This window comes from Flavobacterium succinicans LMG 10402 (genome assembly GCF_000611675.1).
Lineage (GTDB): Bacteria > Bacteroidota > Bacteroidia > Flavobacteriales > Flavobacteriaceae > Flavobacterium > Flavobacterium succinicans.
This window is the reverse complement of sequence record NZ_JATV01000018.1, coordinates 1-57,671: the sequence shown is the minus strand read 5'-3', so window position 1 is coordinate 57,671 and position 57,671 is coordinate 1. Positions and strand designations below refer to the sequence as shown.

General features: G+C 37.9%; 41 protein-coding genes. 24 read left to right on the top strand and 17 right to left on the bottom strand.

Features of this window, described 5'->3' with window-relative positions; genetic code table 11:
* Positions 1–21: 21 nt before the first annotated feature.
* The 4 genes from AO58_RS0115180 to AO58_RS0115165 all read right to left on the bottom strand — a co-directional run bounded on the left by AO58_RS0115180 (position 22) and on the right by AO58_RS0115165 (position 4,647).
* Positions 22–1,023, bottom strand: a complete 1,002-nt coding sequence (locus AO58_RS0115180) for a vWA domain-containing protein (RefSeq protein ID WP_024982511.1) — start codon at positions 1,021–1,023, stop codon at positions 22–24.
* Complete coding sequence (locus AO58_RS0115175) at positions 1,023–2,651, bottom strand: hypothetical protein (protein ID WP_024982510.1); 1,629 nt, start codon at positions 2,649–2,651, stop codon at positions 1,023–1,025. The genes AO58_RS0115180 and AO58_RS0115175 overlap by 1 nt, the downstream gene beginning before the upstream one ends.
* Positions 2,652–2,701: 50 nt before the next feature.
* A complete protein-coding gene (locus AO58_RS0115170; RefSeq protein ID WP_024982509.1) occupies positions 2,702–3,565 on the bottom strand; it encodes a DUF58 domain-containing protein in 864 nt (287 codons plus the stop codon).
* 77 nt (positions 3,566–3,642) lie between these two features.
* Positions 3,643–4,647 carry an AAA family ATPase gene (locus tag AO58_RS0115165; protein ID WP_024982508.1) on the bottom strand — a complete coding sequence of 335 codons (1,005 nt, stop codon included), beginning with the start codon at positions 4,645–4,647 and terminating at the stop codon, positions 3,643–3,645.
* A gap of 210 nt (positions 4,648–4,857) precedes the next feature.
* Here AO58_RS0115165 and AO58_RS0115160 point away from each other — a divergent pair, with 210 nt between their 5' ends.
* The 17 genes from AO58_RS0115160 (at position 4,858) to AO58_RS0115080 (ending at position 31,963) form a co-directional block, all read left to right on the top strand.
* Positions 4,858–5,730, top strand: coding sequence for an aldo/keto reductase (locus tag AO58_RS0115160; protein WP_024982507.1), 873 nt, complete (start codon positions 4,858–4,860; stop codon positions 5,728–5,730).
* Positions 5,731–6,159: 429 nt separating this feature from the next.
* Positions 6,160–6,912: an SDR family NAD(P)-dependent oxidoreductase gene (locus tag AO58_RS0115155; RefSeq protein WP_024982506.1), complete on the top strand. Its 753-nt coding sequence runs from the start codon at positions 6,160–6,162 to the stop codon at positions 6,910–6,912.
* Positions 6,913–7,041: 129 nt separating this feature from the next.
* Entirely contained in the window at positions 7,042–8,190 is a 1,149-nt protein-coding gene (locus tag AO58_RS0115150) for an ATP-binding protein (RefSeq protein WP_024982505.1), read from the top strand.
* Between the two features lie 213 nt (positions 8,191–8,403).
* The gene (locus tag AO58_RS0115145) at positions 8,404–9,006 is read left to right on the top strand and encodes a sigma-70 family RNA polymerase sigma factor (protein WP_024982504.1); all 603 of its coding nucleotides are present in this window, start codon (positions 8,404–8,406) and stop codon (positions 9,004–9,006) included.
* 123 nt (positions 9,007–9,129) lie between these two features.
* The gene (locus AO58_RS0115140; RefSeq protein ID WP_024982503.1) at positions 9,130–10,299 is read left to right on the top strand and encodes a FecR family protein; all 1,170 of its coding nucleotides are present in this window, start codon (positions 9,130–9,132) and stop codon (positions 10,297–10,299) included.
* Between the two features lie 212 nt (positions 10,300–10,511).
* The gene (locus AO58_RS0115135) at positions 10,512–14,090 is read left to right on the top strand and encodes a TonB-dependent receptor (protein ID WP_162150408.1); all 3,579 of its coding nucleotides are present in this window, start codon (positions 10,512–10,514) and stop codon (positions 14,088–14,090) included.
* Positions 14,091–14,106: 16 nt separating this feature from the next.
* Positions 14,107–15,558 carry a RagB/SusD family nutrient uptake outer membrane protein gene (locus AO58_RS17370; RefSeq protein WP_035717914.1) on the top strand — a complete coding sequence of 484 codons (1,452 nt, stop codon included), beginning with the start codon at positions 14,107–14,109 and terminating at the stop codon, positions 15,556–15,558.
* 99 nt (positions 15,559–15,657) lie between these two features.
* On the top strand, positions 15,658–16,578 hold the full coding sequence (locus AO58_RS0115125) for a dihydrodipicolinate synthase family protein (protein WP_024982501.1): 921 nt from the start codon (positions 15,658–15,660) through the stop codon (positions 16,576–16,578).
* A 65-nt stretch (positions 16,579–16,643) separates the two neighbouring features.
* Positions 16,644–17,780, top strand: coding sequence for an FBX42 beta-propeller domain-containing protein (locus tag AO58_RS0115120; protein WP_211516854.1), 1,137 nt, complete (start codon positions 16,644–16,646; stop codon positions 17,778–17,780).
* 45 nt (positions 17,781–17,825) lie between these two features.
* The gene (locus AO58_RS0115115) at positions 17,826–19,064 is read left to right on the top strand and encodes an MFS transporter (protein WP_024982499.1); all 1,239 of its coding nucleotides are present in this window, start codon (positions 17,826–17,828) and stop codon (positions 19,062–19,064) included.
* Between the two features lie 103 nt (positions 19,065–19,167).
* A complete protein-coding gene (locus AO58_RS0115110) occupies positions 19,168–21,246 on the top strand; it encodes a GDSL-type esterase/lipase family protein (RefSeq protein ID WP_051536734.1) in 2,079 nt (692 codons plus the stop codon).
* 64 nt (positions 21,247–21,310) lie between these two features.
* Positions 21,311–22,495 carry an AGE family epimerase/isomerase gene (locus AO58_RS0115105; protein ID WP_024982497.1) on the top strand — a complete coding sequence of 395 codons (1,185 nt, stop codon included), beginning with the start codon at positions 21,311–21,313 and terminating at the stop codon, positions 22,493–22,495.
* A 58-nt stretch (positions 22,496–22,553) separates the two neighbouring features.
* Positions 22,554–27,224, top strand: coding sequence for a LamG-like jellyroll fold domain-containing protein (locus tag AO58_RS17660; protein WP_024982496.1), 4,671 nt, complete (start codon positions 22,554–22,556; stop codon positions 27,222–27,224).
* 69 nt (positions 27,225–27,293) lie between these two features.
* A complete protein-coding gene (gene nagA / locus AO58_RS0115095) occupies positions 27,294–28,409 on the top strand; it encodes an N-acetylglucosamine-6-phosphate deacetylase (protein ID WP_024982495.1) in 1,116 nt (371 codons plus the stop codon).
* Between the two features lie 61 nt (positions 28,410–28,470).
* Positions 28,471–30,408 carry a glucosamine-6-phosphate deaminase gene (gene nagB, locus AO58_RS0115090; protein WP_024982494.1) on the top strand — a complete coding sequence of 646 codons (1,938 nt, stop codon included), beginning with the start codon at positions 28,471–28,473 and terminating at the stop codon, positions 30,406–30,408.
* Positions 30,409–30,704: 296 nt separating this feature from the next.
* Positions 30,705–31,430, top strand: a complete 726-nt coding sequence (locus AO58_RS0115085) for a metallophosphoesterase family protein (protein ID WP_024982493.1) — start codon at positions 30,705–30,707, stop codon at positions 31,428–31,430.
* A gap of 32 nt (positions 31,431–31,462) precedes the next feature.
* A complete protein-coding gene (locus tag AO58_RS0115080) occupies positions 31,463–31,963 on the top strand; it encodes a DUF6646 family protein (protein ID WP_024982492.1) in 501 nt (166 codons plus the stop codon).
* 211 nt (positions 31,964–32,174) lie between these two features.
* On the opposite strand, the gene amaB is transcribed toward AO58_RS0115080, so the two are convergent.
* Positions 32,175–33,728, bottom strand: a complete 1,554-nt coding sequence (amaB, locus tag AO58_RS0115075; RefSeq protein WP_024982491.1) for an L-piperidine-6-carboxylate dehydrogenase — start codon at positions 33,726–33,728, stop codon at positions 32,175–32,177.
* Positions 33,729–33,974: 246 nt separating this feature from the next.
* Between amaB and AO58_RS0115070 the strand changes: the two genes are divergently transcribed.
* A complete protein-coding gene (locus AO58_RS0115070; protein WP_024982490.1) occupies positions 33,975–34,931 on the top strand; it encodes an MBL fold metallo-hydrolase in 957 nt (318 codons plus the stop codon).
* Between the two features lie 429 nt (positions 34,932–35,360).
* Here the strand turns inward: AO58_RS0115070 and AO58_RS0115060 are convergent, their stop codons facing one another.
* The gene (locus AO58_RS0115060; protein ID WP_024982489.1) at positions 35,361–35,900 is read right to left on the bottom strand and encodes a 3-hydroxyanthranilate 3,4-dioxygenase; all 540 of its coding nucleotides are present in this window, start codon (positions 35,898–35,900) and stop codon (positions 35,361–35,363) included.
* 412 nt (positions 35,901–36,312) lie between these two features.
* Positions 36,313–37,422, bottom strand: coding sequence for an endonuclease/exonuclease/phosphatase family protein (locus tag AO58_RS0115055; RefSeq protein WP_024982488.1), 1,110 nt, complete (start codon positions 37,420–37,422; stop codon positions 36,313–36,315).
* 399 nt (positions 37,423–37,821) lie between these two features.
* Here AO58_RS0115055 and dcuC point away from each other — a divergent pair, with 399 nt between their 5' ends.
* Genes dcuC through AO58_RS0115025 form a run of 6 tightly spaced genes read left to right on the top strand, consistent with a single transcriptional unit; the run spans position 37,822 to position 45,268 of the window.
* Positions 37,822–39,186, top strand: a complete 1,365-nt coding sequence (gene dcuC / locus AO58_RS0115050) for a C4-dicarboxylate transporter DcuC (RefSeq protein ID WP_024982487.1) — start codon at positions 37,822–37,824, stop codon at positions 39,184–39,186.
* A 2-nt stretch (positions 39,187–39,188) separates the two neighbouring features.
* Positions 39,189–40,340, top strand: a complete 1,152-nt coding sequence (iadA, locus tag AO58_RS0115045) for a beta-aspartyl-peptidase (protein WP_024982486.1) — start codon at positions 39,189–39,191, stop codon at positions 40,338–40,340.
* A 14-nt stretch (positions 40,341–40,354) separates the two neighbouring features.
* Positions 40,355–41,686 (top strand): porin, encoded by a 1,332-nt coding sequence (locus tag AO58_RS0115040; protein WP_024982485.1) that lies wholly within the window; start codon positions 40,355–40,357, stop codon positions 41,684–41,686.
* Between the two features lie 2 nt (positions 41,687–41,688).
* A complete protein-coding gene (locus AO58_RS0115035; RefSeq protein ID WP_024982484.1) occupies positions 41,689–43,209 on the top strand; it encodes a M14 family zinc carboxypeptidase in 1,521 nt (506 codons plus the stop codon).
* Between the two features lie 6 nt (positions 43,210–43,215).
* The gene (locus tag AO58_RS0115030; protein WP_024982483.1) at positions 43,216–44,499 is read left to right on the top strand and encodes a putative porin; all 1,284 of its coding nucleotides are present in this window, start codon (positions 43,216–43,218) and stop codon (positions 44,497–44,499) included.
* A 10-nt stretch (positions 44,500–44,509) separates the two neighbouring features.
* Entirely contained in the window at positions 44,510–45,268 is a 759-nt protein-coding gene (locus AO58_RS0115025; RefSeq protein ID WP_024982482.1) for a lamin tail domain-containing protein, read from the top strand.
* Positions 45,269–45,337: 69 nt separating this feature from the next.
* Here AO58_RS0115025 and AO58_RS17360 read toward each other — a convergent pair whose 3' ends face one another.
* From AO58_RS17360 to AO58_RS0114980, 10 genes are all read right to left on the bottom strand, one after another.
* Complete coding sequence (locus AO58_RS17360; RefSeq protein WP_035717912.1) at positions 45,338–46,045, bottom strand: heterodisulfide reductase-related iron-sulfur binding cluster; 708 nt, start codon at positions 46,043–46,045, stop codon at positions 45,338–45,340.
* A gap of 230 nt (positions 46,046–46,275) precedes the next feature.
* A complete protein-coding gene (locus tag AO58_RS17355) occupies positions 46,276–48,375 on the bottom strand; it encodes an FAD-binding and (Fe-S)-binding domain-containing protein (RefSeq protein ID WP_035717921.1) in 2,100 nt (699 codons plus the stop codon).
* A gap of 358 nt (positions 48,376–48,733) precedes the next feature.
* On the bottom strand, positions 48,734–49,390 hold the full coding sequence (locus tag AO58_RS0115015; protein WP_024982481.1) for an aspartate kinase: 657 nt from the start codon (positions 49,388–49,390) through the stop codon (positions 48,734–48,736).
* A 120-nt stretch (positions 49,391–49,510) separates the two neighbouring features.
* A complete protein-coding gene (locus AO58_RS0115010; RefSeq protein WP_024982480.1) occupies positions 49,511–49,870 on the bottom strand; it encodes a YraN family protein in 360 nt (119 codons plus the stop codon).
* Positions 49,871–50,340: 470 nt separating this feature from the next.
* Positions 50,341–51,237, bottom strand: coding sequence for a S66 peptidase family protein (locus AO58_RS0115005; RefSeq protein ID WP_024982479.1), 897 nt, complete (start codon positions 51,235–51,237; stop codon positions 50,341–50,343).
* Between the two features lie 232 nt (positions 51,238–51,469).
* On the bottom strand, positions 51,470–51,892 hold the full coding sequence (locus tag AO58_RS0115000; RefSeq protein WP_024982478.1) for a hypothetical protein: 423 nt from the start codon (positions 51,890–51,892) through the stop codon (positions 51,470–51,472).
* 153 nt (positions 51,893–52,045) lie between these two features.
* Positions 52,046–52,339, bottom strand: a complete 294-nt coding sequence (locus tag AO58_RS0114995; RefSeq protein ID WP_024982477.1) for a type II toxin-antitoxin system RelE/ParE family toxin — start codon at positions 52,337–52,339, stop codon at positions 52,046–52,048.
* On the bottom strand, positions 52,336–52,584 hold the full coding sequence (locus AO58_RS0114990) for a hypothetical protein (RefSeq protein WP_024982476.1): 249 nt from the start codon (positions 52,582–52,584) through the stop codon (positions 52,336–52,338). The genes AO58_RS0114995 and AO58_RS0114990 overlap by 4 nt, the downstream gene beginning before the upstream one ends.
* Before the next feature lie 129 nt (positions 52,585–52,713).
* Positions 52,714–56,082 carry a transcription-repair coupling factor gene (gene mfd / locus AO58_RS0114985; RefSeq protein WP_024982475.1) on the bottom strand — a complete coding sequence of 1,123 codons (3,369 nt, stop codon included), beginning with the start codon at positions 56,080–56,082 and terminating at the stop codon, positions 52,714–52,716.
* Complete coding sequence (locus tag AO58_RS0114980) at positions 56,075–56,683, bottom strand: hypothetical protein (RefSeq protein WP_024982474.1); 609 nt, start codon at positions 56,681–56,683, stop codon at positions 56,075–56,077. The genes mfd and AO58_RS0114980 overlap by 8 nt, the downstream gene beginning before the upstream one ends.
* Positions 56,684–57,671 lie beyond the last annotated feature (988 nt).

Genomic DNA, 57,671 nt, shown 5'->3' with positions numbered 1-57,671 from the left:
ATTATTTTCTTTGTTTTAACTTTAAATAAAACTTCTGTACACTGTATTTCTCAAACCAACTTCAATTAGTAACAATAGTCCTGCTAGCAACACAAAAAATCTAAACTTTTCGTCGTAATCATAGAATTTTAATTCTTCTATTTCTGTAGTTTCGAGTTTGTTGATTTCGTTATAAATCTGTGCTAGTTTGTCGTTGCTTGTTGCTCTAAAATATTTACCATCGGTTTTTCGGGCAATGTTTTTCATTAATTGCTCGTCGATTTCTACTTTCATCATTTGGAACAAAAAGCCTCCGTTCGGTGCGATTGCATAAGGAAACATAGCCATTCCGTTTGTTCCAATTCCGATAGTGTAGACTTTGATTCCGTATTGTCTGGCAATATCTGAAGCGGTTTCTGGTTCAATAAAACCAGCATTGTTTACACCATCCGTCAAGAGAATAATGACTTTACTTTTAGCTTTGCTGTCTTTCAAACGGTTTACGGCTGTCGCCAATCCCATGCCAATTCCAGTTCCGTCTTGCAAAACGTTGTCGTATTTTATGCTTTTGATGGCTTCTTGAACAATCGCTTTATCACTAGTCACAGGAGTTTTAGTATACGATTCGGCAGCATACACTACCAATCCAATACGGTCATTGGGTCTTTCGTCAACAAAACTGGCTGCCACACGTTTTAGGGCTTCCATTCGGTTAGGCTTTAAATCTTTGGCCAACATACTTCCAGAAACGTCAATCGCCATCACGATATCAATTCCTTTGGTGGTTTTCGTTCTATTGCTCACATCGACTGTTCTTGGTCTTGCCATTGCCACAATCAACAACGCTAATGCCAAAATTCTAAACACGCTTAAGTAAGGTTTCAACTGTACCCAAAATGATTTTTTTCCTTGAAAACCTGCTGTTGAACTCATTTTAAGCGCAGCCACTTGATGATTTCTTTTCCAGAACAACCAAGCAATCACCACTGGCAGTAACAAGAACAACCAAAAAAATTCTGGATTTAAAAACGTTATCTTTTCCATTAGTTTCTTGCTAGTTTTAATTCAACAGAATTCAATATACGTTCTGCTATTTTTGTGGCGTACTCATCTCCTTCTTCGTGCAAAATCATAATTTGCTGCAATCCGCCATTTTGACTAAACAATAAAATCTCATAATACAATTTAGTACTGCTATTGGATTTATCGTCAACTTTGGAGAATGTTCCGTATCCTTTGATTCCTTTAAGTCCCTCGGGAGTTTCAAAATCCTCTTGTTTAACGAGCATATTTTGAGCGCCTTGCAGCTCCATCATTTTGATAGAACCTTCGAGGGCTTTTGATAAATCAAGGGCATTTTCTTGTTTGAAACTATAAGTGGACACCATCAAATAGAAATCTCCTAAAAAGCTTCCATAGCCAAAAGATTGCATATCTTTAATTAATGCCAAACCTTCTTTTGGTAACGCTTTTTTCAAATCAACACGCGTCAAGACTTCTGGAGTTTCAATGATTACACCTGGATTTCCGTATTGACTTTTCACCCATTCTCCTTCAAGTAATTCTTTGGTTTGATGTCCGATAATAGAATGTACCGTGTACATAAATCCTTTGGTTACCACAAAAAACAAGAATACTCCAATTACGATTCCTACACCAACTCCAACATAAGTTCTGATTTTCGCTTTTCGTTCTTTTTCTAATTGTAGCTGAAGTTGTTTTTGTTTTTGAGCTTCGTTCAACACATCTTCTTCCTCGGATTCAACTACTACAGGAATTGCATTATCTAAGGTTAAAATCGCTTTTTGAATTTTATTTCTATCTTCAGTGATTTCAAAATCTAGAGGTTTTGATTTCGCAAATTTCACCAAATCGGCTTGTTTCAATACACGTTCTAAATTCTCAATCGTTTCTTGAGATAACTTCATTTTCTTTTTCTGAGAAGCCGCTTTAAGTCCCGCAACTAATTCCGCTGAGGTACTTTCCATCGCTGGAATGGCTATGGCTTCTTCAATATAATTTCTAGCAATATCCGTCAATTCGCTATAATATGCTTTTACATCACCTTTTTGCCAAAGCTCTTTTTGCTCTAAAGTATTCAATAAACTCGTGGCTTTTTCGATAGGCGTTTTGTAAACGACAACTTCTGGTGCCACTGTTTTTTTACGAATTTTGAAGTGCCAATAGGCTACTGCCCCAACGATAACAAGAGCTATCAAAAGATACAACCACCAATTGCCCCAAGAATCTTGCGCTTTAATGATGCCTTTGATGTCGTACATTTTTTGTTTCAATGTATCAACAGCAACATTAGCGACTTCCACTTTAATAGAATCCGAGAAAAAAGGTTTTTTATCGATTAAAATTTTAACCGAAGGAATGGTATATCTTCCAGAATCAAACTGAGTTAAACCATACTTTTTGATTAACTCAATTTGGTCATTTTTTTTAACCGTATCAATTGGATAGGATTCGATTACTTCTAATGGTCCAATATTTTTTAGGTTAGGAAAAGCAACCTTTGAAGTAGTTTTTACCGTAGTCTTTAGAGTTAGTTTAAACTCCGCGCCAATTTTATTTTTGGTGGTGTCTATAGACGTGAGCACTTGTTTTTGCTGAGCAAAAAGGGAAGTCGATAGCGCTATAAATAATAGGTAAAGTTTAATTTTCATTTGTTTTTAACTTTAACCCTGTCAGAGTTTTAAACTCTGACAGGGTTAGTTTAACGAGATTTAAAATAACTCAATAGTTTAGTCACGTAACTTTCATCGACTCTGGTGTTCACAACTCCTGAGCCTGACTTACGAAAGGTTTCCTTAAAATAATTCACTTTATCTTGATAGTGCTTTTCATAATTCATTCGAACTGTTTTTGAACCTGTATTGATTAATTGAGTTCGTCCTGTTTCGGCATCAAGCATCGTCACCATTCCTAAATTGGGCATTTTTTCTTCGCGAATATCGTACACTCGTATACCAGTAATATCGTGCTTTTTGGAAGCAATCTTCAAGGTTTGCTCGTAATTCTCACACATAAAATCAGAAATCATAAACACAATCGCTTTCTTTTTTTGAGTGCTTGACAGAAATTTCAAGGCTTGACCAATATCCGTTTTATGGCTTTTAGGCTCAAATTCGATTAGTTCACGTATCAGACGCAAGACGTGAGAACGTCCTTTTTTGGGTGGAATGTACAATTCTATTTCGTCAGAAAACAAAATCAAACCTATTTTGTCATTGTTTTGAGTGGCCGAAAAAGCCATAGTAGCGGCAATTTCAATGACAATTTCTTTTTTGAACTGACTTGTAGAGCCAAAATTTTCAGAACCCGAAATATCGACCATTAACATCATCGTCAATTCGCGCTCTTCTTCAAAAACTTTTACGTGGGCTTCGTTATAACGGGCAGTTACATTCCAATCGATAGCGCGAATATCGTCACCATATTGGTATTGACGCACTTCGCTAAACGTCATTCCACGGCCTTTGAAAGAGGTATGATACTCACCAGAAAAGATATGATCGCTCAATCGTCTGGTTTTGATTTCTATTTTTCGTACTTTTTTTAAAAGCTCTTTTGTATCCATTTATTAAGTGATTAGTGATTAGTGAATAGTGAATAGTAACCAAGGCTAATTACTTTTCACTTTTTACTTTTCACTTTTTAGGGCACTTCGATTTCGTTTACGATTTTGTTGATGATATCTACTGAAGTTACGTTTTCAGCTTCGGCTTCGTAAGTCACCCCAATACGGTGACGCAATACATCGTGAACCACAGCGCGAACATCTTCTGGAATTACGTAGCCACGACGTTTGATAAAAGCATAACATTTAGCAGCATTGGCCAAATTGATACTTCCACGAGGGGAAGCTCCAAAACTAATTAACGGTTTTAGATCAGCCAATTTGTATTTCTCAGGGTAACGCGTTGCAAAAATGATATCCAAGATATATTTTTCTATTTTTTCGTCCATGTATACTTCACGAACTGCTTCTTGAGCACGTAAAATTTGTTCGACAGAGACTACTGGATTTACTTTTTCGTAGCTTCCTTTTAAATTTTGACGAATTACATAACGTTCGTCTTCCATTTTAGGATAGTCAATTACTGTTTTAAGCATAAAACGGTCCACTTGAGCTTCTGGCAACTGGTAGGTTCCTTCTTGCTCAATTGGGTTTTGTGTGGCTAATACCAAAAAGGGTTTGTCTAATTTGAAAGTAGTATCACCAATGGTTACTTGCTTTTCCTGCATCGCTTCTAGCAAAGCCGATTGTACTTTTGCAGGCGCACGGTTTATCTCATCGGCAAGGACGAAATTGGCAAAAATGGGTCCTTTTTTGATTGAGAATTCATTTTGCTTGATGTTATAAATCATTGTTCCAACAACATCGGCAGGCAATAAATCTGGGGTAAATTGTATTCTGCTAAAAGAACCTTGAACCGCTTGAGACAAAGTATTAATCGCTAATGTTTTGGCTAAACCAGGTACTCCTTCTAACAGAATGTGTCCTTGACCTAAAAGCCCAATTAGCAATCGCTCTACCATATGTTTTTGTCCCACAATAACTTTGTTCATTTCCATGGTAAGCAAATCGATAAAAGCACTCTCCCTTTCTATTTTCTCATTGATTGCTCTAATGTCTAAAGTCGTTGTATTTTGTTCCATCGTTATAGTTTTATACCTATTGTTATTTGAAGCTAATTTTGATGGTGCAAATTGAATTTTTTTTTAGAGGTTTAGTGTTAAAAATAGGTTAAAAAAACAAGATGAATCACTATTTTAAGTAAGAATTATGACACTATCTATTAATTTTTAAGAACTTTGAAGAATTAACTTTTAAACCTAGGTTAAATTCAAAATAATCAAAATTTAAGCATGACTACATCAACATTATCACCCATTATTGCCGGCGCCATGAATTGGGGCGTTTGGGACAAAAATCTCAAGACAAAAGAAATGGAAAACCTGATCCATATTTGTTTTGAAAATAAGATTTCTACTTTTGACCATGCGGATATCTATGGAAGTTATACTACTGAAACGCAATTTGGAAAAGCGTTATTCAATTCAAAAATTAATAGAGAACAAGTACAGTTGATTTCAAAATGCGGAATTCAGCTGGTATCCGAAAAACGAAATACTATAGTAAAACACTATAATTACTCAAAAGAATACATCCTCAAATCGGTTGATGCTTCTTTGAAAAATCTTAAAACGGATTATCTTGATGTTTTTTTGTTGCATAGACCCAGCCCGTTGATGCAAGCAGATGAAATTGCTGAAGCAGTTGAAAAATTAAAAAGCCAAGGGAAAATTATTGACTTTGGGGTATCGAATTTTACGAGTTCACAAACCGAATTAATTCGACAAAAAACTGCGGTATCTTTTAACCAAATTCAATTTTCGGCTACTGAATTTCAACCGATGGTGGATGGAAGTTTGGATTATATGCAACTGCACCAGATTCGTCCTTTGAGTTGGAATCCGCTAGGAAGTGTGTTTCGTCAGGATAATATGCAAACGTTTCGTTTGAGAAAATTATTGGCATCATTAGTTTCTAAATATGAAATTGGAGCCGATTCGATACTTTTGGCTTGGATTTTAAAACATCCGGCTCAAATCATACCCATTGCTGGAACGGTTAATATAGCTCGTATTCAAAACTTACTCAAAGCCTCTCAATTGGTTTTAGATAACGAAGATTGGTTTGCGATTTGGACCGAAAGTATGGGACACGAAGTAGCGTAGTCAATGTCATTAAGTTAAGGATTAAATGATAAAATGATTGCTGATTTTTGATTAACGATTTTTGATTAACGATATTTGATTGCTGATGTTTAAGATACTGAAAATCATTTGTTTTTTACTCACTTGCTCAAAAATCTAAAATGCTTCGCCAGTTCGCTAACGCTCGGGTCAAGAATCGTTAATCTTCAATCTAAAATCTCTTAACTTAATGACATTGGTAACTTAGTGGTCCTATAAATGATGCCAAAAAGGCAATTTGTTTGCTTTTAACCCCGATAGGAGCGGCATCCTTTTTTTATAAAGCTGACAGGTGTTAAAAACCTGTCAGCTTTATAAAAAAAGATATAGCGGATAGCGGGACTTTGCCTCCTGATAAATCCCATTGTTACTGTTCCTGAAAATTCTTATACTCTTATCAAATTACATTTTATGATAAAAACTGCCTTAATCACAGGTGCTACAAGCGGTATCGGAAAAGCAACCGCAACATTACTAGCTCAAAATAATTTTAAAATCGTGCTTTGCGGCCGAAGAAAAGACCGACTGGAAGCCTTGGAAAAAGAATTGAGCGCTTTTACTGCTGTTAATACCTTGTGTTTTGATGTTCGCGATAAAAAAGCGGTCTTCGAAAGTATAGCCTCTTTGCCCGAAGGGTTTTCAAATATTGATATTTTGGTAAATAACGCTGGAAACGCCCATGGTCTTGACTCCATCCAAAATGGGGATATGGACGATTGGGACGCTATGATAGATATCAATGTCAAAGGATTGCTGTATGTTTCTAAAGCGATTATTCCAAAAATGATTGCCAAAGAATCTGGACATATCATCAACATTGGGTCGATTGCTGGAAAGGAAGTGTACCCGAATGGCAATGTGTATTGCGCTTCGAAATATGCGGTAGATGCTTTGAACCAAAGCATGCGAATGGATTTGAATCCTTACGGAATTCGTGTTGGGGGAATTCATCCCGGAATGGTAGAAACGGAGTTTAGCGAAGTACGTTTTAAAGGTGATAGTGAACGCGCCGCCAACGTTTACAAAGGATTAACGCCTTTGCGACCGGAAGATATTGCGGATATTATTCACTTTGTAGTGACACGACCTTATCACGTCAATATTGCAGACTTGATTGTGTATCCAACGGCTCAGGCTTCGCCAACTATTGTAAAAAGAGCGTAATCCGACTTAATAAAAATGGCTAAGCTAGTTATACTTTTTTTTTAAAAAAGCGTAACTAGCTTTTTGGTTTTCTTTTGTTTCCAATTGAAAAAGCGTACTTTTAAAACTTCTAGTACAAATACTTAGGACATGATTAACAAACGCTTGCTTATCAAAAATTTATTGGCTCATAACGATGAGAGTAGTTTTTATGATAAAAAGCGTCAGTTGAATTTACATTCTCGAGAAGGGAAAGCTAAATTCTTGAAGCATATTTGCGCACTGTCCAATTCCAATCCTACTAACAATTCATATATAGTCGTTGGCGTTGAAGATCAAGATAATGCCATTGTTGGCGATGATTTTTTTGACGACAGTCGGATTCAGAATTTAGTGAATGCTTTTCTGGAAAACCCTCCACAAATTCAATACGAGAATGTGCCCTTTCCACAATTGCCCAAAGACAAAGTTGTGGGACTAGTGACCATAAAACCCAATCCGAAAACTTCCTTTTTCAAAAAAGGCATTCATACCATTTTGACACAAAGTATTTTTATTCGAAGTGGCAGTAATACGCTACCGGTTGCAGGTGAAATAGAACGAAATTATCAAAATACCGAAACGGTGATTGGCATCGAAAACAATTCGCGCAACAGCATTGGATATACTTTAGATGGCGTTTTTGATTTCATGAATTTTCGTCACAAAGACATGGCTCCCAAATACAAAGTCTTCAAGGAATTATTTGTGATGTGTTGGGCTGGCATTGGCAAGCATTACAAAGGAAAAACCTATTTGTCTCGAGTCGACATCGAGCTAATTAACGAACAAATCAAACTCTTTTATTCCGCTCAAGATGTGGTCGAAATCACTTTTGACGAGGATAGTTTTACCATCATTGAATATGTACCGCTGGGACTGAATGACAAGACCAGTTTTTATCCTTTGGAACAACAAACCATCCATTTTCATGACAATGGTTATTACAAAATAGATCGGAAATTTCTGTTTGAACCTCCAGAATTCAACACTAAAATGTTGTATCATATTTACAATGCCAATAACACTTTGTTACACAAACTCCAAAAAGGACAAACGCTACACGATAGAGAACAAAAAGATCTTGAAAACCTGCCTTCAACCCTCATGATTTGCTACCTCAACGGATTTGAAGAGGCCAAGCAAAAATTGATTGATGCCAAACCTTTGCTCAAACCCTTCCCGCAAGTGTATCTCTCTTTTAAAGAAGCACTACGAATTTTGAGAAAAATGAAGTATGACAAAGCTGTTGCTGAATAAGTTTTTTTCTACTTAAAAACACCTTATTTGTTTTACACAAAAAACAGTAAATCAAAAAATAAACTGTTTTATATTCAATCTTTTATTTAATTTACACCATAAAACAAAAAAATAGACTTCTTTTGTTTGAGCATACTTTTTTTATTAAAAAGAAATAAAAGCAGAGTATAATTCTCTATGTTTGCAGTTCCTTAACACTATTTTAACCATTTTATGAATTCATCCATAGCGTCTACTACTGAAGCTTTGATTCTTTCACAAATTGCCAATGGCAACGAATGGGCCTATACACAAATGGTGGGAAAATATTGGAAAAAAGTAGTTTTACATGCTTTAAGTTTTGTCAAAGCTTATCCTGTTGCTGAGGAATTGGCACAAGATGTATTTATTCAGATTTGGGAAAAAAGAGAAAAACTAGAACAGATTCAAAGTTTTGATAATTATCTTTTCATTGTAAGTCGGAATCTGATCATTTCTCATATTCGAAAAAAACTGATAGAAACGGCTTCTTTAAAAGAGGAAAAACTACAAGAATTATTCCTTAAACCCGATGAACAATACGAACTTGAAGAACTCAACACTATCATTCTTGAAGGAGCAAATTTATTGACGGATCCTCGCAAAACCATCTTCATTTTGAGTCGATTGGAAGGCAAAGACACCGACTATATTAGCAAAGAATTGGGTCTTGCCAAGAGAACTATTAGATGGCATTTGCTCGAAGCACTCAATTTTTTGAGAACACACATGAACAGTCAATATGGATGGTGTTTTTGGATTATTTTTACACTTTCACTATTTTTTTTCACAAAATAATTCGTTTATAAACAAGCTTTTACGAATTATTTTTATTTTTTTTCACTTTTCCATTGCCACTTTCGCTACCACAACTCGTCTTTAATTATAGAAGGGGTATATGCGGGCTAAAATCATAAATCTATGTATCAAAAAAAAGAATTTAAAACGTTAATGCAACAGTATGTTTCAGGAGAAATTACTGCTGAAGGTAAAGCGCGTTTACTTCAAATGATAGACGATCCGCAATACGCCAAAGATCTTGATGGTATCCTTCGAAACAATTATGATCAAATTCAAGAAGGAACAGCTGATGCCGATGCTACCACAGTGTTTATTGAAGCGTTAAAAGAAAAAATGCATCCAAAATCGGAACAAGACGAGGAAGAAACCATATCCCTTAATGTACATTGGAAAAAAATCTTAGCCGCTGCCAGCATACTCTTGCTTTTAGGAATAGGCTATTACAACTACAACCAAAAAACAACCCTTCCCACTGTAGTTGCGGTTGAGAAAAACAAAATCACCCCTGGTACTTCAGGCGCAATACTCACCTTGGCGGATGGTTCACAAATTGTACTCGATAGTGTGGCCAACGGCGTTTTGGCGAATCAAAACAGTACCGTAGTATCCAAAAAAGATGGAACATTAGTTTACTCTGGTGGAAACACCAACACCGCTGCCCAAAACAGTATGGTGACTCCAAGAGGAAGACAATATCAATTGGTGCTTTCAGACGGGACCAAGGTTTGGCTTAACGCTTCATCTTCCATCACATTCCCGACCACTTTTGTTCAAAACGAAAGAAGAGTTAGCATCACAGGAGAGGCGTATTTTGAAGTGGCAAAAGATAAAAATCATCCTTTTATCGTTACCGCAAATGCAAACGAAGTAAAAGTACTAGGAACGCATTTTAACATCAACAGCTATCCTGAGGAGAAAAGTACCAAAACCACACTTTTGGAGGGAAGTGTAGAAGTGCGAAACCGCAACGAGAAATCGCTTTTGCATCCCGGTCAACAAGCCGTGCAAACAATTTCTGGTGCACTAAGTGTAAAAAATATTGAAAACTTTGACGAAGTAATGGCGTGGAGAAAAGGTCTATTTTATTTCAGCAATACTAGCCTTGAAAATGTGATGCAACAACTCAGCCGATGGTATGATGTAGCCATTGTTTTTGAAAAAGGAGTGGTACCGCGCAATTTTGATGGCGAAATCAGTCGCGAATTAAATTTAGATGAAGTATTAAAAATTTTAGAAACCAATAACATTCATTTTAAAATAGAAGGAAAGACAATAAGGGTATTGCCCTAAAAAACATTCATTTGTGATCCAAAAAAAACCAGCACATGTTGGAAGCATTGCTGGCTTATTTTTCTTCTGGAAAAGAAAATTAAAATTGGAAAAACAAATCAATAACCAAGCAAGGAAATTTTATTATTAACCAAATTCATTACAAAAGTATGAAATTATTACCAAAATGCAAGTCAAGAAATTCTTGGCTTACACCTAAATTCTGGAAAGTTATGAAGTTATCAACTGTTTTGATAATTGCTTTTACCCTTCATGTTTCAGCAGCTGTTTCTTCTCAAACCATTACCTTCTCAGGTAAAAAGGTACCTGCTAAAAAAGTATTGAACGTTATTAAAGAACAAACCAATTATGTTTTCTTTTATGATGTTGCCATTTTAAACAAAATCGACCCCGTTTCTTTGGAAGTAAAAAACGCAACCATTGAAAATGTTTTGCAGAAAATTTTTATGAATGCTCCCGTAAAATGGATTATTCAAGGCAATGTTATTTCATTAGTCCCTAAAAATGAAATGAAAGCTATGCCCAAAACTCTTGAAGTTGAAAAAAAGATCAAAGGAAAGGTAGTAAACGAAAAAGGGGAGCCACTACCTGGCGTAAATATTCTAGTGAAAGGGACAAAAATCTCGATACAAACTGATTTTGACGGCTCTTTTGTGCTTTCAGTTCCTGATAATGCTACCGAATTGTTAGCCACTTACATTGGACTTCAAGATCAAGTAGTAAAAATTGATGGTGACAAAGACCTTTTAATCGTATTAAAAGAAATTGGCCAACAAATGAACGAGGTAATCGTAGTAGGATATGGTTCTCAAAACCGTAGAGCCGTAACTACTTCCGTATCGAAATTAGACAAAAAAGTATTGGAAAACGTTCCGTATTCCAACGTGACTCAGGCCTTGCAAGGAAACGTAAGTGGGGTTATTGTTCGTACTGCATCTGGACAACCTGGTAAAGCTTCTAACATTTTGGTTCGTGGCGGAACTTCGATCGACAATCCTGCGGGAGCCACTCCGTTATATATTGTTGATGGTGTCATTCGTTTGCAAATTGACGACATTAACCCTGCCGATATTGCTTCTTTACAAGTATTAAAAGATGCGGCTTCTACTTCTATTTATGGAGCAAGAGGATCTAATGGGGTTATCATCATAACTACAGCTAATGGAAAACCTGGAAAAACAAAAATTTCATATGGGTATTCCACTCAATTTAGCCAAGTGGCTAAAAAATATGATTTTCTTGGAGGCGAGGATTTTATCAGATTGTCAAGGTTAGGTGTAAAAAATGCAGCAGATATCTTCGGAGGGACACGTCCCAATGCAAGAGATAATCAATTGGCTGGCGCTACTCCTTATGGAACAGGCAATAACTTAACATCAGGAACTCCGTTTGCTAGTTTACTCAAATCGAGTTTAACTCCAGATGCCATTGCTACATTGCAAGCCAAAGGATGGCAAGAAATGGTAGATCCTTTGAACAGTGCCAATATCATTATGTATAAAAGCACAAATTGGAACGATGTTTTGTTTCAAAATGCCATTACACAAAACCACAATTTGAATTTTAGTGGTGGAAACGACCAAGCCTTATTCGATTTAAGTTTAGGCTATTTAAAAGGAGATGGTGTTACGATTTTTACAGGCTATGAGCGTTTTACTTCCAAAATGAACGCTTCATTTAAACTGGCAGACAACTTTACAGTGAATGGAAAAATGCTCTATGCTAGATCCAATAATAATCAAGTAGTGAGCAATAGTGTGGTGTTTAACCGTTACTTAGGCAATGCACCTACCACTAAATTTTTATTAGAAGACGGATCTTTAGCTCCTGGTCAAAACAACATCAACGGAAATCCTTTGTACCAAATGGGCAAAGTAAAAGGAATCAACGAAAACGAAAAATTACAACTTGCCGTAGATGCTGATTTGGGCATTACTAAAGATTTGAATTTTGTTCCTTCGATGTCCTTGTACAGCGAAAACAATGCGGGCAACGTGTTCCAACAAGCATTCTTGAGTGGTACCGGAGTTTTAGACAATACAAGAAATGCTTCTCAATTTAACAACCGTTATTTTCAAACCCAATTTGAAGGTGTTTTTACCTATAAAAAAGAGCTAGAAGCCATTGGTAATTTTGAGGCCAAACTAGGAGGTTCTAATTATAACCGAGTGATCAAAGCATTCAATGCGGCTGGAAAAGGCGGTGCATCAGATGTAACCGAAACCTTAGATTCTTCTCCTATTCCAGTATCCGTTTTTGCAAACAATAGCAAACTTGTCATTAATGGCGTTTTTGGACGATTGAATTACGATTACAAAGGCAAATATTTGTTTACCGGTTCCTTCCGTTATGATGGTGCTTCAAGTTTAGGCCCAGACAATAAATTTGGATTTTTCCCAGGAGTTTCAGTAGGATGGAATGCACACGAAGAAGGATTTTGGCAACATGTACCTAAAGTGGTTTCTTCCTTAAAAATGAGAGCCAGTTATGGAGTAAATGGTAATCTTGGAACCCTTGGTGATTTTCAAGCTGGTGGATTGTATTCAGGTTCTACCAACGGTTTAGCGAATAATTACAACGGACAATCTGCCATTGTGAACTCACAAATTGCTAATCCAGGCTTGAAATGGGAACAATCAAAAACCAACAATATCGGTTTTGATTTGGGTATTCACCAAGACAAAATCCGTGTGATTGGAGATTTCTACAATAAACTCACTACCGATTTGTTGACCAATTTGACCTTGCCTTCTAACAGTGGATTCTCTACCGTTTTGACCAATTTAGGTGCTTTAAGAAGTAAAGGATTCGAAATGGAAATAAACGCGGCGATTTATAACAACGAAGATCTTAAAATCAATGCTGGTTTCATTATCTCTCACAACGTAAATACCGTTGAAAAACTTCCATTTAATGGCAACTTGAATAACCGAATTGGTGGAACTGAAGTTTGGGATGCAGCAACAGGTAAATATAAATTTGTTGGAGGATTACAAGAAGGTCAAAAGATTGGCGATTTTTATGCCCATAAACAAATCAAAATTTTGTCTACACAAGCCGAAGCTGATGCGTATAATGCCATCTACAAAGACACTTACGTTGGAAAAACCTCAGCAACCGGAGGAAATCCTAATGGTATAAAATTACCTGGAGATGCCATCTTCGAAGATGCTGATGGTAATAAGACCATTGATAGCAAAGACCGTAAATTTATGGGGAATATGTTTCCGAAATATGTGGGAGGTTTCAATTTTGATGTCAGTTACAAAGGATTTTCATTAGCCGTAAGAACAGATTACTCATTGGGAGCCACGATCTATAACGAATCAAGAGCCCGTTTTGTAGGTCAGTTTCAAGGAAACTACGGTTTAATCGCCGAAAGTTTACAGTCTTGGCAAAAAGAAGGCGACATCACGGATGTTCCTCGTTACCGTTGGGCGGATCAAACCAATCAAAATAACCTCTTCCGTTCTGAAGCTAGTGGAGCCGCTTACAACACCAACATGTTTCAAGGTAACAGCCGTTATTATGAAAGTGGCGACTTCTTGTGTTTAAGAGAAATTACGCTTGGCTACACGGTTCCAAAATCGTTTGTTGAAAAAATCAAACTTTCTTCAGCTAGAGTCTATGTTACAGGAAGCAACTTGTACTATTTTACCAACTATAGCGGATTAAGCCCAGAAGTTCAAGGCATTGATGGTGGATCAAGTCAAGGACTCAATTCGGCAGGTGCAACAGGTACGTATCCTGTTCCAAGAAATATCATTTTTGGAATCAACATTAGTCTGTAATTTAAAAATCAATACCATGAAAAATAAACATATCCTATATATATTTTTAGTTGCAGGACTCACTCTTTTAGGGTCTTGTGCCGATGATTTAGACCTACAATCCGAAAGCAGTATCACCTCGGATGCCTTCTGGAAAACCGAAGACGATGCCAAAGCTGCTGTGAATGGTTTATACTACAGTTTTAGAACCCAAACCCAACAAAACTATTATTTGTTGGGAGGCGCTAGAAGTGCTGAGATTAAAGGTGGTGTGCAATCGCCTTTAAATCTTGCCAATTATTACAACAACAACCTCAACGCTCAGAATATTGATGTGGATTGGAGCGGATTGTACACTGTGGTGCAACAAGCCAATTTGATTCTGAAATATGTACCAACGATCACGTTTAGTCCCGCAACTGCAAAAGAACAAAAACGTTATTTGGCTCAGGCTTACACTATGAGAGCTATGGCTTATTTCATCATGGCACGTTCTTGGGGCGGAGTACCTATTGTAACCACTCCAACAGAAAACACCAATCAAAATGAGTACATCATTCCTAGAAACACGATTCAAGAAACCTTTGCTTTTATCAAATCGGATTTAGAATTGGCGTTGAGCAATTTTCCTGATGACACCAACAACAAAGTACAATTATCAAAATCAGCCGCGAATGCTTTAAAAGCCGATGTTTTTCTATGGACTGCAAAACAATTAGGAGGTGGAACCGCTGATTTGAATGTGGCGCTTACCGCAATAAATGCTATCACTCCCCTATCTTTATTGCCTAATTTTAAAGATGTATTTAGTTACGCTAATAAAGGAAATGCTGAAGTATTATTTGCCATTCGTTATTCTTTGACCGATGTAACTTCTAATTTACAAGACAACTGGAACTCATTTATGTATGTTGGGCCAGCCGATTTTTCTGGAGCTACTGCTTCAGCCGCTACAGCGTTATTCGGAACTTTAGGCTCAGGAGCTGGTAATGCGGGAATTTCAAGAGTTCAGCCAGATGCTTCTCGTTTTAATTTCTCTGCTACAGATACTCGTAAAGACGCTACTTTCTTGACTTTGAGAAACACGGCCAATACCGCCGATGTGGTGACAGGTTTAATGAAATACAACGGTACGGTAGACGGATCTTTAAGAAGATTTACTAGTGATATCATCATCTACAGATGGGCAGATATTCTCTTGATGAAGGCCGAAATCAAAAACGCTTTGGGTCAAGATCCAACAACCGAGATGAATTTAGTGATGCAAAGAGCAGATGCAACAGCTTCGTTCACTAATGGTACTCAAGCCGCCAACGACGATGCCATATTAAATGAGCGTTTGAAAGAATTAGCCTTTGAAGGCAAAGCATGGTGGGATTTAGTACGTTTTAACAAAACATCTTTAGTGCCATCAATGGTAGGGAAAACCATTTTATTCCCAATTTCTCAGAATACCATCAACTACAATCCAAAAATTAAACAAAATTAAGGGCCGCTAAAACCTTTTTTTTACTGAAAAATGACTGAGTCGACTATGAATATAGTTCGGCTTGGTCTTTTACATTCCAACCTTAAGATTATAAAAACAATGAAAACAACACATTTACAAGGACTTATAGCTGCACCATTCACTCCTTTTGACTCGAATGGGCAATTGGATTGTAGTCGCATACCCGAATATTATTCCTTTTTAAAACGCAATAAAGTAACCGGTGCTTTTATCAACGGATCTACAGGAGAAGGGGTTTCGTTAACCCTTGAAGAAAAAAAAGCTATGGCACAAGCTTGGGCCGATTGTTCTAATCACGATGAAGATTTCAAAGTCATGGTTTTCCTTGGAGGAACTTGTATAAACGATTGTATTGATTTGGCCAAGCACGCTTATGAAATAGGACTTTATGCCGTTTCGTTGACAGCTCCCTTTTATTTCAAACCAGCCAATGTAGAGATGCTAGCACAAGCTTGTATTATGGTAGGAGAAAGTGTGCCAAATATGCCCTTGTATTACTATCATATTCCAGTACTAACAGGCGTTAACTTCCCGATGTTTGATTTGATACAAGCTTTAGATGGTCAACTCGACAATTTTGCAGGAATAAAATACACTCATGAGGATTTCATGGACTTTCAAAGCTGTATGAGTTATAAAGATGGCAAGTATGATATGCTTTGGGGACGTGACGAAAATATGTTATCCGCTTTGGTATTAGGTGCCAAAGGAGCGGTAGGAAGTACTTTTAATTATGCCGCTCCTTTATACTATGATTTAATAGCGTCCTTCGAAAGCAACAACTTACCAAAAGCTCGGCAGTTGCAGCAAAAGTCCATCAATATGATTCGATTACTAGGAAAATATGGTGGAATTTCAGTTGGAAAAGCATATATGAAAGTGGCTGGTTTGGATTTGGGTGATTTCAGATTACCCGTAAAAAACATGAACGCCTCCCAATTTGAAGCCTTTCAAAAAGACGTTCAAAGCTTAGATTTCAAAAGTTTTAAATCGAATTAATGCATCGATTTACAATGAAAACGATAAGAAAACAACTGTTTTCTTTCACTCTAATCATCACTCTTATGCCAAATAGCAGCTCTCTTTTTGCTCAAACAAAAGAACACACTGAAATAGAATGGGAACTAGCCGCCGTCATGCAAACTCACGATGGAAAACCCACACTAGGCTTTGCAGGCGCCATAAATGGTGTACACCAAAATGCATTGATCGTGGCAGGTGGGGCAAATTTTCCGGATAAAATGCCTTGGGAAGGAGGACAAAAAAAATACCATAACACGATACATCTTCTAGAAAAAAAAGGCGACAATTATGTTTGGAATACCGAAGTTGATTCGTATTTACCAGAACCTATAGCCTATTGTGGTGTAACTTCTACAGATTTGGGTGTGGTTTATGCAGGCGGAGAAAATAAAAAGGGTCTGTCTCAAAAAGCCTATCTTTTAAAATGGACCAAAGCAAAAAATGAAATAAGCCTCCATCACCTTCCTGATCTCCCCAAGCCATTAACAAATATCGCGTTAAGCAATTACGAAAAAGTGGTCTATGCCGTAGGTGGGGATGAAACACAACACTCCTCGAAAGATTTTTATAGTTTAAATCTGAATCTAGAACAATTGGAATGGAAAAAACTAGCTGATCTTCCTTTGGCATTAGCCCATGCTACAGCGGTAGTTCAAGAGACAAAAGAAGGACCATGTCTTTTTGTTTTTGGCGGAAGAACCAAAACAGTTTCAGGAATTAGCGACTTACATAGTACTACTTTTTCATACAATTTCAAACAACAACAATGGAAAGAAATCGCTACTATTTCAGATGAAAAATCCTTAATGAACTTATCAGCAGGTACAGCCCTTCGCATAGGGAAAAGTAAAATTTTACTTTTGGGAGGAGACAACGGAGTCGTTTTTCATAAAATAGAAACGTATTTATCACAAATCGCACAAACGAATTCACCAAAAGAAAAAGAGATCCTAATAGGCAAAAAAAACGAACTCGTTACCCACCATCAAGGTTTTTATAGAGGAATTCTAGCCTACGACACAGTAACAGATTCTTGGGAAAAAATAGGCGAATTGCCCTTCCTGACTCCGGTGACCACTACTGCATGTTTGTGGGATGATGCCCTAGTGCTCTCTAATGGCGAAATAAAACCCGGCATTCGAACTCCAAATATTATGATAGGAAAAATAAAGAAATAACGCTGACTATTAACTACTACTCCATTTATAAAGTACAAAAAAATCATGAAAAACTCAAAATATTATCCTTGGATAGTGGTCGCCCTACTTTGGTTTGTGGCCTTGCTCAATTACATGGACAGGCAGATGCTAGCCACCATGCGTCCATCCATGGAACAGGACATCCCTGAGCTGGTTTCAGGAGAAAATTTCGGAAGGTTGATGGCCATTTTTCTTTGGATTTACGCATTGATGAGTCCGGTTTCTGGCCTTATTGCCGATAAAATGAACCGAAAATGGTTAATCGTAGGCAGTTTGTTTGTTTGGTCTGTGGTTACTTATGCTATGGGCTACGCTACAAGTTACGGACAAGTGTACTGGCTCAGGGCCTTAATGGGCGTAAGCGAAGCCTTGTACATTCCGGCTGGGTTATCCCTCATTGCCGATTATCATCAACAAAAATCCAGATCCTTAGCCATCGGAATTCATATGACAGGGCTTTATGTAGGCTCCGCTTTGGGTGGTTTTGGTGCAACAATTGCTGGAGCGTATTCTTGGCACAGTACTTTTCATTATTTTGGATTAATCGGAATCATTTATGCTTTCGTTTTGGTCTTTTTTCTTGCTGAAAAGAAAACGGCTACGAATACTAAAATAACCAACGACTCTCCAACAGAAAAAATAGCGGTTTTAAAAGGTGTAGCGCTATTGTTTACGAATCTTTCCTTTTGGATTATTCTCTTCTTTTTTGCTACGATTAGTCTTCCTGGTTGGGCTACCAAAAACTGGTTACCTACTTTATTTTCAGGAAATTTAGGCATTCCGATGGAGCAAGCGGGACCTCTGGCGACCATTACCATCTCGATTTCCTCATTACTCGGCGTTCTTTTTGGTGGTGTTCTTTCGGATAGATGGGTGCTCAAAAATGTAAAAGGAAGAATTTATACCAGTGCCATTGGATTGAGTTTGACCATTCCTGCCTTATTACTCATAGGTTTTGGGCATTCCATCGTGCATATTGTAAGCGCTGGACTGTGTTTTGGCGTGGGTTATGGTATGTTTGATGCTAACAATATGCCTATTCTTTGTCAGTTTGTATCTTCAAAATATCGAGCGACTGCTTACGGAATTTTGAATATGACTGGCGTAGGCTGTGGTGCTATGGTAACTTCTGTTTTAGGAAAGTATGCCGACAATGGAACGCTGGGTTTTGGTTTTGCAATGATGGCAGGCATCGTCGTTTTGGCTTTGCTAGTTCAACTTTGCTTTTTAAAACCACAAGTCAATGATTATTGTGAAGCATAAATAAATCGCATTTGTTAAGAGTGGTTAAGTTGAATTTTGGTTTTCTGAATCTACTGAGGCGAGATTCACCTTTCGTCTCGGTAGATTATTTTAAAAAAACACTATGTCTTTTATCAAAAAATCTTATTATCTGTTTTTCCTGTTACTGTTTTGGTTAATTGATGTGAGTTACGCACAAACCAAAGTAGCTTGCATAGGCGATTCTGTTACGGCAGGTTATCTTTTGGGCAATCCAACATCCGAGGCTTATCCTGCTGTTTTACAATCTTTATTAGGGAAAAATTATGTGGTAAAAAACTTTGGTCACAGTGGCGCGACGCTTTTACAAAAAGGACATCGACCGTATGCTAAAACCAACGAATACAAAGCCGCACTAGCCTTTAGTCCTGATATTGCTATTATTCATTTGGGGCTCAACGATACCGATTCTAGAAACTGGCCCAATTATAAACAAGATTTCCAAGCGAATTATCACGAGATGATTGCCGCTTTAAAACAACAAAATCCAAAAGTAAACCTATTCATCTGCAGGATGAGTCCCATTTTTAACGAACATCCCCGTTTCAAATCGGGTACGCGAGACTGGTTTTGGGAAATCCAATCACAAATCGAAGTTGTAGCCAAAGCAAATGAGGTGACCCTAATTGATTTACATGAAAAATTATACGAGCGTCCTGACCTTTTCCCAGATGCGTTACATCCTTCCAAAGAAGGCGCGAACATTTTAGCTACTACAGTATATTCGGCAATTAGTGGCGACTTTGGTGGTTTGGCTTTAGCCCCTGTTTTTACCGACAATATGGTGTTGCAACGCCAACAACCTCTTGCCATTTATGGAAAAGCCAATGCTGGTGAGTCCGTTGAAGTGGTTTTTCATACTCAAAAGCAAACGGTTATCACCAATGCCAAAGGAAAATGGAAAGTTCAATTTCAGGCTATGTCGCACGGAGGGCCGTATGAATTAGCAGTAAAAACTAAAACAAAAAGTATCGTTTTAAAAAACATTCTTTTGGGCGATGTTTGGTTGTGTTCCGGACAATCCAATATGGCTTTTCCACTAGAAAAATCAGAAAACGGAAAGGCAGAAGTTCAAAAAGCCAAAGCGAATACTCAACTGCGAATATTTCATTACCAACCCATTCAAGAAACCGATGAAACCGCTTGGGACTCCCTAACCTTGGCCAAGACCAATCAACTGAATTATTTTTCTGGAAATTGGAAAGTATGCGACTCGACTTCTGCGAAAGACTTTTCGGCTATTGCCTATTATTTTGGGAAAAAAATCATTCAGGAAGAAGCTATTCCTATCGGATTGATACAAGTGGCCGTGGGTGGCTCGCCTATTGAATCTTGGATAGCTCGTTACACCCTAGAACACGACGACAAAGCCGTGGAGGTTTTATACAACTGGCGCAAATCAGATTTTTTGATGCCTTGGGTAAGAGAAAGAGCCGATATAAATTTGAAAAACACTACTAATCCCAAACAGCGTCATCCCTACGAACCCTGCTACAACTTTGAGGCAGGAATAAAGGACTTTACGGCCTTTTCTATCAAAGGGGTGCTTTGGTACCAAGGCGAAAGCAATGCACACAATACCAATTGGTACGAACATTTACTTCCCGTTATGGTAGCGAGTTGGCGAGAAGCTTGGAAGCGAAATTTCCCCTTTTATTATGTACAACTTTCTAGCCTCAATCGTCCTTCTTGGCCAGAATTCAGAGCGATGCAAAGTAGGTTAGAAAACAAAATTCCTAATTCTGGCATGGCAATAAGTATGGATTATGGTGATGAAAAAAATGTCCATCCGACACAAAAAAAAGAAATTGGCGACCGACTGGCTAGATTGGCCTTGAAGCAAACGTATCATAAAAATATGGTTGCTTCGGGTCCAAAACCCATAAAAGCTTGGCTAAAAAACGATGCGTTATGGATTTCTTTTTCTTCGGTTAAAAAATTGATAACCTCAGATCAACAACCCCTAAAAGGGTTTGAAATCGTATCTAAAACTGGAGAACACCTAGAAGTCGAAGCCAAAATTATTGGTAATCAAGTGGTGATATTCCCGCCGAAAGGAACAACTGTTCAATCCATTTTATATGCTTGGAAACCTTTTACAAATGCCAATTTAATCAATGAAGAAGGATTGCCTTGTTCCACTTTTTCGCTGGATGTTCTTTAGGTACATCCAAATTTTATAAGCGAATTCAATCAAAAAAATAAATGACAATTATTAAATAATAAAAATGAGCTATTCAAAAACAGAACTTCAAAACTTGAAAGAATTTTATCAAAATCAATTATTACACGATACAATCCCTTTTTGGTTTCCTCGCTCGATAGACACCCAATTTGGCGGGTTCTTACTAATGCGTGATCACGATGGAAGTTTGATTGATGACGATAAGGCAGTCTGGATTCAGGGTCGTGCTTCTTGGTTATTGGCCACCCTTTATGCAACAGTTGAACCCAAAAAAGAATGGTTAGAAGGAGCAAAATGTGGGGTAGATTTTTTGAACAACCATTGTTTTGACACGGATGGACAAATGTTTTTTCATGTCACTCGTGAGGGACAACCCATTCGAAAAAGACGGTATTTCTTTTCGGAAACTTTTGCAGTGATTGCCATGGCAGCTTACGCAAAAGCGAGCGGGGATGAAGCTGTTGCTGAAAAAGCTCGTTTTTTATTTGGAAAATGTATAGCCTACGCAACAACTCCAGGTTTGTTACAACCCAAATATACTACAACCCGACCATCCAAAGGGATTGGAGTTCCTATGATTATGATCAATACTGCGCAACAATTGCGAGAAACGATTGGCGATCCGCGCTGCGATGAATGGATTAGTCAATGGATTGCTGAAATAGAACGCGATTTTGTAAAAGATGACATTGCGTGCGTAATGGAACAAGTGGCTCCTGACGGCAGCATCATCGATCATATTGATGGACGTACACTAAATCCTGGTCATGCTATGGAAGGTGCTTGGTTTATTTTGCACGAGGCCAAATACCGCAACAACGATCCTCATCTAATTGCCCTAGGTTGCAAAATGCTCGATTATATGTGGGAACGAGGATGGGATAAAGAACATGGCGGCATATTGTATTACAAAGATGTATACGATAAACCGGTGCAAGAATATTGGCAGGACATGAAATTCTGGTGGCCGCATAACGAAGTGATTATAGCTACTTTATTGGCTTACACTATGACCGGTAATGAAAAATATGCTCAATGGCACAAAATGGTTCACGAGTATGCGTATGAAAAATTTCATGATACACAAAATGGCGAATGGTATGGTTACTTACACCGTGACGGAACCATTGCACAAACCGCCAAAGGAAATTTATATAAAGGGCCTTTCCATTTGCCACGACAAGAATGGTATTGCCTTCAGATTTTAGAGGAGTATTTGAAAAGATAAGCCTTTAAACAACAAAAGCATATAATAAAAATTTACTATTAACTAAATACCACAGATTATGAAAAATGGATTACACAAGTTCTGTTTGTTTGTTTGTTTTGTTTTAGGTTTTAATCTATATGCTCAAAGTGGCAAGGTCTTAAATTTAGATGGGATCAACACTTATATGTCGGTAGCAGATCATCCTGATCTTGATTTTGGATCAGGCCAAAACAAAACAGTCACGTGCTGGGTAAAAACCACAACCAACACTGGAACCCCCAGAATTTTTGCTAAAAGAGCAGGAACTTCTGGAAATGGATACGAATTCTGGACAGGAAACGGATCCAATGCAGGCAAATTTGCGATGAATATGAGCGGAACAGGATCGCCTAATAATATCAGTACTGCTGGTTATTCAACCTTAACAATTGCTGACGGAATATGGCATCATGTGGCCTTAGTCCTAGACGCCACCAGTACCCGTACAATATATGGATACTTAGATGGCGTTTTGGTTAACACAGGCAAAACATTTACCTCGGTAACTTCCGATTTCTCTAATGCTTTGGATTTTATTGTTGGCGCTACTTCAGACACCAACAAAAGTTTCAAATGGTCAGGACAAATAGACAATGTCCGTATTTGGAATACTGCGATGACTCCTGCTGAATTACAGTTAGATATGACTTCAACAATTACAGGTCCTTCCACGAATTTATTGGGTGCATGGGATTTTGAAAACATTACAGGTTCCACTGTGCCAGATGTTTCTGGAAATAATCATCCCGGAACCTTATTTGGCGGTCCAACTATCTCAAATGCATTTCCTATGGTTTTGAGTTTGGATGGAATAAACGATTATATGTCGGTTGTTAATCATCCAGATTTCAATCTCGCCGCTGGCCAAAGTCTTACTATAACCTGCCGAGTAAAAACAGCTGACTTTTCTAAACGCATCCTGAGTAAAAGACCCGGGGGAAGTGGCGTTGGCTATGAATTTATTAATAATTCCTCTTCTGGAGGTGGGCAGTTTGGCGTCAATCTAACCACCAGTGCAGGAGCAGCAGGCCCACCATACGGAACATCCTCCATTTCAAACAATGTATGGCATCATCTTGCTATGGTTGTAGATGTAGCCACTACAAGTTGTAAAATATATGTAGACGGACTTTTGCAACAAACTAAAACCACTGTTAACATTGGAGGATCTAATACTGTAATCAATACTGGAAATTTATTCTTTGGAACCCTAAATACGTTTTCCTCTTTTTTGAATGGACAAATAGACGACATCCGATTTTGGGGAAAAGCAATGAATGCAACTGATGTTTTGGCTGATAAAACTTCAGTAATCATTGGTAATGAACCTTTGCTTTTAGCAGCATGGGATTTTGAAAATGTGAGTGGAAATACAGTACCCGATATCTCGGGTCGTAACCATCCTGGGACATTAAATGGTGGAGCTTCTGTGATTGCCCAAACAAATACGATGCAGATCAACTCCGTTTCATTAGTACAAACTGTAGTACCAACAGGAATTGGAGACACAGACCAACGCATTCTTGCAGTAAAAGTTGCGACCAGTGGCACAATTAATCCACTAACAGTAAACACATTAAAATTCACTATGACGGGAACTACTTCCACAGCTGATGTTACCAACATCAAAATCTATTCAAGTGGTAGTTCAGCCATTTTTAATCCAACAACAGCAACCGTATTTGGTAGCACAACACCGTCCACTGGAAATTTAATTGTAAATGGAAATCAACCTTTGAATTCTGGCGATAATTATTTTTGGATTACCTATGATATTGCAGCAGGAGCTAGCGAAGGAAATTTTCTCGATGCTACTTGCGAATCCATCGTAGCCAATTCAATAACTTATAATACCACAGCCAATAGTGTTGCAGGTAATCGAGTTATTTTATTAACTAATACACTATTATTTACACCCGGTGATGCTGGCGCTGCTAGTTATCGTATTCCTGCTATCATTACAGCGGCCGATGGATCTTTGGTTACAGCCACAGATAAAAGATGGAATGGAGCGGGTGACTTGGCAGCCAAAATTGATCCGGTAATCCGTCGCAGTACAGATAATGGCAAAACTTGGTCTGCACCTGTAACTATAGCAAATTTTGGAGCTCCAACAGGAGCGGGAGATTGCGCATTAGTATTGGACAAACCCACTGGAAACCTACTTTGTCTATTTGTGGCCGAAAAAGGTTTTTTTTCATCCACTGCAGCAAATCCAATAAAAATCAAGTATTGTAAAAGTACAGATAATGGAATCACTTGGGGAGCACCTATTGATATCACCAATCAAATCTATGGTGCAGGATGTAGCAATCCTATTACTCAAAATTGGAAAGGAGTATTTATTGGATCTGGGAGACAGTTTCAAATGCGTGACGGAACTATAGTAGTGGCACTTGTTGTTAGAGACGAAACAAGCACCATAAATAACTACATGATGTCTAGTTCAGACGGTGGTAGTACGTGGACCGTTTCTACTGCCAAAGCAGAAATAGGAGGAGACGAGGCCAAACTTGTAGAATTGAACAATGGTAATTTATTGATGAGCATTCGCAATGCAGGCACCCGAAGATTCAATGTTTCTACAGATAAAGGACAAACTTGGGGCACTCCTTACAATCAAACCGATATTACCGATCCAAATTGTGATGGCGACATCATTCGTTATACCTCAACTCTTGATGGTTATGACAAAAATCGTTTATTACACACCATTCCATTTGCTGGAGACAGAACCAATGTTTCGGTATTGATGAGTACTGACGAAGGAGCTTCTTGGCCAATACGCAAAACCATTTTCTCTGGCGCTTCTGCCTATTCAAGCCTCACCGTTTTACCCGATGGTACTATGGGAATTTATTATGAAAATGGAGAAAATTCAACCTATCAAATGTATTTTGTACGCTTTAGTTTAAATTGGTTAACCAATGGAGCAGATACCTATACTGCACAAAACACAACCGTATCCTTTACAAGCATACCCCAAGATTTACAGTTTTATGCTAGAGATGATCAAAATTTAGCTTCAGTTAAGGTAGCTGGTAGTGTAACCTTGCCTAATTTAAAATCCATAAAAGTAGACTTTTATAGAAACGATGTTTTTGAAAAATCAGTAAATCAAGAGCTAGTATATTCTAATGGAAATGCTTCTTTTGATTTGTCTGGCAAGATAAAAGCTGAATTAGCTCAATACAAAATTATTGTAAGTACAATTGATTTACTTGGTAACCTAAAAATAATCACAGAAAGAAAAGACTTACTGGCAGGTGATGCTTATGTAATTATGGGACAATCAAATTCTCACCCAACCCGAATTGGTTACACTTTTACAAACCCCTTCTTGAGAAGTTATGGTATTCAAACCAACAATACTAACTATGATACTTATGATGCCAATAATCCAAATTTACATTTATGGGGTCTGGCTCAAGCTAATCAAGTAGGAGGAGTAAGCTCTACAAATCCTTCCTATTTTGCAGGCTCTTATATGGTAGGAGTTTGGGGCTTAGAAATGATGGATAAACTTTCTAGCTCCTTGCAAATTCCTATTTGTATAATTAACGGAGGTGCTGGTTCGAGTTCTATTGAACAAAATCTTCCAAGTACTACAAATCGTTTGGATCTTGCTACAGTATATGGGCGTACGTTGTATAGGGTACAAAAAGCTGGTCTCCAAAACAAAATTAAAGCTGTCTTTTGGCATCAAGGAGAAAAAAATGCTGACGGTACATTCACTAATTATCCAGCAAACTTCGACACTATGTACACGAGTTGGAAAACGGATTATCCATCACTTTCTAAAGTTTATATTTTTCAAACAAATCTAAATGGATGTTACGGTAGTGCAAGTATCAATCAGGCTAAGATGCGCGAATGGCAACGCACTTTACCATTAACTTACCCTGACATAACAGTATTCCCTATGGTCGGAATTCCTGGTATGCAAGCTGGTGATGGGAATGAAATTGCCTATTGCCATTATGGATTACAAGGATATAAAACACTTGGGCAACGAGTTGCTTCAGTATTAGAAAAAGATCTATACAATTTACCAAGTTCTGAAAACCCACTAGCTCCGAATATTATTAGGGCTTATTATAGTAAAAGCGATAATACACAAATCAAATTAGAATTTAATAATAATAACTTGATTGCCCAAAGTAATGTAGGATCATACAACCTGAAAGACTATCTATATTTAGATGGTATTTATGGAAAAATTACTTCGTTGTCAATTGAAGGAAATACAGTGATTTTAGATTTAGCAAGCTCCTCTTATACACAAAAAATTTCCTACTTACCAAACAGTTTATACAATGATAATTCATCCGTCTATGCTGGGCCATATTTAACAAATACTAAAAACATAGGTGCCTTTACCTTTAATGATTTCCCTATATCGCAATTTACTAGTACCAATCGTATTTTAAATACAAATCAGCAAAAAGGAACAATTAATAATTTAAACTTTAACATCACAATTCATCCAAATCCTGCATCAGACCTAGTGAATATCAAAGTTGAAAATGCAACAGGTCCCTTAACTCTTTCTTTATTTAATTTGAATGGCCAATTATTAAACACTATGTCATTGAAAAATAATGAAAAAGAAACCAGCCTTTCCCTAGCACATCTAAGCAAAGGAATTTACACCCTTAGAATTAGTGATGAACAGGAGATCGTTTCTCAAAAAATAATTAAAAAATAACAGTTATTAAACACTCTTAATTTTTAGATTGAGAGTGTTTTAAAGATCAGTAATAAACAAAACACCATTATGAAAAAAGCACTACTAAACGGAATAATTCATACTGGAGATGAAGTACTAAAAGATAGTGTCGTCATTATCGAAAACGGAATTATCCTTTCCATTCAAAACGAAATTCCGCAACACGCAGAGCTAATAGATTTGAAAGGAAATCACCTATCGGCCGGCGCCATTGATATTCAAATTAATGGTGGTGAAAAATTTTATTTTAGTCAATATCCAACTGAAGAAACACTTCAAGACATTTATGAAACCAGTATAAAATATGGCACTACACATATGCTCCCATGTATGATTTCTTCCTCAAAAGAAACCATTCTACAAGGCATTGAAGCCATCCGATCTTATAAAAACAAACATAACAACGGCGTGTTAGGCATGCATTTAGAAGGGCCTTTTTTGAATCCTTTAAAACGGGGCGCTCATAGCTTGGCTCAAGTCCGAAAACCCACAACATCCGAATTAGAAGAAATCATCCGATACGGGAAAGATGTGATCAAAGTAATGACGATTGCCCCAGAATGTTTTACCGAAGACCAATTAAACTTGCTTTTAGAAAGTGGCATCGTACTCTCGGCTGGACATTCAACGATGACCTATCAAGAGGCACAATCGTATTTTTCAAAAGGCATCCCATTAGTCACACATTTATTCAATGCTATGACACAATTTGGACATCGAGATCCAGGCCTAGTAGGCGCTGTTTTTGACAACAACAACGTATATGCTCCCATTATTTTGGATGGAGCCCATTGCGATTATGCAGCCGCCCGAATTGCTTATGCCTTAAAAAAAGACAAATTGTTTTTGATTACTGATGCCGCTTTTTTAGGTAGAAAAGTAGAGAATTTTAAATGGGAGAATTTTGATGCGCATCTCGACAATGGTTTCTACCGCAATGATGAAGGCAATTTGGCAGGTGCCAGTATATCTATGGAAGAAGCCATTCGAAATGCCATACAACATTTGAATATTGACGTAGACGAAGCCATAAAAATGGGCACTTCTCGCGTGGCAAAAGCCATAAAAATGGAAAATGAATTGGGCAAAATCAAACCTGGATTTCCAGCGCGTTTCCTTCGTTTTACTCCCGATTTCTCAGAAGTAAGCTCATTAATATGCTAATCCTTTATCCAAATCCGTCAGCAAATACTTTAATTAAATAATAAAAAAATATCCCACAATTATGGAAATAGCAACCCAACCAAAATCACCCATTAGTTACCAACCCGCAGGTCAATTTGAAGATACGCGTTTTGAAAAAATCCACAATGTCATTTTTAAAAATGCTGCTGAAGCCTCCATTTTAGTCGCTCAAGAAATAGCTGACTTAATTCGTACTCAACAAGAAAAAAACAAAAAATGTGTGCTCGGATTGGCTACTGGCTCCTCACCTATCAAAGTGTACCAAGAATTAGTACGCATGCACAAAGAAGAAGGATTAAGTTTCAAAAATGTGATCACATTTAATCTAGACGAATACTACCCGATGCCCAAGGAAAGTGTTCAAAGTTATCATTATTTCATGCATCAACATCTCTTTAATCATGTCGATATTCTACCTGAAAATGTAAACATCCCAGAGGGAAATATTCCTTTAGAATACGTTAATCAATACTGCATCGATTATGAAATGAAAATTAAAAATGCGGGAGGATTGGATTTTCAATTATTAGGCATTGGCCGGACAGGACATGTCGGATTTAATGAACCTGGGTCGCACATTAACTCAAGTACCCGCATCATAACCCTAGATTACATTACCAAAGTAGACGCTTCTGGCGATTTTAATGGGATCAACAATGTTCCTAAAAAGGCAATAACAATGGGAGTTGCGACCATTTTACGATCCAAAAGAATTGTACTATTAGCTTGGGGACAAAACAAAGCCGCGATTGTCAAAAGAACCATACAGGGTGATTGCAATGCTGAAGTTCCTGCTACTTTTTTACAAAATCATTCCAATACCACTTTTGTTTTAGACCAAGGTGCAGCATCCGAACTCACTAGAGTAGAAACACCTTGGCTGGTTGGAGAATGCCAATGGACCGAAAAACTAAAACAAAAAGCGATTGTATGGTTGTGTCAACATACTCAAAAAGCCATCTTAAAACTAACCGATAGAGACTACAACAACAATGGCATGTCTGATTTGTTAGCAACGGACAGTACATCCTATGATTTGAATATCAACATGTTCAACATCCTGCAACATACCATCACAGGATGGCCAGGTGGAAAACCCAATACCGATGACACCTACAGACCCGAACGCGCTGAACCCGCCCAGAAAAAAGTGCTTTTATTTAGTCCACACCCTGATGATGATGTTATTTCTATGGGAGGTACATTTGCCAAATTAATAAAACAAGGTCACGAAGTTCATGTAGTGTATCAAACCTCAGGCAACATAGCCGTTACAGACGACGAAGCATTGAAATTTGCAGAAGTGGCCGCTGATTACCTTCAAAAAAACCAGCCCGAAATCAATTTTGGGGCCCTAATTGAAAAGATTAAAACCAAAAAAACAGGGCAAAAAGACAGCCATGAAGTTCGAAAATTAAAAGGATTAATAAGAAGAAGAGAGTCGTATGCCGCTACCAGATATCTAGGATTGAAAGATGAAAACGTTCACTTTCTAGATTTGCCCTTCTACGAAACGGGAATGATTCAAAAAAAACCGTTAGGTACAGAAGATATTGATATTGTCAAAAAAATTATACTACAAATTCAACCAAATCAAATTTTTGCAGCCGGTGATCTAGCCGACCCTCACGGCACCCATGAAGTCTGTTTGAATTCCATTTTTGCGGCTCTAAAAGACTTAAAATCATTGCCCTTTATGAACGACTGTTGGCTATGGTTGTACCGAGGCGCCTGGCACGAATGGGATCTTCACGACATAGATATGGCAGTCCCTTTGAGTCCCGATGAAGTAATGCTAAAACGACAAGCCATACTTTTTCACCAATCCCAAAAAGACAGAGTAATGTTCCAAGGCAATGACTCAAGAGAATTTTGGGTAAGAGCCGAAGACAGAAACAAAAATACGGCGAAACAATATGACCAATTAGGACTGGCCGAGTACGAGGCGATCGAGGCCTTTAAACGATTTGATTATTAAAATCTCATCCTAAGATCTTGTTTTTTTTAGCAAACACAACCTGTATCCCATCCATAAAGCACTAAACTTTTTGGGATGGGATACAGGTTTTTTCTCCTTACCATTCTCGTCTTTTCGTCAAATACCAGATTTTTTAATTGCAAATCCAAACTCAACAACACCAATAGCGCCTTGCGTTTCTTGGATTCAATTGTTAAAAACCTCTTATAATTTGCACCGATACGATTCATTTGTTACAGCAAAAAATAGTTTTCTACTAATTTCTACTATTTTTGTAGGTATCGAAATTGGAGCACATGAGAACATTGGTTATTGGAGACATTCACGGCGGCTTGCGCGCCTTACATCAAGTACTAGAGCGAGCAAAAGTAACCCCACAAGATCAATTGATTTTTTTGGGCGATTATGTCGATGGTTGGAGCCAGTCCCCACAAGTGATTGATTTACTTATCGAAATGCAACAAACACACAATGTAATTTGCATCCGTGGCAATCATGACGAACTGTTCATGGACTATCTCGACAGCGGCAAAGACAATCCCTTGTGGTACAAACATGGAGGCGAAGCGACCGTACTCGCCTACGAAAAAGTAACACCCGAAACCATTGCCAAACACCTAGTTTTTCTAAAAAAATTAAAAAATTATCATCTTGACGAACACAATCGTTTGTTCATTCATGCTGGGTTTACCAACCTAAACGGAATAAATTATGAATACTTTCCGCGATTGTTTTATTGGGATCGTACCCTTTGGGAAACCGCCGTTGCCCTAGACAAAACACTTCCAAAAAACCATTTGTCGTACCCAAAACGCTTAACACTTTATCACGAAATCTACATCGGACACACACCTGTTACGCGTTTAGAGCTAACCACACCCGTACAAATGGCCAATGTTTGGAACATCGACACAGGAGCCGCTTTCAAAGGACCACTCACAATTATGGACATCGATACCAAAGAATACTGGCAAAGCGAACCCTTGCATCAATTGTATTTCGACGAAAAAGGCAGAAATTAACACAATCTAATTATCAATTTATCTATAAAAAAATGAAAAAATTAGCCCTTATCACCGCTCTATTGACCTTTAGTTGTATCCAAGCGCAGCAAGCATTTACCGGAAAAGGCGACAACAAATTTAGCGTAGGCGTAAACATTCAAGATGGCGGCAATGCCATACAATTGGCCTCCGATTTCGGTCTGGGCGAAAACCTATCATACGGCATTGTAGGCTCCTACATACTAGGCTTCGACCGACTACCAGGCGCCAACAAACCCGCCTTCAAAGATCGTTTTGATGCCAAAATTCGTATCAACGCCAATTTGGGTAGCGTGTTGCAAATTGACGAAAAACTAGATTTTTATCCCGGTTTAAGCCTAGGACTAAAAAACTTTGGCGGACATGTAGGGCTTCGCTACTTTTTTACCAATGGTTTTGGTCTATTCTCCGAAGCCGGATTCCCCATTGCCAAATACGAAAACAAAGACCGAGGCTACTACAACCTAAACAACCAATTTACCTTTTCGATAGGCGCAACATTTAGCATGTAAAAAAGGTTTAGGAGCAGCAACATTAGGCCTTTTTAGCCACAAAGTTCCCGCTGTCCTTCCAATCTTTTTATCCCGAAAAAGGGATAAAAAGGATTTTCCCTCCCATCGGGGCTAAGGAGTTACATTAGGATTTTTTTGGAAACAATTAGCCATAAAAAAACCCTTCAGAAGTTGAAATTCTGAAAGGGTTTTGATATATTTAAAAGCGCTATTACAAATCAAATTTAATCCCTTGTGCCAAAGGTAAATTGGTCGTATAATTAATCGTATTCGTTTGGCGACGCATATACACTTTCCAAGCATCAGAACCTGATTCTCTTCCGCCACCAGTTTCTTTTTCTCCACCAAATGCACCACCAATTTCAGCTCCCGAAGTTCCAATATTCACATTAGCAATGCCACAATCCGACCCTGCTACTGACAAGAAACGTTCTGCTTCACGCAAATTATTGGTCATAATAGCAGAGGACAAACCTTGTGCCACGCCATTTTGTAACTCGATTGCATTTTCAACATCGCCACTGTATTTCATCAAGTACAATACAGGAGCAAAGGTTTCGTGTTGTACAATTTCGAAGCTATTTTGAGCTTCGGCAATAGCTGGTTTTACATAACATCCACTCTCATATCCTTCACCCGAAAGTACGCCACCTTCAACTAAAATTTTACCGCCTTCGGCTACTACTTTAGTCAATGCTTGGTTATACATTTCAACAGCTTGTATGTCAATAAGTGGTCCCACGTGGTTTTTTTCATCCAATGGATTTCCAATTCGCAATTGCCCATATGCAGCCACAATAGCGTCTTTTACTTTATCATACATACTTTCGTGGATGATTAATCTACGCGTTGAGGTACAACGTTGTCCTGCGGTTCCAACAGCGCCAAAAACAGCGCCAATCACAGTCATTTTGATATCAGCATCAGGAGTTACAATTATCGCATTGTTTCCGCCCAATTCTAAAAGCGATTTTCCTAAACGACCCGCCACTGTTTGTGCTACGATTTTTCCCATTCTAGTAGAACCTGTAGCTGAAATTAGAGGTACACGAGTGTCTTTGGTCAACAATTCACCAATAGTGTAATCGCCGTTAATCAAACAAGAAATTCCTTCTGGAAGGTTGTTTTCTTTTAACACTTCGGCAATAATATTTTGACAAGCTACTCCGCAAAGAGGCGTTTTCTCAGAAGGTTTCCAAACACAAACATCGCCACAAATCCAAGCCAAAGCCGTATTCCAAGCCCAAACCGCTACCGGAAAGTTGAAGGCAGAAATAATACCTACTACACCAAGCGAATGGTATTGCTCATACATTCTGTGCCCCGGACGCTCAGAGTGCATCGTCAATCCGTGTAACTGACGAGATAATCCTACTGCAAAGTCACAAATGTCAATCATTTCCTGAACCTCACCATAACCTTCTTGCAACGATTTCCCCATTTCATAAGAAACCAATTTTCCTAAAGCTTCTTTGTTTTTGCGTAATTTTTCTCCAAACTGACGCACAATTTCACCACGTTGTGGGGCTGGCATCAATCGAAATGTTTTGAAAGCAGCCGTCGCAGTTTGCATCACTTTTTCATAATCAGCAGCAGAACTTGTGGTTACTGAGGCAATTAATTGTCCGTCTACAGGAGAATAACTTTCTAACAAAGAACCGCTTGCAAAGTGCTGCGTTCCAGTAGAAGTCCCTTCATTTACTGCTTTAATACCTAGTTGCGCTAGGGCTTCGTTCATTCCGAATTGAGTCGCTATTGTTGTCATTGTAACTTTTTTAGTTAAAATTGTTATATTATTTCGTAAAGATAGTATTTAGATGCAAATTTCAAAGAAGTGCTCCTAGTTAAAATTAGTAAACACCAAAAAATCAAGACTTTCTGCTAATTGAAGTCCTTTTGAGAAGCCGTAAAAGTAACCTAAATCCCAAAATTAAGGTAGATTTCATTTAGAAAAAACAGTCATTTTCCGCAGAAAACGTACTTTTAACCTTTAATTTTCAATGTAGAAAAGATGAGAAAAATTTTTGGATGGGTGCTGTTGTTTTTAGTGTCCACGATAGTTTCTTTTGGACAAAAAGCAAAACCCTTTTTTGAAGTGGTGCCTTTGGGAGTTTATGGCGGAATCGATGAACGCAATTTATCGGCCTATTTAGTGGCTCCTTTCGGAACAAAGGAATACGTTTGTTTAGATGCTGGAACCGTTCATTCAGGTATTGAAAAAGCAATTGAAAAAGGTACTTTCTCGGTGTCTTCAAGTACAGTTTTGCGCCAATACATCAAAGGCTATTGTATTTCACACGCGCATTTGGACCACGTGTCGGGATTGATTATCAATTCACCTGCTGACTCGACCAAAACCGTTTACGCCATAGCTCCTGCTATGAAAATGATGCAAAACCATTATTTCAACGACCAGACTTGGGCGAATTTTGGCGATTCAGGCATAGGTAAACCCTTGAAAAAATACCATTTCGAAACCCTTTCTTTTGGGAAAACAATACCCATTTCGAATACGTCAATGACGGTACAAGCGTTTCCGTTGAGTCACGTAAATCCCTACGAAAGCACAGCCTTTTTAATAAAAAAAGACAACAATGCGGTCTTGTATTTAGGTGATACAGGACCTGACTCCGTAGAAAAAACCACAAACCTAGCAGACCTTTGGAAGACCATCGCACCCTTGATTCAAAAACAAGAGTTGAAAGGTATTTTTATAGAAGTTTCGTTTCCTAACGAACAACCCGATGGATTCTTATTCGGACATTTAACGCCTAAACATTTGATGAAAGAAATGCAGGTTTTAGCAGCACTCACAGGGAAAGAAGCCTTGCAAAAATGCAAAATCATCATTACCCATTTGAAACCTCCAGCTGCTGCTATCCAAAAAATAAAGCAACAATTAGCGGGACCAAACGAGTTGGGATTGACTTTTGTTTTTCCTGAACAAGGCGTGCGTATGGAGTTGTAGTTTACTATTAAAAAAATGAAACATATAAGACATTTTAGTTTCTATTTTTTTCAACCATATAAGGCATTTAAGGTCATTTAAGTTTTGTTTAAATCTGTAATGTGTTTGGTAAAAAGCTTAACCGCAAAGGGCGCAAGGGTTTACGCAAGGGACGCAAAGTGAAAGAGTATTGCTTTGTGTAAAAAATTTAACCACAAAGGACACAAGGTTTTACACTAAGTTCGCAAAGGCAGCTATAAAAACTTTGTGCTTCTTCGTGACTTCTTTGTGTTGCTTAGTGGTAAAAAAACGCAATGTTAACTGAGTAAACTCTTCAATGACCTTAAATGCCTTATATGGTTCAAAAAACAATACCATAATTCACAAGCATTTACACAAAGCATTAAAAACTTCTATGACTTATATGTTTTGAAGGTTTAGTGCAAACGTTTACTTCTTCCCCATAAATCTTGGGTCGGTATCCATCACGGTGCCACAATTTTGGCAAGTACGCAACGCCTCAGAACTATAGAAATGTTGAAAATGAGGCAGAAAATCTTTTTCAATGTTGTGGAGTTCAAAATAAACTTCGTGCAGTTTATGATTGCAAGAATCACAATGCCAAAGCAAACCATCGGTAAAGCCCAAACCGGCTCTTTTGCGTTCAATAACTAGTCCAATAGAACCTTCGGAACGTACAGGCGAGTGTGGAATTTTAGCGGGATGCAAATACATATCTCCTGCGTGCAGTTCCATTTCCTTGCGCTGGCCTTCTTCTTGGATGATGACTTTTATACTACCTTCGAGTTGGTAAAACAGTTCTTCTGTTTCGTTGTAGTGGTAATCTTTTCGGGCATTCGGACCCGCCACAATCATCACGATATAATCGCCAGAATCAACATAAAGGTTTTTGTTACCAACGGGTGGTTTTAATAACTCACGGTTATCTTGAATCCATTGGTTGAGGTTGAAGGGTTTTGCTATGGCCATTGTTTTTGTACTAAAATTGGAAAGGCTAAGATAAGGAAAATGATACTATCAAATGATACTATCAAAAACCGTTTCTCTTCCTACATCAGGTAATTCGCTTTAAAAAAGTTAGCCACGATTCAAGCATAGCGAACCGCGAAGTAATACCAATAAATTATATAAAAAAGTTCATTTTGTCAGTTCGAGCGCAGTCGAGAACCCTTGTTGTATCTCGACTGCGCTCGATATGACAAAAATTCGATTGGTGTGTATTCAAATAGTGTTTAGTATAATTACACCAATTATCATCGAAATTGAAATCAAATGTCACGAATTCCATCAACTTTAATAATTCGTGTCATTAAAACATATTGTAGTTCGTTATTTATTAGTGAATTCGTGGCGGAAATTTTTAAATGGGAATGCCGAGTCCCTATTTCCCTTCCCTAATCAAATAGACATAGACTGGGAAATGGTCGCTGTAACCAACTTCGGTTAGGGAATGCCTGAGTGGATAGCCTTTGAATTTTCCTTGCGTTTGAATGAGGTAATTCCGCTGGAATATGCCTGCTTTCCAATACTGCCAAGTCGAATAATCTGAATTGAGCCAAGTGCCTGTAAGCATAATTTGGTCAAAAACATCCCAAGCATCTTGGTGCGCAATTGTACCCAAGCCTTTGCTCAACAAAGCCTCAAACGGATTGAAGATTTCGTGTGGAGCTACCGCTGTTTTTTTTCCTTTGGCTCCTAAAGCCAATTTTATACTCTTGTTATGAGGGCCATCGTTGAGGTCGCCCATCGTAATGATTTTTGCATTGATATTGAGTTGTTGTAGCGAATCGATGATTTTCTTGTTCAGTTTTCCAGCGGCTTCTCGGTATGCACTTGTTTTTTGTTCGCCACCCGAACGAGAAGGCCAGTGATTGACAAGTAGATGGATTTCTTCTCCTTCTAAATAGCCACTAACTAGCAATTGGTCTCGAGTGTAAATTCTTTTGGTTGGTGCTAGAATGGGAACATCATCTTCAGTTTTTTCAGCCAATGATGCAGCGGTATTGGTTTTTTCAGACTCTGGAGTAACATTCAAATACAAGGGAATCACACTGTAATTTGTCGGACGAAACCATTTTTTCCGGTATAACAAAGCCACATCAATGCCACGTTTGTCGGGTGAATCAAAGTGGATGATGCCATATTCAGCCTCTTGTAATTGGGATTGTTGAATCAAATCTTCGAGTACGGCTCGGTTTTCGATTTCGCATCCGCCAATGAAGGTGGGCAATTCTTTGTTTTCGGGCGTGCCAATTTCCGAAAGGACTTGAGCCAAATGGCGGAGTTTGGTTTGGTATTTTGTTTTCGTCCATCGTTGCAAACCATCGGGTGTCCATTCTTCGTCAAAAGTATCGGGGTCATTGATGGTGTCAAAAAGGTTCTCAAAATTGTAAAATGCAACCGTATGAATTTTGAATTTCTTGGTTTGAGCCTGTAACGAAAAAAGCCAAGGCAATTGAAATAAGCAAATTAAAAGAGTCTTATAAATCATATCAAAAAAATAGCGAAAATAAAGTTAAGTGATTTTAGATTAACATTCTAATTTTCAACCAAAAGACACTTCTTCTAATTGTATTTTTAATCATAAATCTACGAAATCAAAGCAGAAAAAACACTTTGTAAAAAACACTTTGCTGCAGATTAACACATATTAACAAAGCCTGTTAAACCTTTATTAATACGCAAGTTCTTTGATTTTTATCATAAAAGCTTCCCTCACTAATTTTTAAATTTGTATAATTTCTTACATTTCAGAGGGTGTGTCTCACATTCGACTTTCACTGTATTGATTGTAACGCACTTTTGGAAATAATAAATTTCATACCTTTATACAACACAAAATACTAAACAACAAGAACTTATATGTTGAATAAATTTTAAATCAAGTATTATGATATTAGCAGGATCACTAATTGCAATCGTTTTCATTGCAATCGTAGCAAGGTTATTAATCAAAAACTATTATGCTCATGCTGTTTTAATTATTAGCGGCTTGTTAATGCTTGGAGTCGCCTCGGTGTTGGGTTTTGAAATGCCTAAACTAGAAAAAACCACCGGCTCAGCATTCTTCGATATTTTTGAGTATATAAATATCGCTTTTAGTCAAACTAATGCAAATGTTGGGTTAATGATTATGGCCATTGGCGGATTCGTAGCCTTTATTGATAAAATTGGCGCCTCAGATGCCTTGGTGTATCTGGCCATGAAACCCCTTTCTTTACTCAAAAAATACCCCTACATCATTGCCTCAATGGTGATCCCTATTGGGCAATTTCTATTCATTTGTATTCCATCGGCGGCAGGTTTAGCACTTTTAATGATGGCCTCTATTTTTCCAATCATGGTCAATTTGGGTGTCAGTAGGCTTTCTGCAGCATCGGTAATTACAGCTTGTACGGCCTTTGGAGTGGGTCCTGCTTCAGTAATCACTGCGCGCTCGGTTAAAATTATCGAAACCGATTCTGTGTCGCATTTTTTTAATTCACAAATCCCATTGATGGTGCCTTTGACCATCGCATTAATGATTACTTATTACTTTGTCAATAAATATTATGACAAAAAAATGAAGGTGGAAGTTGCTGCCGTTGAAACCAAAGAAATCGAATTGAAAGTTCCGGTTTTTTATGCTATTATTCCCATTTTACCGCTCATCATTTTATTAGTTTTTTCAGATCTTTTTCAGTTTTTTGAAAATCCGATACGCGTCAATACCACTATGGTGATGATCTTTTGTGTTTTTGTGGGGATTGTATTTGAAGCAATTAGAACTCGAGACGTCAAAGTGGTTTTTAATTCTTTAAAAATCTTCTTCAACGGAATGGGAGATATTTTTAAATCGGTTGTGACGCTTATCATTGCTGCCGAAATTTTCTCTAAAGGATTAATTGCGTTGATGTTCATTGACGGCTTAATTACTAGTTCACAAAGTCTTGGTTTGGGTGCTGATGGCATCAGTATTGTGATGGCTTTGATGATTTTCCTAGCTTCGATTTTGATGGGAAGTGGTAATGCAGCCTTTTTTGCTTTTGGACCATTAGTACCCAAACTTACAGGTGAATTGGCTGTTTCTACCACACACATGATTTTACCAATGGAATTTGCTGCTTCAATGGGTAGAACGGTTTCCCCTATTTCAGGTGTACTGCTGTCAACTTCTGAAATCGCTAAAGTTTCCCCTTTTGATATTGCCAAACGCAATGCCATTCCGTTCGTTGTTGCCTTATTAGTCATGCTTATTCACCACTTTATACTATAGTTATGTTAAAACTTATTCAAAACGCCACCGTTTATGCCCCAGAATTTTTAGGCAAAAAAGACATTCTTATTGCTGGAGAAAAAATAGTTGCCATTGAGGATACTATTGACGTTTCGACCCTGTTCTCAGAAGTGATTGATTTTAAAGGTAAAATCCTAACGCCAGGGTTAATCGACCAACATGTGCACATTACGGGCGCAGGAGGTAAACATGGCTTTGGTTCTATGACACCCGAAATCATGTTGAGTGAATTTATTGCTTGTGGTACTACAACTGTTGTAGGATTATTAGGGACTGATGGAAGTGCTAGAAGTATAAAAACTTTGTATGCCAAAGCGAAATCATTGGAGTCTGAAGGAATCTCGGCCTATATCTTGACCAGTTATTTTGGGTTGGATGCCGTTACTTTCACCCAATCGATACAAGATGATATGATTTTTATCGATAAAGTAGTGGGTTGTAAAGTAGCCATCAGCGACGAAAGATCTTCGTACCCTGAAGCTATTGATTTACTTCGTGAATTAAAACAAGTGAGAGTGGGTGGCTTAATCGCTGGAAAAAAAGGTATTCTTCATATCCATCTAGGCGCGCTAAGTTCTAGAATGGACGTTTTGTTAGAATTAGTTCAGAAATACGAATTCCCAATCGAACATATTTCTCCAACGCACGTGGGTCGTACCCTTCCTTTATTTGAACAAGCCATTGAGTTTGCCAAACTGGGCGGGATGATCGACATTACTTCAGGCGGAACCAAGTATACGGATCCCTACAAATCTGTGCTGTATGCTCTAGAAAAAGGCGTATCCATCGATAAAATGACCTTTAGTAGCGATGGTAATGCTGGAATCGGAATTGTCAACGAACAAGGCGTTACTATCGGCTTCAAAAAAGCACCGATTCATTTGAATTTAAAACAAGTGGTATTGTTAGTGCAAGAAGGAAAATTACCCATTGAACAAGCCTTTAAGTTAATCACTACTAATCCAGCCAAAAATTTGGCTTTAAAACATAAAGGAAGTATAAAAGTAGGTTTCGATGCCGATTTTTGTGCTTTCACCAACGATTTACAACTGACTGATGTAATCGCAAGAGGTAAACAAATGATGAAAGATGGCAACATCATTGTTTATGGAAATTTTGAAACAAAAAATTAATTAACAGCTACACTATGAATGTAACAAAACTAAATCATTACCTGATTGTATTGTTGTGTTTTGTCTTTGGCGCCAGTACTTATGCTCAAGACGACGACAAAGATAACTATGATAATGATGAAGATATTAACTTAGACTCAAGCTCTAGTATCGTACGTTTAAAAAGGAATTACAACATTGGAGATGGTATCAATTTTATCTCTGAAAATGGTTCCTCGATGAACATTACTCAAAGCGTTCAATCATTATATCTAATGAACACCTCCGACGATTTTGAAACGATGAATTCCCAGTTTAGAATCCGAAGAGCTCGTATGAAAGTGAGCGGTAACCTTTTTGACAAGAAATTGTATTACAGAATTCGTTTGAATTTTGCCTCGGATTATCAAAGTACCACTTCTGGAAATCGTTCGTTCAATAACCTTTTACAAGACGCTTATATCGAGTATCGTCCAGCCAAAGGCCACCGCATCAATTTTGGTCTAAGAGCCGATTATTTGGATTCTAGAGAAACCAGAATTGAAGGTGAGGTATTAGGATTCATTGAACGAAGTGAACTTTCGAGTGCATTCGACGCGATATTTGATTACGGAATTCGTTATCAAGGTCAATTTAGAATCGGCGGTCAATTGTTCAAACCTTACGTTTCCATCACAACAGGTGAAGGACAATCCGGGTTAACCAAGAACTACGGCGGATTTAAATATGGCGCCCGTTTGGATTATCTTCCTTTTGGATCCTTTTCTAAACTTGGCGAATTCTACATGGAAGATTTGGCCAGAGAGAAAAAACCAAAATTGGTACTCGGAGCCGTGTACAGCTACAATGACGGTCAAACCTCAGCCAAAGGAACTAACGGTGGTCGTTATTTGTATGGCGATGCGAACCAAAATATCGTGCTGCCTGATTATCAAAAATTTGGGGTTGATTATATGTTCAAATACAGAGGATTCTATTCTTTGGGAAGTTATTTTATGACCCAAGCCAGTGTTCCTAACAATATTGCCGGTGAATTTTCTTTGTCGGGTAAATTTACACCCTACACCGGAACGCCCGAAGAAGCCAAAAATAAAGTCCTTTCCCGATTAAACTTAGGATCTGGTTTCAATGTTCAAGCGGGGTATTTATTGCCTTCTAACTGGTCTTTTGGAGTTCGTTATACCCAATTGTACCAAGATGAAGTGTCCAATTCCTTCGATACATACGATAAAAACTATTCACTTGTAGCTACCAAATATTTAGCTGGTCACGATTTGAAAATTCAAACCGAAATTGGAAAATCGAACATCAAAGGTGGCTCCAATGACTATTTATACGGACAAGTAATGGTAACTATACAATTATAACAATGAAAAAAACAATCCTTACCATAGTTGGTTTTCTTTTTGCCCTGAACCTCATGGCGCAAGAAAACGACATCTACTCGACCTTTTTTAAAGATCCCGAAAAGCAATTTCCTGTGCCAATTACCAATGGCAGCGATTATTATACGAGTTACAATAATGTGATCAAGTTTATCGATAATTTGGCCGTAAAATTTCCCGAAACGATGACCGTTTCCACTATTGGAAAATCACAACGAGGCAATGCAACACCCGCAATTATTTTAAACAAAAAAAGCAGTACTAACGATGCTCAAAAAGTAAAAGTAACCTTCTTAGGATGCATGCACGGTGACGAACCCATCAGTACCGACGCCATGCTCAATACGTTATACGAAATTTTGGAGAATCCCGCCTATAGTTCGTATTTGGATAAAGTAATCCTGCAAATCGTTCCGATGGTAAATGTGGATGGTCATAAAGACGAAACCCGTTTTTCAAATGATGAAACCGATTTGAACCGAAACTTAGGTATTTTGAATGTTCCTGAATCAGTCAATATCAAGAACGCTATCAATGCTTTTGATCCGCAGGTCGTGATCGATTTTCATGAATACAATCCGAATCGAAAAGATTTCTTAGATATAGATGATTGTTTGACCTCTTCATATGATGCCATGTTTTTATTTTCAGGCAATCTCAACGTAGATGCTTCCATTCGAAAAATGATCGAAACTGATTTTGTTAACCCAACGAAAGCCTTTTTAGAAAAAAATCAAAGAGTAGTCCGTAATTATTGTACTTCGCAACGCATGGACAACGAAGTCATTCTAAATATTGGCGGTATTACCTCGCGTTCAAGTGCTACCAATTATGCTTTACAAAATAGAATTTCGATTTTGATGGAAATTCGAGGGGTTACAGAGAAAGAAAAAGCAGCCAAAAGAAGAATTGAAACCTCAACCCTAGCCGCACTTTCGTACTTGGACATTGCCAATACATTAGCAGACAAGATCAAATCAACCGTTGACAAAGCCAATCAAAAAGCTGTTGAGGGCAAAACAGAGATTGTTATTGCTTCAAAACCAACGATGATTGAATCGAACTTTCAATTTGTAAATACGTGTACCAATGCCTATTCGATCTACAAATTCAAAGCCAAAGACAACATCAATCATATCGCAACAGCCACTAGAAAACGTCCTGAAGGATATGTGATTATTACCAAAAGTAAGCCACTATTCAATGTATTGAGAACCTCAGGAGTGGATTTTTCAATAACCGAAAAAGCGTACGAAATGGAAGTAGAAACGTATATCCCTGCCGCTAATGATACGTTCGAATTGCAAAAAGAAACCATGACTATTCCCGCTGGCTCCATCTTGATTAACGCCCATCAAAAAATGGGAAATACCGTGATCGACCTCTTAGAACCTGAAGGAAACAATTCATTGTATCAAAACAAGATTTTAAAAACATTACCCAATTCCGATAGGTTACGACTACTACGCGTGAATTTGAGTCAAATCGTTCAACTACAAAATTAATTTATCATGCAAAAAATATTTACTTATACCCTCGCTGCAGTATTACTCATCAGTACGTACAGTAATGCACAAGAAATAAAGGAGGCCAAAAAAACAGATTCGACCTTTATTTACAAAAATGGAGAAGGTACCTTCATCAATCTGGGTAAGAAAAACAAATCAGTGATTAATATTTCTGGGACCATTCAATCGGGTGCCGCTTTCAACAAAGCCGATAACGGAACCGATACCGAAAACACCAGCAGAATGTCGATCAATATGGCACGTATCTACTTGAACGGTTCTTTTTTGAATGACAAAGCACGAATTGGTTTGGTTACTGATTTTACTGGAACCAAAGGCCTTTTGGAAGCTTGGGTAGGACTGAATCTTTACAAAAAAAACGCCTACCTTTATTTTGGAGAAAAAAGAACGAATACCAATAATAGATTGGCTTTAGAAGACGAACGCTTTGCTCAAAACATCTCACAAACTATAGCTGGACAGTCCAATGACGGCATTGCTTATGGCGGATTGATGCAAAACTTTGTAGGCGCAACACGTGAAGGAGGTTTGTTCATTGAAACGAATTTCACAATTGGAGGAGTTAGATTGTATCCCTCAGTATCGATCACCACGGGAGATGGTCAAATTGCATTTGGTGAAAAAGCCGATTCAGGATTGAAATATGGTGGTCGTTTAGACATCATGCCTTTGGGTGATTTCATCAAAAACAATGCGTTTATTAGTCACGATTTGTACTACGAACCATCGTTAAAAGTAGCTTTTGGTGTAGCCGGCAGCTATAATGTAAAAGCCAGCGAAGCTAGAGGAAGTGGTAATGGTATCATCACTGGAATTTTTGATAAAGACGGTAAAGCGGCCTATGCTGATTACCGAAAAGTAGTAACCGATTTCATCGTCAAATACAAAGGATTTTCTTTCATTGGAGAGTATACTCATGCCTCAGTGAATGGAAAAGATTTGTACAGCAACAGCTCGGCTTCTACCCTTTTGAATGCAGAAACTTCAGCTTCTAAATACAACATGGGGTATGGCGTGAATTTACAATCATCATACGTAACCCGCAACGGATGGGCTTTTGACACTCGCGTTTCTTTCATTGAACCTGAAGTAGCATCGGTAACTTCTTTGGTCCAAAAAGAAAATTGGTACACAGTGGGTGTCAACAAATACTTAAAAAACAATGCCCTGAAAATTGGTTTGAACACCTCTTATGTGGATCGCAAAATTGAACCTACCAACACATCCAACTGGAACACCAATCTTGGTGTACAATTAACCTTCTAAAATTATGATCATGAAAAAATATTTATATATAAGCTTATTAAGTGCTGCATTCTTCACCGGTTGTTCCTCTGATTTTACAGAAGAAAAAGTAGAAATTCCAACCAATGCCTTTCAAGAATTACTAATTTCAGAAATTGCTACGTTTGTGAACACCGACAATTCCAAAAGAAATCATTACATCGAATTGTACAACGGAACAGATAATGCTATCGATTTATCCAACTACGCCATCGGTTACCAAGCGACCACTGATGAAGCGACTTTATCTGAATGGAATTTTACAGATGCCAACAATTCACTTCCATTAACTGGAACATTAGCGAGCATCAAAACCTATGTTATTGCTTCAGTACAAGCTGATCCGGCTGTGGTAAAAAGCGATGTAACTTGGGGTACAACAAGTTCCGCTAATGCTAGCGCCAGTTTACCTTTGCAGTTAAGTGGAAACAGCGCTATCGCTTTATTGAAAAAAGATGCCGCGGGAACTCATACCATCAATGGTGCAAAATATAAAATTATCGATGTGTTTGGAAGTCCAAAAGTAGCCCGAGTTACAGCGGCTACTTCATCTTCTCGAAACAACTTTATTTGGTCAATCGCAGGAGAATCCGCTGAAACCCGAAACAATACATTTTGGAGAAAGAAAACCGTGACCAAACCTAATACCGATTGGTCGGTTTCTAAAGGAACTACTGCTACCGATTCAGAATGGAACATCTCTGCACCAAGAACATGGGATTATTCTAATATTGGATCTTATTCTAATTAAATCCAAAAAAATATCAAAGAAGCCAGGAATTTTGCTGGCTTCTTTGCTTTATAAACCTTTCAAATCTTCTTATCGCGTCACTTCTTCAATCAAATAAAAAATAGAAGTAAACGATATTCCGCTGGATTTTTCTAAACCAATTTCACACGTTCTACTGGTTGAATATCCACTAGTACAATTACTCGGTATTTGATTTTTAATATCTCTTAATCCGTGTTCGTTTAACTCAGGAATCAAGAAACCACGGTCACCTGCAAAGCCACAACAGTTGCTGTCAATCATCGTTACGTCCTCAGCACAATAGTGCGCCAAAGCCAATAATTGCTCCATTTTTCCGATTTTCTTTACCGAACAAACAGGGAAAATAGTCACTGCTTCCTTTTTCTTTTTTACGGTTAATTTGGGTAGGACAAAGTCCAACATAAAGGCAATTGGGTCAACAATTTTCAAATTGCTGGTGAATTCTTCTTTAGAATGGTAAAAACAAGGACTCATATCGTACAAAATCGGATACTTGCCATTCTCTGAAACACGAAGCAAATCAGCTTCTAAAAGTTGGGATTGTTTATGATTCACGGCAACAAAACCTTTGCTCGAAAAAGGCATTCCACAACAATGCGCATCCAATTCTTTTGGATAAATAATGGTATAACCCGCCCGCACCAACAACTGATGGGTCAATGCTGTGAGTTGTAAGTCTTCTTCTTTTTGAAATTCGTTTTTCCCCATCGCACGGTTGATGCAGGAAGGGAAATACACTACTTTTAAATCAGCCATATTTATATTGCTTTTTGGCCACAAATTCACGAATTAATTTTTTGATTATAATTCACCGCAAATTCGCAAATTACTCTAATACATATTCACTTGCCAAGAATGCACTAATTAATCTCCAATCTGTTTTACCGCTAATTCACAGATTATTTTTATTCTTACATAAATTAAAATCTGCGAATCAGTGGCTATTTTTTTTAAATCAATTCGTGAATTCGTGGCCAATCTTTCGTTTACTTAATTTTATCCGCTCCTTTCGGGATTTGAGGAATCCATTTAGGAATATTGCCTCCTGAAATCCAATGTAATCCACTAGAAATCGATGACATAACTCTCGTCCCAAAAACCGAGTGAAAAAACGAAACTACTTTTAATCCCGCTCGCATTATCGCGGTGGTACTTTCCATATTTGAACCTATGTAGTCGGCCACTTTCTTTTGAGTATCCGTAATCGCATCGGCTCGCCAGTGTTTGACAAACTTACCCGTATCAATGTGAACAGGACAAGCCAAAGCACACAAACCATCGGTAGCACAAGTTTCATCCAGTTGATAAGTAACATCTTTCCGAATGTCTGACAATCGTTGCGGGTCGTCATTAGTTGCTTCTAATCGGCTGATTTCTCTAGCAATAACAATGCGTTGTCTGGGAGAAAGGGTCAATCCTTCGGAGACACAATGCGGTTCACAGAATCCACATTCCATGCATTTATCAATAATATCGTGAGATTCTGGTAAAGGTTTTAAGTGTTTCAAATGCGCTTTTGGATCGGGATTGATCAAAACATCGGGATTGATTTGGTTCTTGGGATCAAAGATCTTCTTAATGCGTTTCATAATGCCATAAGCCGCCGCTCCCCATTCTTTTTCCACAAAAGGTGCCATATTACGTCCCGTTCCATGTTCTGCCTTTAAAGAACCTCCAAATTGATCCACAACAATTATCGCCAATTCGGCCATTAAATCTTCATAGCGTTGCACTTCCTTCGGATTCGAGAAATCTTGCGAAAACACAAAATGCAAATTTCCTTCTAACGCGTGTCCAAACAAAACCGCGTCGTAGTATTCGTATTTTTTGAATAAGGCTTTTAGTGCCACACAAGCTTCTGCCAATTGCGGTAGCGGAAAAGCCACATCTTCAATAATCACTGTGGTTCCTGTTTTTCGTAAACCGCCTACCGTTGGTAACAAACCTTTTCTGGCCTTCCAATTAAAATAATATTGTTTGGGTTCTGATGTGAATTCATAATCCGTAAAAGTCGGTATACTCACAATTTGAGCTTTCACTTGTTGTTGTTTTTGCAACAACACTTCTTTATCATTGTCTCTACATTCAACCAATAAAGCACAAGCGTCTTCGTGTAACGTTTTAAAATAATCAGGTGCTTCGGAATCATTTTCTACCGAGCGAATGGAATCTCTGTCTAGCAATTCTACGGCGGCAACAGGACTTGATTTCAACAAAATCGTCGCGTTACAAGCATCCTGAATCGAATTGAAAATCAACAACGAGCAAGATTTATGCTTTTCGTCTACAACCGTCTTGAAAGTCACATTCGAGATAAACGCCAAAGTCCCTTCAGAGCCCACCATCAAATGCTTAATGATTTCAATAGGGTCTTCATAATCCACCAAAGCATTGATGCTGTAGCCCGTAGTATTTTTGATTTTAAATTTCTGACGAATGCGCTCCTCCAAAGCCGGATTCGCTGTAATTGTATGTCGCAAGTCTTTAATTTCCTCAATTAAATGCGCCTGAGTTTCATAAAACGAAGCCACACTTTCCGCATCGGCTGTATCTAGGACTGTCCCGTCGTGCAAAATCATTCGAATATCAGCAATGGTTTTATACGAATTCTGAGCCGTTCCGCAGCACATCCCGCTGGCGTTGTTGGCTACAATTCCACCAATCATCGCCGCACCAATTGATGCAGGGTCGGGACCAATTTTTAGCCCGTGTGGCGCCAAAAATGTATTCGCTCTAGCGCCTACAATTCCGGGTTCTAGCTTTATCTTTTGCTTGTCATCTAGTAATTCGTAGTGCTTCCAGCCGTGCGTCGCCACGACCAAAACCGAGTCCGTTATCGCTTGTCCCGACAAACTCGTTCCCGCCGCTCGAAACGTCAGGGCAATATTCAAGGCATTTGCCGCTTTGATAATCGCCACCACTTCAGCTTCAGCATGTACCAAAAGCACCATCTTCGGAATCAACCGATAAAAACTCGCATCCGTTCCATAAGCCAAGGTTTGCAAAGGATTCGTCAATATACGCCCCGAGTCGAGCACAGCTGAAATTTGGTCTTTAAACTTTTGATAAGAAGGAGATAATGACATTATATAATTTTTAAACCACAATTAAAGCAGGTAAATTTAAGCATTAGTTGTTGTCGCAGCACAAAAAAATCAGATGCATTATTTTTTTTAGAAGCAGTAAAAATAGGCTTTATCAAAAGGCAAAGTCCCGCTGTCCTTCCTATCTTTTTTTAGCGCTATTCGGTTTGAAAAACCGCCTAGCCCTAAAAAAAGGATATTCCCTCCCATCGGGGCTAAAGACCAACATTTGGCCTATTTATCGGCAACTCAAACTTCATGTTTATCGCCTTGAAGTAGTAGAATTTTTCCATAAAAAAAGCTTCTTAAGACCTGAACGGTTTTAAGAAGCTTTGTTACATAACTATTTTAGGGCGTATGCCTAATTCTTCAAGTCTTTGATCACTTTAAAAGCAACATCTACCTCATCTTCGCTCACCAAAATAGTAAACTCATTAGAAGTTGAAATCACCTCGTTGATAATGACTCCTTCCCAGGCCAAACGCTGAAATATAAAGTAATAAATTCCAGGAACAACAATGTTTTCTTTGGGTAATTTAACCGTGATCGAAGCCAAATTTTCTAATTTCTGAATCAATTTTTCGTTAGTAAAATGCTTGTCTACCAAATGATTCACACTATTACTCACTACAATATTCGTCTCATTTACTCCACGAGAAGAGGTGTAAAAAATATCCGAAAACGTATTGATATCCGTAATTAAATCCGCTTGTTTGTTCAAAACCGTATCCGATGCCGCAAAAGTGTAATCCGTCAGCTCTGAACGCACCGTGATTTCACCAATATTGCGAATCACTTTATTGATTTTGTGATTCAATTTAAAATCCAATTCCTCCGTTAATCGTTTCAAGGCCATCACCACAGCGCCTTGTTTTACTTCTTTACCAAAATCACTTTCCAGCTCGGTCATAATATTCCGAGACAAAGACGTCAAATTGATAATGCCCATCGAAAGTGCATTCAATAAAAAAGGTTTGGTTTTGATGTAATTTTCAACAATAGATGAAACGGTTTTCATAACAAAGTCATTTTTTAAATGGATAAAAAGAAAAATATTTAACTGACAAAATGTGTTAAAATATTTTGCAAATATAAATAAAAAACAAAATGTTACAAATGTAACAAAGGATTTTTTCCATTAAAAATGATAAAAAGCATCGGTAAGGTGTTCAATTGCAAAGGATTCCTTTTCTTTTTGGATCGCAATAATGTCAAATCTCACATTTACATCGATTGCGTTGAGGGTCACATAAGCATCAACAGCTTTTACTAATAATTGGATTTTTTTTGGTTTTACAAAGTCCTGAGGCAATCCAAACTCGATAGAAGACCTTGTTTTGACCTCAACAACGGCCAAAACATCTTCTTTTTGAGCCAAAATATCAATCTCCGCCTTCTGAAAAATCCAATTCGTTGCTAAAATCGTGTACCCTTCTTTTTTCAGAAAATCAACCGCTAGCTCCTCGCCTAGTTTTCCTAATTCGTTATGTGCTGCCATATTTTAAATCAAAATCCTTATGAAATTTTAAACATATAAGTCACTTCAGTTTTTTTAAAAACCATAAAAGGCATTGAAGGTCATTTAAGATTTGAATAGGAATGTGCATTATCCCATTCATTATAATGCAAACCCAAATCAGACTTTAGCCAAAATACAGCATAATTTGGGCTAAAGCCTTTCTAAATTCAAATTAAAAAACATCCCGCTAAAGCAGGATGCAATTGATGATTTTGACAATAATTACTTTCGCTATTTCAATCTGTTGAATCTATGTTTGAACCATATAAGAAGACAGTCATTTAGAAAACTGATTATTGACAATTACCCGAGTAAAAGAAAACCATCTTTCTTAGTGAGCCTTGTGCCTACCTTTGTGACCTTCGTGGTTAAAACCCAACTTATATGCCCTTCAATTATGGTTCAATAAAAAATAGAAACTTATATGACTTCTATGTTTAAACCAAAAACTATTCAAAAACCACAGTAGAGCCTGTAGCGGTAACTTCAAGTGTAATGGTGTTTCCCAAAATCAACGCGCGATTGTCCTTAATATGCCCCGCTGGGAAATTATACACCACGGGAATGTTATAGGATTTGGTTACATCTTCAATAATTTCAAGCGCATTTTTGCCCCAAGGGATATCGTTATCCTTCATTTTGGTCATACCGCCTACGATAATTCCTTTGATGCTTTCCAAACAACCGTTGCGTTTCAAATTCATCATCATACGGTCGATGTGGTACAAATACTCATCCAAATCTTCGATAAAAAGAATTTTATCCGAACAATCAATAGCAGAAGGTGAACCAAACAAACTATACAAAATCGATAAATTCCCACCTACCAATTCTCCTTTGGCTTTGCCCAAACGATTCATTGCAGTAGGTTCAATAGTGTAGGCTAAAGGTTGTCCAAACAAGGCTTTGTACAAAGTAGCAATCGAATCTGGAGCGGTTCTAGGAATACTCACAGGCATCGTTCCGTGAATGGTTTTGTAGCCCAACGTATTCAAATGATTGTGTAAAACCGTAACATCACTAAATCCTACTATCCATTTAGGGTGCTTTTTGAAAGTTGAAAAATCCAATAAATCAATCATTCTCACCGTTCCGTAACCGCCGCGAGCGCACCAAATAGCTTTAATGTTAGGATTATCCATTTGCTTTTGAAAATCGGCAGCACGTTGCGCATCTGTCCCCGCCAATTGATTTTGGTCTAAACCAATGGTGCTTCCAATCACCACTTCGAGCCCCCAACTGTGCAATAAATCGATAGTTGGTTGTAAATTATCCTCAATGTTTTTTCGAGCGGTAGCTACAATGGCAATAGTATCTCCTTTTTGAAGCGTAGGTGGTGTAATCATCTTTTTTTGAGCTTGAGCATTAGTAAAAGTACATACATAAAACAAGAGCGCCAAAACTGCACGCACAGGAGTCAAGAAACAGAACGGTTTCTTATGTATCTGAGCATCGTAGTTGAAGTGGGGTGAGATTGGCATTCGAACGGATTATAAAAACAAAGATATACATTTCTAAAAAATGCCATACCATAATATTGTAATCGAAGAAAAATAAGAGCAAAATGAGTCAACTAGATTAAAGATCTCGCTCTGTTACCATAAAACTTGGAGCAAAATTCTTTTTCTTAATAAAGAAAAGTGGAAAAAACGGAATCCAAATCAAAGTTAGATTTATTTTACCCGCAAAAAATACTTGAAGGAAAAAGGAAAACAAAACTAACCCAATCATAATTCCTAAGAACAATTTATAGGTAACACTTGGATTGATGGTAAGGACTTTGGTTTTCTCATAACGCAACTCAAATTCGGTTTCGTGGGTTGTCACTTCGTTTTTAATCGTGACTGTATGTTTACCATTCGGCAACCGAAACTCCATTCGATTGTTTTGATAATTCATAGGCATGAAGTCGCCATTATTGAGGCGTACTTCATACCTATTGTTCTTATTAAAAATGCCTGCACTTTTGGACATTCTTACGATAAGGGTACTTTCGGTCATAGCTTTGGTTGTTAACTAGATTCAAATATAGAAATTTATCTTGTTAAAAAAACTACTTCTGCCCTCCCAACAATTCAATCAACTCCAAATAGCTACGGGTGGTTTTGGCATTATCGAAAGTGTGTATAAAAATTAATTTAAATGAGTTTGAATTTAATAGTTATCCAACTTCTTGGGGTTTTGTCTTCCGTCAAAAACATCCAAAATAATAACACGATCAGCTGTTCTTTCATATAGTATCTTGTAACTCCAAATACTAATGTGACGAAATTTTTGCTTGTTGATTATTGGATCAATAGCGTATTCAAAATTATCGTTTTTTAAAGTTTCTGCTAGATCAATGATTTTATTCACTACCATTACGGCATTTTGAGGGCTATCTTTGAGAATATAATAGTAAATAGAAGCCAGTGAATTGGATGCTTCTTCGGACCAAAGCAAAATCATTTTTTAATAGAAAAAATACGCTTTCTGACTTCCTCTGTAGTAACGGTTTTTGCTCCATTAGCAATAGACTCGCTAATAGATTCAATATGATTTATATATTGATTTTTGGTTAACGGTTTACCATCAATCGTATGAGCAACAATATAATTCCCATTTAAAACCCTATCAATTTCATCCAAAAGGCTGTCATCTTGAATGCTTTGTAGTTTTTGGATAATCTTGGTTTTATGTTGCTCTAAATTCATTATTAAATTTTTAGTGAAGTAAAGTTATTAAAAAATGAAATAGCCTTTAGCTAAAACTCCATTAATTTTGAATAAAGCCCATTCCTATTCATTTTTGTCTAAAAAATTGAAATCGGTTTTTAAAAATTATTACTCCCCTCCCAACAATTCCATCAATTCCAAACATCTACGGGTGGTTTTGGCATTATCGAAAGTAAGTAACAAACGAAGGCCTGCTGGGGTTTGCTTTTCTTTCATTTTGCATAGATTAGGATGCTTTTGTACAAAATCCAAGACTTTATTGAAGCGATTCGATTGGTAAAAATCCGATTGTTGGTCGGAAACAAAATACCCAATCATTTTGCCTTGTTTTAGTACTAGTTTTTCGATGCCTACGCGGGTGGCAATCCACTTAATGCGAATGCTATTCATTAAGGCATTGGCTCTTGCTGGCAAAGGGCCAAATCGGTCTATCAACTTGTTAATGAAAACGGTCAGTTCTTCTTCGTTTTTGACTTCTCCTAATTCGTTGTAAAGCAGCAATCGCTCCGAAACGGTATTGATGTATTCATCTGGGAATAACAACTCAAAATCGGTGTCGAGTTGCAGGTCTTTGACGTATTGTTTGGTTTCGATGTTGTTCTCTTCGGGATATAGGTCTTTGAATTCATTCTCCTTGAGTTCCTCGATGGCTTCGTTCATAATTTTTTGATAGGTATCAAAGCCAATCTCATTGATGAAACCACTTTGTTCCCCGCCCAGTAAATCTCCAGCGCCACGAATCTCTAAATCCTTCATCGCAATATTGAAACCACTACCCAATTCGCTAAATTGTTCCAAGGCTTGGATGCGTTTTCGAGCTTCCTCGGTCATTGCAGAATACGGTGGACAAATGAAATAACAAAACGCTTTTTTATTGCTTCGTCCTACACGTCCGCGCATTTGGTGCAAATCCGAGAGTCCAAAATTATTGGCATTATTAATGAAAATGGTATTCGCATTGGGCACATCCAATCCGCTTTCGATGATGGTGGTAGCCACCAAAACATCGAATTCACCGTTCATAAACGCCAACATTAATTCTTCGAGTTTCTTGCCATCCATTTGCCCGTGACCAATGCCTACTCGTGCATTAGGCACCAAACGCTGAATCATACCAGCAATTTCTTTAATATTTTCAATACGGTTATTGATGAAATACACCTGACCATTGCGCTGAATTTCATACGAAATCGCATCTCGAATGGTTTCTTCATTAAAGCCAACCACGTGCGTTTCTATGGGATAACGATTGGGCGGTGGCGTAGTAATTACCGATAAATCTCTGGCCGCCATCAACGAAAACTGCAAGGTTCTTGGAATAGGCGTTGCGGTAAGGGTAAGCGTATCTACATTAGCTGCAATGGTTTTGAGTTTGTCTTTTACATTTACCCCAAACTTTTGCTCTTCGTCTACAATTAATAAACCTAAATCTTTAAAGACCACATTTTTGTTGACCAATTGATGCGTACCAATAAGAATATCTAATTTCCCCTCGGCGAGTTGCTTTAGGGTTTCTGCTTTTTGCTTGGCGGTTCTAAAACGGTTCAAATAGCCCACTGTTACAGGCATATCTTTCAATCGCTCGCTAAACGTTCGGAAATGTTGGTAGGCCAAAATCGTGGTTGGCACCAAAACCGCCACTTGTTTGCTATTGTCCACGGCTTTGAAAGCAGCACGAATCGCCACTTCGGTTTTACCAAAACCTACATCACCACAAACCAATCGGTCCATAGGGCGTTCGCTTTCCATATCGGCTTTGACATCCTGAGTCGATTTTACTTGGTCGGGCGTGTCTTCGTAAATAAATGAACTTTCCAACTCGTTTTGTAAATAACTATCGGGCGCAAATTGAAAGCCTTTTTCCAAGCGACGTTTGGCGTACAACTGAATCAAATTGAACGCAATATGTTTGACTCTCGCCTTGGTTTTTTGCTTTAAAACTTTCCAAGCATTCGAGCCTAATTTGTAGATTTTGGGTGGCGTTCCGTCTTTGCCGTTGTATTTCGAAATTTTGTGCAACGAATGAATACTCACATACACAATATCATTATCGGCATACACCAACTTAATCGCTTCCTGGGTTTTGCCTTCGACTTGTATTTTTTGCAAGCCTCCGAATTTCCCAATTCCGTGGTCAATATGCGTCACGTAATCGCCTACCGAAAGCGCTGTTAATTCTTTAAGGGTAATGTTTTGCTTTTTAGAATAACCGTTTTTGATACTGAATTTGTGATAGCGTTCAAAAATCTGGTGGTCGGTGTAACAAGCAATTTGATTTTCTTCGTCGATAAAACCTTGATACATTGGCAACACAATGGTGTGGTATTGCTTTCGTATGTTTTCGGCATTGGCTTCGTCTAATGACTCAAAAATATCGTGAAAGCGCTTTACTTGTCCGTCATTGGAACAAAACAAATAATTTTTGTAGCCGTTAAAATGATTTACGTTCAGGTTATTCAATAACAAATCGAATTGTTTGTTGAATGACGGCTGTGGCTGAATATGAAATGAAAAGTCGTTTGCGATTTTAAACACTGCTTTGCTCCCCCATTCGACCACCGAAAAATCCAAAGCGCGCTTGATGAAACTCGCTTGATTCAAGAACAATTGCTCGGGTGTGGAGCGCTTGATTTCTTGGGATAATTTTGCGAAAGCTTCTTCGGCTTTACTAAAATGTTTGTCTAAATCGGCCAACATCAATTCGGTATTTTGAATAAAAATTACCGTTTGAGGCGAAATATAATCCAGAAAAGATTCTCGATTTTCCTGAAAAAAAGAGTTTTCTACATTGGGAATAATCGTGATTTTTTTCTTGGTTTCAATGGACAATTGGGTGGCCACATCAAAGGTTCGAATGCTTTCTACCTCGTTGCCAAAAAACTCGATGCGGTACGGATTATCATTCGAAAATGAAAATACGTCTACGATTCCTCCACGCACGGAAAACTCTCCGGGTTCGGTAATAAAATCAACTCTTTTGAACTCGTATTCAAACAACACCTCGTTAATAAAATCGATAGAAATCTTATCATTGACCGCAACTTTCAAAGTGTTTTTGTCTAATTCCTTTCGGGTAACCACTTTTTCAAAAAGCGCTTCGGGATAGGTGACAATCACGGCAGGTTTTTTACGCGAATTGATGCGGTTCAACACCTCAGCGCGCAACAACACATTGGCGTTGTCCGTTTCTTCTATTTGATACGGTCTTCGGAAAGAGGCGGGATAAAAAAGTACGTCTTTTTCGCCCACCAATTGCTCCATATCGTTCAAGTAGTATGCTGCTTCCTCTTTGTTATTGAACACCAATAAAAAAGGCAATTCGGTTTGCGTAAACAAAGAACGCGTCACAAATGAAAAAGCAGAACCCAACAAACCTGTCAAATGCAATTTGATGGCAGGTTGTGCCGTCAAACTAGCACTTATTTGGATACACTTAGGTGATTTCTCGTAGGTACTGTATAAAATAGGCTTACTCAATGCGTGATGTATTTGAAGGTAAAGTAACCGTTGATGGGATGGCTCTAGCGGTATCTTTGATCATTTGCAACATTTCGGTTTCACCAAATTCAATCGGAATCTTCAATTTCATGTCCACTTTATCCATTTCGCGTTGCAACGCAATGAGTTCTAAGTTGATTTCGGTGATTTGGCGTACCACTTTTTGCGCTGGTATTTGTGACAAATGCAAATACATGTCTAGCAAACTCACATTGGTGAGTAGAATGGAAATCCTACTTTTGATAGAAGGCGTATTGTATTGATCCGGAATATTGTCTTTCATCTCCGTTACCTTTTTGGTCAGCGCTTTCGATTTTTTTTGAAAAGCACTAATCGAACTCTTCGGTTTCTGCGACAATTCGTCCATAAACGTGCGCCACTGACTCCAAAACGAAAGACTATTTTGCGCTACATCATTAACCGGAGCACTTTGAAAATTCCACCCTTTGTTGATTGTTTTAAAAATAACTTCTTTTCGTTGGGCTTCTTTTTTTTGAGCTTCCAGTCGGAGTTTGTTGTCATCGTTACAAGAAGACAAAGAAATTAGGGCTATAAAAAGGAACCAGATGGGTTGTTTCATTTGAAAAATAAATTAAAGGCTCAAAGTTACAAAGTAAATTTTAGTTATCAGTTTTCAGCTTTAGGTTTTCAGCCACGAATGCACCAATAATTATTAAATCAGAATTGGCAATCCCTGATGAATTCGTTTCCTATTTACACACCCAATTGTCCCAAAAAAATTCGTGAATTCGTGGCCAAAAAAAATTAGCTACAAAAAAGAACCGTAGGTTCGACCATATTGTAGGGATGGATTTTAATCCGTCCTATTTTGAAAACATTTCAAAAAAAAGCCACGATTGCACCAATAATTAGTAAATCAGAATTGGCAATCCCTGATGAATTCGTTTCCTATTTACACACCAATTATCCCAAAAAAAATTCGTGAATTCGTGGCCAAAAAAAATTAGCTACAAAAAAGAACCGTAGGTTCGACCATATTGTAGGGATGGATTTTAATCCGTCCTATTTTGAAAACATTTCAAAAAAAAGCCACGAGCACCAATAATTATTAAATCAGAATTGGCAATCCCTGATGAATTCGTTTCCTATTTACACACCCAATTGTCCCAAAAAAATTCGTGAATTCGTGGCCAAAAAAAATTAGCTACAAAAAAGAACCGTAGGTTCGACCATATTGTAGGGATGGATTTTAATCCGTCCTATTTTGAAAACATTTCAAAAAAAAGCCACGAATTCACCAATAATTATTAAATCAGAATTGGCAATGCCTGATGAATTCGTTTCCTATTTGCACACCAATTATTCCAAAAAAAATCGTGAATTCGTGGCTAAAAAAATTAGCTGCAAAAAAGAACCGTAGTTTCAACCATATTATAAGGATGGATTTTAATCCGTCCTATTTTGAAAACATTTAAAAAAAAGCCACGAATGCACCAATTCTAATTGAATCAGAACGTATGAATTCTTTTCCTATTTACACACCCAATTATCCCAAAAAAAATTTGTGAATTCGTGGCCAAAAAAAAAGCCCGATCCAAGATCGAGCT

Excerpts from the sequence above, each read along its gene's own strand:
- AO58_RS0115180 (WP_024982511.1), bottom strand. The coding sequence starts at position 1,023 with ATGGAAAAGATAACGTTTTTAAATCCAGAATTTTTTTGGTTGTTCTTG.
- AO58_RS0115175 (WP_024982510.1), bottom strand. The coding sequence starts at position 2,651 with ATGAAAATTAAACTTTACCTATTATTTATAGCGCTATCGACTTCCCTT.
- AO58_RS0115170 (WP_024982509.1), bottom strand. The coding sequence starts at position 3,565 with ATGGATACAAAAGAGCTTTTAAAAAAAGTACGAAAAATAGAAATCAAA.
- AO58_RS0115165 (WP_024982508.1), bottom strand. The coding sequence starts at position 4,647 with ATGGAACAAAATACAACGACTTTAGACATTAGAGCAATCAATGAGAAA.
- AO58_RS0115160 (WP_024982507.1), top strand. The coding sequence starts at position 4,858 with ATGACTACATCAACATTATCACCCATTATTGCCGGCGCCATGAATTGG.
- AO58_RS0115155 (WP_024982506.1), top strand. The coding sequence starts at position 6,160 with ATGATAAAAACTGCCTTAATCACAGGTGCTACAAGCGGTATCGGAAAA.
- AO58_RS0115150 (WP_024982505.1), top strand. The coding sequence starts at position 7,042 with ATGATTAACAAACGCTTGCTTATCAAAAATTTATTGGCTCATAACGAT.
- AO58_RS0115145 (WP_024982504.1), top strand. The coding sequence starts at position 8,404 with ATGAATTCATCCATAGCGTCTACTACTGAAGCTTTGATTCTTTCACAA.
- AO58_RS0115140 (WP_024982503.1), top strand. The coding sequence starts at position 9,130 with ATGTATCAAAAAAAAGAATTTAAAACGTTAATGCAACAGTATGTTTCA.
- AO58_RS0115135 (WP_162150408.1), top strand. The coding sequence starts at position 10,512 with ATGAAGTTATCAACTGTTTTGATAATTGCTTTTACCCTTCATGTTTCA.
- AO58_RS17370 (WP_035717914.1), top strand. The coding sequence starts at position 14,107 with ATGAAAAATAAACATATCCTATATATATTTTTAGTTGCAGGACTCACT.
- AO58_RS0115125 (WP_024982501.1), top strand. The coding sequence starts at position 15,658 with ATGAAAACAACACATTTACAAGGACTTATAGCTGCACCATTCACTCCT.
- AO58_RS0115120 (WP_211516854.1), top strand. The coding sequence starts at position 16,644 with ATGCCAAATAGCAGCTCTCTTTTTGCTCAAACAAAAGAACACACTGAA.
- AO58_RS0115115 (WP_024982499.1), top strand. The coding sequence starts at position 17,826 with ATGAAAAACTCAAAATATTATCCTTGGATAGTGGTCGCCCTACTTTGG.
- AO58_RS0115110 (WP_051536734.1), top strand. The coding sequence starts at position 19,168 with ATGTCTTTTATCAAAAAATCTTATTATCTGTTTTTCCTGTTACTGTTT.
- AO58_RS0115105 (WP_024982497.1), top strand. The coding sequence starts at position 21,311 with ATGAGCTATTCAAAAACAGAACTTCAAAACTTGAAAGAATTTTATCAA.
- AO58_RS17660 (WP_024982496.1), top strand. The coding sequence starts at position 22,554 with ATGAAAAATGGATTACACAAGTTCTGTTTGTTTGTTTGTTTTGTTTTA.
- nagA (WP_024982495.1), top strand. The coding sequence starts at position 27,294 with ATGAAAAAAGCACTACTAAACGGAATAATTCATACTGGAGATGAAGTA.
- nagB (WP_024982494.1), top strand. The coding sequence starts at position 28,471 with ATGGAAATAGCAACCCAACCAAAATCACCCATTAGTTACCAACCCGCA.
- AO58_RS0115085 (WP_024982493.1), top strand. The coding sequence starts at position 30,705 with ATGAGAACATTGGTTATTGGAGACATTCACGGCGGCTTGCGCGCCTTA.
- AO58_RS0115080 (WP_024982492.1), top strand. The coding sequence starts at position 31,463 with ATGAAAAAATTAGCCCTTATCACCGCTCTATTGACCTTTAGTTGTATC.
- amaB (WP_024982491.1), bottom strand. The coding sequence starts at position 33,728 with ATGACAACAATAGCGACTCAATTCGGAATGAACGAAGCCCTAGCGCAA.
- AO58_RS0115070 (WP_024982490.1), top strand. The coding sequence starts at position 33,975 with ATGAGAAAAATTTTTGGATGGGTGCTGTTGTTTTTAGTGTCCACGATA.
- AO58_RS0115060 (WP_024982489.1), bottom strand. The coding sequence starts at position 35,900 with ATGGCCATAGCAAAACCCTTCAACCTCAACCAATGGATTCAAGATAAC.
- AO58_RS0115055 (WP_024982488.1), bottom strand. The coding sequence starts at position 37,422 with ATGATTTATAAGACTCTTTTAATTTGCTTATTTCAATTGCCTTGGCTT.
- dcuC (WP_024982487.1), top strand. The coding sequence starts at position 37,822 with ATGATATTAGCAGGATCACTAATTGCAATCGTTTTCATTGCAATCGTA.
- iadA (WP_024982486.1), top strand. The coding sequence starts at position 39,189 with ATGTTAAAACTTATTCAAAACGCCACCGTTTATGCCCCAGAATTTTTA.
- AO58_RS0115040 (WP_024982485.1), top strand. The coding sequence starts at position 40,355 with ATGAATGTAACAAAACTAAATCATTACCTGATTGTATTGTTGTGTTTT.
- AO58_RS0115035 (WP_024982484.1), top strand. The coding sequence starts at position 41,689 with ATGAAAAAAACAATCCTTACCATAGTTGGTTTTCTTTTTGCCCTGAAC.
- AO58_RS0115030 (WP_024982483.1), top strand. The coding sequence starts at position 43,216 with ATGCAAAAAATATTTACTTATACCCTCGCTGCAGTATTACTCATCAGT.
- AO58_RS0115025 (WP_024982482.1), top strand. The coding sequence starts at position 44,510 with ATGAAAAAATATTTATATATAAGCTTATTAAGTGCTGCATTCTTCACC.
- AO58_RS17360 (WP_035717912.1), bottom strand. The coding sequence starts at position 46,045 with ATGGCTGATTTAAAAGTAGTGTATTTCCCTTCCTGCATCAACCGTGCG.
- AO58_RS17355 (WP_035717921.1), bottom strand. The coding sequence starts at position 48,375 with ATGTCATTATCTCCTTCTTATCAAAAGTTTAAAGACCAAATTTCAGCT.
- AO58_RS0115015 (WP_024982481.1), bottom strand. The coding sequence starts at position 49,390 with ATGAAAACCGTTTCATCTATTGTTGAAAATTACATCAAAACCAAACCT.
- AO58_RS0115010 (WP_024982480.1), bottom strand. The coding sequence starts at position 49,870 with ATGGCAGCACATAACGAATTAGGAAAACTAGGCGAGGAGCTAGCGGTT.
- AO58_RS0115005 (WP_024982479.1), bottom strand. The coding sequence starts at position 51,237 with ATGATTACACCACCTACGCTTCAAAAAGGAGATACTATTGCCATTGTA.
- AO58_RS0115000 (WP_024982478.1), bottom strand. The coding sequence starts at position 51,892 with ATGACCGAAAGTACCCTTATCGTAAGAATGTCCAAAAGTGCAGGCATT.
- AO58_RS0114995 (WP_024982477.1), bottom strand. The coding sequence starts at position 52,339 with ATGATTTTGCTTTGGTCCGAAGAAGCATCCAATTCACTGGCTTCTATT.
- AO58_RS0114990 (WP_024982476.1), bottom strand. The coding sequence starts at position 52,584 with ATGAATTTAGAGCAACATAAAACCAAGATTATCCAAAAACTACAAAGC.
- AO58_RS0114980 (WP_024982474.1), bottom strand. The coding sequence starts at position 56,683 with ATGAAACAACCCATCTGGTTCCTTTTTATAGCCCTAATTTCTTTGTCT.